Annotated in this window: 65 protein-coding genes and 1 other annotated feature (2 of these 66 cut by a window edge); of the genes, 47 read left to right on the top strand and 18 right to left on the bottom strand. The window is 32.5% G+C overall.

Going from position 1 to position 57671, the window contains the following annotated elements:
- From J2S15_RS13615 to J2S15_RS13600, 4 genes are all read left to right on the top strand, one after another.
- Positions 1-377 carry the 3' portion of a hypothetical protein gene (locus J2S15_RS13615; RefSeq protein ID WP_307409230.1) on the top strand. The gene continues 115 nt to the left of window position 1, outside the view, so the window shows 377 of its 492 coding nt (coding positions 116-492); its start codon lies off the left edge, out of view; its stop codon occupies positions 375-377.
- 105 nt (positions 378-482) lie between these two features.
- Positions 483-980, top strand: coding sequence for a GNAT family N-acetyltransferase (locus J2S15_RS13610; RefSeq protein ID WP_307409228.1), 498 nt, complete (start codon positions 483-485; stop codon positions 978-980).
- Positions 981-1017: 37 nt separating this feature from the next.
- Positions 1018-1235, top strand: a binding site (T-box leader).
- Between the two features lie 94 nt (positions 1236-1329).
- Complete coding sequence (locus J2S15_RS13605; protein WP_307409226.1) at positions 1330-2136, top strand: PHP domain-containing protein; 807 nt, start codon at positions 1330-1332, stop codon at positions 2134-2136.
- 9 nt (positions 2137-2145) lie between these two features.
- Positions 2146-2769 carry an acetyltransferase gene (locus J2S15_RS13600; RefSeq protein ID WP_307409224.1) on the top strand — a complete coding sequence of 208 codons (624 nt, stop codon included), beginning with the start codon at positions 2146-2148 and terminating at the stop codon, positions 2767-2769.
- A 52-nt stretch (positions 2770-2821) separates the two neighbouring features.
- On the opposite strand, the gene J2S15_RS13595 is transcribed toward J2S15_RS13600, so the two are convergent.
- Positions 2822-3436: a LexA family protein gene (locus tag J2S15_RS13595; RefSeq protein WP_307409222.1), complete on the bottom strand. Its 615-nt coding sequence runs from the start codon at positions 3434-3436 to the stop codon at positions 2822-2824.
- 162 nt (positions 3437-3598) lie between these two features.
- Between J2S15_RS13595 and J2S15_RS13590 the strand changes: the two genes are divergently transcribed.
- The 8 genes from J2S15_RS13590 to J2S15_RS13555 all read left to right on the top strand — a co-directional run bounded on the left by J2S15_RS13590 (position 3599) and on the right by J2S15_RS13555 (position 12858).
- Positions 3599-4867, top strand: a complete 1269-nt coding sequence (locus tag J2S15_RS13590; protein WP_307409221.1) for a putative DNA modification/repair radical SAM protein — start codon at positions 3599-3601, stop codon at positions 4865-4867.
- The gene (locus J2S15_RS13585; RefSeq protein ID WP_307409219.1) at positions 4846-5610 is read left to right on the top strand and encodes a TIGR03915 family putative DNA repair protein; all 765 of its coding nucleotides are present in this window, start codon (positions 4846-4848) and stop codon (positions 5608-5610) included. The genes J2S15_RS13590 and J2S15_RS13585 overlap by 22 nt, the downstream gene beginning before the upstream one ends.
- 23 nt (positions 5611-5633) lie before the next feature.
- On the top strand, positions 5634-7277 hold the full coding sequence (locus J2S15_RS13580; protein ID WP_307409216.1) for an Hsp60 family chaperonin: 1644 nt from the start codon (positions 5634-5636) through the stop codon (positions 7275-7277).
- Between the two features lie 112 nt (positions 7278-7389).
- Positions 7390-8424, top strand: a complete 1035-nt coding sequence (locus J2S15_RS13575) for an amidohydrolase family protein (RefSeq protein WP_307409214.1) — start codon at positions 7390-7392, stop codon at positions 8422-8424.
- A gap of 26 nt (positions 8425-8450) precedes the next feature.
- Positions 8451-9671 carry a hypothetical protein gene (locus tag J2S15_RS13570; RefSeq protein WP_307409212.1) on the top strand — a complete coding sequence of 407 codons (1221 nt, stop codon included), beginning with the start codon at positions 8451-8453 and terminating at the stop codon, positions 9669-9671.
- A 15-nt stretch (positions 9672-9686) separates the two neighbouring features.
- A complete protein-coding gene (locus J2S15_RS13565) occupies positions 9687-10931 on the top strand; it encodes a neutral/alkaline non-lysosomal ceramidase N-terminal domain-containing protein (protein WP_307409210.1) in 1245 nt (414 codons plus the stop codon).
- 16 nt (positions 10932-10947) lie between these two features.
- Positions 10948-11442, top strand: a complete 495-nt coding sequence (locus J2S15_RS13560; RefSeq protein WP_307409208.1) for a PTS sugar transporter subunit IIA — start codon at positions 10948-10950, stop codon at positions 11440-11442.
- A gap of 12 nt (positions 11443-11454) precedes the next feature.
- Positions 11455-12858: a PTS transporter subunit EIIC gene (locus tag J2S15_RS13555; RefSeq protein ID WP_307409207.1), complete on the top strand. Its 1404-nt coding sequence runs from the start codon at positions 11455-11457 to the stop codon at positions 12856-12858.
- Positions 12859-12877: 19 nt separating this feature from the next.
- Here the strand turns inward: J2S15_RS13555 and J2S15_RS13550 are convergent, their stop codons facing one another.
- Positions 12878-13774 carry a LysR family transcriptional regulator gene (locus J2S15_RS13550; RefSeq protein WP_307409205.1) on the bottom strand — a complete coding sequence of 299 codons (897 nt, stop codon included), beginning with the start codon at positions 13772-13774 and terminating at the stop codon, positions 12878-12880.
- A gap of 133 nt (positions 13775-13907) precedes the next feature.
- Between J2S15_RS13550 and J2S15_RS13545 the strand changes: the two genes are divergently transcribed.
- Both J2S15_RS13545 and J2S15_RS13540 read left to right on the top strand, forming a co-directional pair.
- The gene (locus J2S15_RS13545) at positions 13908-14432 is read left to right on the top strand and encodes a signal peptidase II (RefSeq protein WP_307409203.1); all 525 of its coding nucleotides are present in this window, start codon (positions 13908-13910) and stop codon (positions 14430-14432) included.
- Positions 14429-14962, top strand: coding sequence for a GNAT family N-acetyltransferase (locus J2S15_RS13540; RefSeq protein ID WP_307409200.1), 534 nt, complete (start codon positions 14429-14431; stop codon positions 14960-14962). The genes J2S15_RS13545 and J2S15_RS13540 overlap by 4 nt, the downstream gene beginning before the upstream one ends.
- Before the next feature lie 39 nt (positions 14963-15001).
- Here J2S15_RS13540 and J2S15_RS13535 read toward each other — a convergent pair whose 3' ends face one another.
- The 4 genes from J2S15_RS13535 to J2S15_RS13520 form a co-directional block, all read right to left on the bottom strand.
- Positions 15002-15769, bottom strand: a complete 768-nt coding sequence (locus J2S15_RS13535; protein ID WP_307409197.1) for an EFR1 family ferrodoxin — start codon at positions 15767-15769, stop codon at positions 15002-15004.
- Positions 15766-16338 carry a TetR/AcrR family transcriptional regulator gene (locus J2S15_RS13530; protein ID WP_307409195.1) on the bottom strand — a complete coding sequence of 191 codons (573 nt, stop codon included), beginning with the start codon at positions 16336-16338 and terminating at the stop codon, positions 15766-15768. Before J2S15_RS13530 ends, J2S15_RS13535 begins: the two co-directional genes overlap by 4 nt.
- Before the next feature lie 89 nt (positions 16339-16427).
- Positions 16428-18140 (bottom strand): ABC transporter ATP-binding protein, encoded by a 1713-nt coding sequence (locus tag J2S15_RS13525; RefSeq protein ID WP_307409193.1) that lies wholly within the window; start codon positions 18138-18140, stop codon positions 16428-16430.
- Between the two features lie 71 nt (positions 18141-18211).
- Positions 18212-19240, bottom strand: coding sequence for an ArsR/SmtB family transcription factor (locus tag J2S15_RS13520; protein ID WP_307409191.1), 1029 nt, complete (start codon positions 19238-19240; stop codon positions 18212-18214).
- 133 nt (positions 19241-19373) lie between these two features.
- On the opposite strand from J2S15_RS13520, the gene J2S15_RS13515 reads away from it, so the two are divergent.
- Both J2S15_RS13515 and J2S15_RS13510 read left to right on the top strand, forming a co-directional pair.
- The gene (locus J2S15_RS13515; RefSeq protein ID WP_307409189.1) at positions 19374-20366 is read left to right on the top strand and encodes a choloylglycine hydrolase family protein; all 993 of its coding nucleotides are present in this window, start codon (positions 19374-19376) and stop codon (positions 20364-20366) included.
- Positions 20367-20472: 106 nt separating this feature from the next.
- Positions 20473-21309: a prenyltransferase/squalene oxidase repeat-containing protein gene (locus tag J2S15_RS13510; protein WP_307409187.1), complete on the top strand. Its 837-nt coding sequence runs from the start codon at positions 20473-20475 to the stop codon at positions 21307-21309.
- Positions 21310-21343: 34 nt separating this feature from the next.
- On the opposite strand, the gene J2S15_RS13505 is transcribed toward J2S15_RS13510, so the two are convergent.
- The 3 genes from J2S15_RS13505 to J2S15_RS13495 are packed head-to-tail and all read right to left on the bottom strand — an operon-like array spanning position 21344 to position 22546.
- Positions 21344-21763, bottom strand: coding sequence for a flavodoxin domain-containing protein (locus J2S15_RS13505; protein WP_307409185.1), 420 nt, complete (start codon positions 21761-21763; stop codon positions 21344-21346).
- 1 nt (position 21764) lies between these two features.
- On the bottom strand, positions 21765-21971 hold the full coding sequence (locus J2S15_RS13500) for a hypothetical protein (protein WP_307409183.1): 207 nt from the start codon (positions 21969-21971) through the stop codon (positions 21765-21767).
- Positions 21972-21982: 11 nt separating this feature from the next.
- The gene (locus J2S15_RS13495) at positions 21983-22546 is read right to left on the bottom strand and encodes a TetR/AcrR family transcriptional regulator (protein WP_307409182.1); all 564 of its coding nucleotides are present in this window, start codon (positions 22544-22546) and stop codon (positions 21983-21985) included.
- 148 nt (positions 22547-22694) lie between these two features.
- Here J2S15_RS13495 and J2S15_RS13490 point away from each other — a divergent pair, with 148 nt between their 5' ends.
- A complete protein-coding gene (locus tag J2S15_RS13490) occupies positions 22695-23063 on the top strand; it encodes a VOC family protein (RefSeq protein ID WP_307409181.1) in 369 nt (122 codons plus the stop codon).
- A gap of 36 nt (positions 23064-23099) precedes the next feature.
- Here J2S15_RS13490 and J2S15_RS13485 read toward each other — a convergent pair whose 3' ends face one another.
- Genes J2S15_RS13485 through J2S15_RS13475 form a run of 3 tightly spaced genes read right to left on the bottom strand, consistent with a single transcriptional unit; the run spans position 23100 to position 24233 of the window.
- The gene (locus tag J2S15_RS13485; RefSeq protein WP_307409179.1) at positions 23100-23288 is read right to left on the bottom strand and encodes a hypothetical protein; all 189 of its coding nucleotides are present in this window, start codon (positions 23286-23288) and stop codon (positions 23100-23102) included.
- 1 nt (position 23289) lies between these two features.
- Positions 23290-23664 carry a hypothetical protein gene (locus J2S15_RS13480; protein WP_307409178.1) on the bottom strand — a complete coding sequence of 125 codons (375 nt, stop codon included), beginning with the start codon at positions 23662-23664 and terminating at the stop codon, positions 23290-23292.
- Positions 23665-23666: 2 nt separating this feature from the next.
- The gene (locus J2S15_RS13475; RefSeq protein ID WP_307409175.1) at positions 23667-24233 is read right to left on the bottom strand and encodes a TetR/AcrR family transcriptional regulator; all 567 of its coding nucleotides are present in this window, start codon (positions 24231-24233) and stop codon (positions 23667-23669) included.
- A gap of 198 nt (positions 24234-24431) precedes the next feature.
- Here J2S15_RS13475 and J2S15_RS13470 point away from each other — a divergent pair, with 198 nt between their 5' ends.
- The 7 genes from J2S15_RS13470 to J2S15_RS13440 all read left to right on the top strand — a co-directional run bounded on the left by J2S15_RS13470 (position 24432) and on the right by J2S15_RS13440 (position 30786).
- Complete coding sequence (locus tag J2S15_RS13470; RefSeq protein WP_307409173.1) at positions 24432-25037, top strand: recombinase family protein; 606 nt, start codon at positions 24432-24434, stop codon at positions 25035-25037.
- A gap of 100 nt (positions 25038-25137) precedes the next feature.
- Entirely contained in the window at positions 25138-25908 is a 771-nt protein-coding gene (locus J2S15_RS13465; protein ID WP_307409171.1) for an alpha/beta fold hydrolase, read from the top strand.
- 101 nt (positions 25909-26009) lie between these two features.
- Positions 26010-27404 carry an MATE family efflux transporter gene (locus J2S15_RS13460; protein WP_370872542.1) on the top strand — a complete coding sequence of 465 codons (1395 nt, stop codon included), beginning with the start codon at positions 26010-26012 and terminating at the stop codon, positions 27402-27404.
- 98 nt (positions 27405-27502) lie between these two features.
- Positions 27503-28558 carry an ankyrin repeat domain-containing protein gene (locus J2S15_RS13455; RefSeq protein ID WP_307409169.1) on the top strand — a complete coding sequence of 352 codons (1056 nt, stop codon included), beginning with the start codon at positions 27503-27505 and terminating at the stop codon, positions 28556-28558.
- A gap of 14 nt (positions 28559-28572) precedes the next feature.
- Entirely contained in the window at positions 28573-29556 is a 984-nt protein-coding gene (locus tag J2S15_RS13450) for a DUF6892 domain-containing protein (protein WP_307409168.1), read from the top strand.
- A gap of 26 nt (positions 29557-29582) precedes the next feature.
- On the top strand, positions 29583-30056 hold the full coding sequence (locus tag J2S15_RS13445) for a GNAT family N-acetyltransferase (RefSeq protein ID WP_307409166.1): 474 nt from the start codon (positions 29583-29585) through the stop codon (positions 30054-30056).
- Positions 30057-30072: 16 nt separating this feature from the next.
- Positions 30073-30786 (top strand): DNA alkylation repair protein, encoded by a 714-nt coding sequence (locus J2S15_RS13440; protein ID WP_307409164.1) that lies wholly within the window; start codon positions 30073-30075, stop codon positions 30784-30786.
- Positions 30787-30839: 53 nt separating this feature from the next.
- Here J2S15_RS13440 and J2S15_RS13435 read toward each other — a convergent pair whose 3' ends face one another.
- Positions 30840-31730: a LysR family transcriptional regulator gene (locus J2S15_RS13435; protein WP_307409162.1), complete on the bottom strand. Its 891-nt coding sequence runs from the start codon at positions 31728-31730 to the stop codon at positions 30840-30842.
- A gap of 171 nt (positions 31731-31901) precedes the next feature.
- On the opposite strand from J2S15_RS13435, the gene J2S15_RS13430 reads away from it, so the two are divergent.
- The 3 genes from J2S15_RS13430 to J2S15_RS13420 all read left to right on the top strand — a co-directional run bounded on the left by J2S15_RS13430 (position 31902) and on the right by J2S15_RS13420 (position 34481).
- Positions 31902-32480 carry a sugar O-acetyltransferase gene (locus tag J2S15_RS13430; RefSeq protein WP_307409160.1) on the top strand — a complete coding sequence of 193 codons (579 nt, stop codon included), beginning with the start codon at positions 31902-31904 and terminating at the stop codon, positions 32478-32480.
- A 1-nt stretch (position 32481) separates the two neighbouring features.
- Positions 32482-32961: a cyclophilin-like fold protein gene (locus J2S15_RS13425; protein ID WP_307409158.1), complete on the top strand. Its 480-nt coding sequence runs from the start codon at positions 32482-32484 to the stop codon at positions 32959-32961.
- An 89-nt stretch (positions 32962-33050) separates the two neighbouring features.
- The gene (locus tag J2S15_RS13420; protein WP_307409156.1) at positions 33051-34481 is read left to right on the top strand and encodes a leucyl aminopeptidase; all 1431 of its coding nucleotides are present in this window, start codon (positions 33051-33053) and stop codon (positions 34479-34481) included.
- Positions 34482-34533: 52 nt separating this feature from the next.
- On the opposite strand, the gene J2S15_RS13415 is transcribed toward J2S15_RS13420, so the two are convergent.
- Positions 34534-35034, bottom strand: coding sequence for a nitroreductase family protein (locus J2S15_RS13415; RefSeq protein WP_307409154.1), 501 nt, complete (start codon positions 35032-35034; stop codon positions 34534-34536).
- A 135-nt stretch (positions 35035-35169) separates the two neighbouring features.
- Here J2S15_RS13415 and J2S15_RS13410 point away from each other — a divergent pair, with 135 nt between their 5' ends.
- From J2S15_RS13410 to J2S15_RS13355, 12 genes are all read left to right on the top strand, one after another.
- Entirely contained in the window at positions 35170-35643 is a 474-nt protein-coding gene (locus tag J2S15_RS13410) for a glutathione peroxidase (RefSeq protein WP_307409152.1), read from the top strand.
- Positions 35644-35662: 19 nt separating this feature from the next.
- Complete coding sequence (locus tag J2S15_RS13405) at positions 35663-36091, top strand: MarR family winged helix-turn-helix transcriptional regulator (protein WP_307409150.1); 429 nt, start codon at positions 35663-35665, stop codon at positions 36089-36091.
- An 18-nt stretch (positions 36092-36109) separates the two neighbouring features.
- Positions 36110-36481, top strand: coding sequence for an iron chaperone (locus tag J2S15_RS13400; RefSeq protein WP_307409149.1), 372 nt, complete (start codon positions 36110-36112; stop codon positions 36479-36481).
- Positions 36482-36565: 84 nt separating this feature from the next.
- Positions 36566-37027 carry a pyridoxamine 5'-phosphate oxidase family protein gene (locus tag J2S15_RS13395; RefSeq protein ID WP_307409147.1) on the top strand — a complete coding sequence of 154 codons (462 nt, stop codon included), beginning with the start codon at positions 36566-36568 and terminating at the stop codon, positions 37025-37027.
- A 103-nt stretch (positions 37028-37130) separates the two neighbouring features.
- Entirely contained in the window at positions 37131-37613 is a 483-nt protein-coding gene (gene agaB, locus J2S15_RS13390) for a PTS galactosamine transporter subunit IIB (protein ID WP_307409145.1), read from the top strand.
- 10 nt (positions 37614-37623) lie between these two features.
- Entirely contained in the window at positions 37624-40362 is a 2739-nt protein-coding gene (locus tag J2S15_RS13385) for a sigma 54-interacting transcriptional regulator (protein ID WP_307409143.1), read from the top strand.
- A 69-nt stretch (positions 40363-40431) separates the two neighbouring features.
- Positions 40432-40905: a PTS galactosamine transporter subunit IIB gene (gene agaB, locus J2S15_RS13380; protein WP_307409141.1), complete on the top strand. Its 474-nt coding sequence runs from the start codon at positions 40432-40434 to the stop codon at positions 40903-40905.
- Between the two features lie 20 nt (positions 40906-40925).
- Complete coding sequence (gene agaC / locus J2S15_RS13375) at positions 40926-41720, top strand: PTS galactosamine transporter subunit IIC (protein ID WP_307409139.1); 795 nt, start codon at positions 40926-40928, stop codon at positions 41718-41720.
- Entirely contained in the window at positions 41707-42507 is an 801-nt protein-coding gene (gene agaD / locus J2S15_RS13370; protein ID WP_307409138.1) for a PTS galactosamine transporter subunit IID, read from the top strand. The genes agaC and agaD overlap by 14 nt, the downstream gene beginning before the upstream one ends.
- Before the next feature lie 50 nt (positions 42508-42557).
- A complete protein-coding gene (locus tag J2S15_RS13365) occupies positions 42558-43262 on the top strand; it encodes a 6-phosphogluconolactonase (protein ID WP_307409136.1) in 705 nt (234 codons plus the stop codon).
- 117 nt (positions 43263-43379) lie between these two features.
- On the top strand, positions 43380-45794 hold the full coding sequence (locus J2S15_RS13360) for an ATP-binding cassette domain-containing protein (protein WP_307409134.1): 2415 nt from the start codon (positions 43380-43382) through the stop codon (positions 45792-45794).
- A gap of 96 nt (positions 45795-45890) precedes the next feature.
- Positions 45891-47267, top strand: a complete 1377-nt coding sequence (locus J2S15_RS13355) for an aminotransferase-like domain-containing protein (RefSeq protein WP_307409132.1) — start codon at positions 45891-45893, stop codon at positions 47265-47267.
- Positions 47268-47270: 3 nt separating this feature from the next.
- Here J2S15_RS13355 and J2S15_RS13350 read toward each other — a convergent pair whose 3' ends face one another.
- Positions 47271-47900 carry a methyltransferase family protein gene (locus J2S15_RS13350; RefSeq protein WP_307409130.1) on the bottom strand — a complete coding sequence of 210 codons (630 nt, stop codon included), beginning with the start codon at positions 47898-47900 and terminating at the stop codon, positions 47271-47273.
- Positions 47901-48037: 137 nt separating this feature from the next.
- Between J2S15_RS13350 and J2S15_RS13345 the strand changes: the two genes are divergently transcribed.
- The 3 genes from J2S15_RS13345 (at position 48038) to J2S15_RS13335 (ending at position 51503) form a co-directional block, all read left to right on the top strand.
- Positions 48038-48670 carry a TetR/AcrR family transcriptional regulator gene (locus J2S15_RS13345; RefSeq protein ID WP_307409128.1) on the top strand — a complete coding sequence of 211 codons (633 nt, stop codon included), beginning with the start codon at positions 48038-48040 and terminating at the stop codon, positions 48668-48670.
- 85 nt (positions 48671-48755) lie between these two features.
- The gene (locus J2S15_RS13340; RefSeq protein ID WP_307409126.1) at positions 48756-49043 is read left to right on the top strand and encodes a DUF1905 domain-containing protein; all 288 of its coding nucleotides are present in this window, start codon (positions 48756-48758) and stop codon (positions 49041-49043) included.
- A gap of 480 nt (positions 49044-49523) precedes the next feature.
- Positions 49524-51503, top strand: a complete 1980-nt coding sequence (locus J2S15_RS13335) for a copper-translocating P-type ATPase (RefSeq protein ID WP_307409125.1) — start codon at positions 49524-49526, stop codon at positions 51501-51503.
- A gap of 34 nt (positions 51504-51537) precedes the next feature.
- On the opposite strand, the gene J2S15_RS13330 is transcribed toward J2S15_RS13335, so the two are convergent.
- A complete protein-coding gene (locus J2S15_RS13330) occupies positions 51538-51942 on the bottom strand; it encodes a zinc ribbon domain-containing protein (protein WP_307409123.1) in 405 nt (134 codons plus the stop codon).
- A 136-nt stretch (positions 51943-52078) separates the two neighbouring features.
- Between J2S15_RS13330 and J2S15_RS13325 the strand changes: the two genes are divergently transcribed.
- Positions 52079-53191 (top strand): YhaZ family DNA alkylation repair protein, encoded by a 1113-nt coding sequence (locus J2S15_RS13325; RefSeq protein WP_307409121.1) that lies wholly within the window; start codon positions 52079-52081, stop codon positions 53189-53191.
- A 15-nt stretch (positions 53192-53206) separates the two neighbouring features.
- Here the strand turns inward: J2S15_RS13325 and J2S15_RS13320 are convergent, their stop codons facing one another.
- Positions 53207-53773 (bottom strand): helix-turn-helix domain-containing protein, encoded by a 567-nt coding sequence (locus J2S15_RS13320; RefSeq protein WP_307409119.1) that lies wholly within the window; start codon positions 53771-53773, stop codon positions 53207-53209.
- Between the two features lie 129 nt (positions 53774-53902).
- Between J2S15_RS13320 and J2S15_RS13315 the strand changes: the two genes are divergently transcribed.
- From J2S15_RS13315 to J2S15_RS13300, 4 genes are all read left to right on the top strand, one after another.
- A complete protein-coding gene (locus J2S15_RS13315) occupies positions 53903-54151 on the top strand; it encodes a helix-turn-helix domain-containing protein (protein WP_307409117.1) in 249 nt (82 codons plus the stop codon).
- Positions 54152-54245: 94 nt separating this feature from the next.
- Complete coding sequence (locus J2S15_RS13310; RefSeq protein ID WP_307409115.1) at positions 54246-54857, top strand: cysteine hydrolase family protein; 612 nt, start codon at positions 54246-54248, stop codon at positions 54855-54857.
- A gap of 3 nt (positions 54858-54860) precedes the next feature.
- Positions 54861-56336 (top strand): nicotinate phosphoribosyltransferase, encoded by a 1476-nt coding sequence (locus tag J2S15_RS13305; protein ID WP_307409113.1) that lies wholly within the window; start codon positions 54861-54863, stop codon positions 56334-56336.
- A gap of 1 nt (position 56337) precedes the next feature.
- The gene (locus J2S15_RS13300; RefSeq protein WP_307409111.1) at positions 56338-56973 is read left to right on the top strand and encodes a DUF2238 domain-containing protein; all 636 of its coding nucleotides are present in this window, start codon (positions 56338-56340) and stop codon (positions 56971-56973) included.
- 8 nt (positions 56974-56981) lie between these two features.
- Here the strand turns inward: J2S15_RS13300 and J2S15_RS13295 are convergent, their stop codons facing one another.
- Positions 56982-57671, bottom strand: the 3' portion of a protein-coding gene (locus tag J2S15_RS13295) for an alpha/beta hydrolase (protein WP_307409109.1). It continues 39 nt past the right edge of the window; the window shows 690 of its 729 coding nt (coding positions 40-729); the start codon falls outside the window, past its right edge; its stop codon occupies positions 56982-56984.

Below are 57671 nucleotides of genomic sequence, written 5' to 3'. Positions count from 1 at the left end.
AGTCAAAAGATGACTACTATGTATTTATAACTAATGGACTAGATGATAGTCTAGGTTTGGAAGTTATGGTTTTTGAGTATATTGATAATAATGGGGAAGTAGAGAACCAATTTGCAGGTGTTATTGGTAATGAAAAGATTGAATATGGTTCTTTTCCAAGTTTTGGTTTTAATAAGGAATTAGATGGTGAATTAGGAAAACTAAAAGTGAAGTTAAAACTATATGACGATACCTATCCTGATGAAGATGTAGAATCAGGAAAAGTTAAACCATTTGGAACGGTAGAGTTAACTACTGAAATTAAATATGGAGAGTGGGAGCAATATGTAGTAAAACAAGATAAAAATGGTAACTTCACAATTGATCCACTAAAGTAGAAATATAAGTTATGGAAATTACCTAAAAGTTCTTCCTTTTTTTGAAACGGTATAGTAATAAGTGCAGATGTAGTATAATAAGTAGGTAATTGGAGGAACTGTCACGTGGAAAAGGTAAAGCTAACATTAAAAGATTTGAGTTTTGAAACTCAAAGGTGTAAAGTACGAATGTTTATGGAGTCTGATTTAGATTCATTTATCGAATATAGAAATAATGAAGATTGGATGCGTTACCAAGGATTCAAAGGACTTACGAAAGAAGAATATAGAGAATCATTGCTTCATAACCTTTCTATAGAAAAGGGAATGCAATTAGCGATTATCAGTAAGGAATCCAATGATTTAATTGGAGATGTATATTTAAATAGTGAAGATGATAATCTTTGGATTGGTTATACCATTCATCCAAACTTTTCAAGGAAAGGTTATGCATTTGAAATTGCAAATGGAATTATTGATTGGGCAAAGAAAAAAGGGTTTACTTCAATTCTTGCAGGTGTTGAACCAGACAATGTTGCTTCTATAAAACTTTTGGAGAAATTAGGGTTAAAACTATTAACCACAGATGATGGAGAATTAATTTATAAATTGAATATCAGATAAATAGTTGACTTTGAAATTACCACAATTTATACTAATGGTATAAACGATGATACAAGATTAAGTGATACAAGATGTATAGCGAACTCATGGTGGTGGAAGATGAGAACATTGAAGATTACGGATTACACTTGTGGAGTTGAATCATTGAACTTCAGTAGATGATTCCGCCTTGATGAGCGTTATCTCTAAATTAAGATGCGTACTCTTTTTTGTAGTACGAATCAGGATGGCACCGCGTATTAGTACGTTCCTGTTGGAGCGTACTTTTTTTGTGCGCGAAGGAGAGCTACTATGAAAAATAAGAAGTAGTTTAAGCATTATTATTCATGAACAAAAAGGAGGAAATAACATGAAAAAACAAAAATTTAATATTCATACACATACAGCAAGGTGCGGTCATGCAGACGGTTTAGATATACAGTATGTGGAAAGTGCGATAGATGCGGGATTTCAATTGCTTGGATTCAGTGAACACATCCCTTATAAAGAAATGAGACTACCAACATGTCGGATGTATTATGAGAGTAAAGATGAATACTTTGCGAGTATGAGAAAACTGCAGAAGGAGTATGAGGGAATTATAGATATTAAGGTAGGATTTGAAGTAGAGTATATGGATAGTCATATAGGGTATCTGAAAGAGATGTATGAATACAGTGATTATCTGATATTGGGACAACACTGCAAATATATTGGATATGAGTATGATTGCTATTGCGGTGATGAAGATGTACTTCAATATACTTCTCAAATTGAGAAAGCATTAGATACAGAAATGATTACTTATGTAGCGCATCCAGATTATTTTATGTTAGGAAGACGTAGTTTTTCTTCGACTTGTGTAGAAGCGACACATCGAATTGCGCAGGCTAGTATTGCTTATGATATTCCTTTGGAGATTAATTTAAATGGATTTCATTATGGAAAGAAAAGTTATGTGGTTAGTAATAAAAACAAAGATATTATTTATGAAGAACGATACCCATATCCATTTAGAGAATTTTGGGAGATTATTGCGACTTATGGTTGTAAAGTGGTATTTGGCTATGATGCTCATTCACCAATCACACTACTCGAGAAGAATCGAGAAAATCTGGCAATGGAAATTTTGAAAGATATTCCACTAAATTTCGTCGATGAAATAAAATTTAAGTAATGGTGGAATATGAAAAGTCTATTAATATGGGGTACAGGTGATCAGGGTCTTGTGACATTAGATGCTGCAATTGAAATGAATTGTTATGCTAAGATTGATTTTCTAATGATAAAAGAGAAACATAATTGTAAGATTACAGGTTATCAAATCTATGATGAAGATGAAATAAATCTTGATGTGTTACTTGATTCTTACCATGAAGTAATTGTGGCGACAGGGGATAATCAGGTAAGAGAAGAAAAAATCAAACAAGTAATAAGAAGAGGAGTTAAACTTGCGACCATTATTCATCCTACTGCAGTTATAAGTCGAATGGCAGTGGTAGAAATAGGGACTACGATATTACCTAATGCGCTTATCAATGCAAAAGCGCATATTGGAACAGGATGTATTGTTAATACTGGTTCAATCATTGAGCATGGTTGTACGATATGCGATTATGTAAATGTATCACCAAATGCAGCAATTGTTGGTAATTGTAAAATAGGGAGAAAAACATGGATGGGAATAGGGAGTGTAGTTATTCATAATATTGAAATCGGTGAGAATGTTATTGTAGGTGCAGGATCAGTTGTTATAAAAGATATTCCAAGCAATATGACAGTAGTTGGAATCCCAGCAAAAACAATATAAAAAAAAGCACAGAAAGAAATTTCAATTACTTTCTGTGCTTTCTTATTACTATTTAAAACTCATTCTTACAAGAAACTACTCGACCAATAATGGTTACAGGCAGTTCTTTTACTTCCTGTGCAGTAAAGTATCTGTTCTCATAATCAGGATTTGTTGCTTCCAAAATAAGGAGGTTTTTCTCTTTGATTACACGCTTGATGGTAGCCTCTTCACCATCAATTAATACAACTGCAATATCTCCAGAAGAAACATCCGGTTGCGATTTTACATAGACCTTACTTCCATCAAAAATATGAGATCCAATCATCGAATCACCCTTGACCTGAAGAAAGAAATCACCTTTATTCATTTCAGCAGTAGTTACTTCTTCATAACCTAACAGTTGTTCATTGGCAATTAAATCATATCCGGCTTTTACAAACCCAAGAATTGGTTTCATTTTCTTTGATTCCTGTACCTCTGCTTCATCATCCCACCCGATTAATACAAGTGGATCGATTTCTAATACAGTAGCCAGTTTTGATATTTTATCATTTTTAATGTTCTTTATTTCACCGGACTCCCAACGAGTAACTGTAGGCATGCTGACCCCTACAAATTTAGCAACATCTTCGATTGTGAGCTTTAGCTCTTTTCTTTTGATTCGTATATACTCATTTAGTTGCATCTAATCACCTCATTTATATTATATGAAATATAGTGCGTAAATGCAAGTTTGAAGTTAATCGAAATAAAAAAATTACGTTTTTGTATTGTAATTACGTAATTAACGAGTATAATTAAATTGTAAAAAGTACGTAAACGTAATTTTTGAAACGGAGGTTACATAATGGAAGTTGCTGACAAATTGAGAATATTGGCGGATAGTGCAAAGTATGATGTCTCATGTAGTTCTAGTGGTAGTGATCGTAAGAATACCAAAGATGGAATAGGAAATGCGAAGTTATGTGGCATCTGTCATAGTTTCTCATCTGATGGTCGTTGTATCTCATTGCTTAAGATTCTGATGACGAATTCATGTATTTATGATTGTAAGTATTGCATGAATCGAGCATCCAACAATATTGAACGAGCATGTTTCACACCAAGAGAAATTGCTGACTTAACGATTAACTTCTATAAGCGCAACTATATAGAAGGATTGTTTCTTAGTTCAGGGGTAATTAAAAATCCTGATTATACAATGGAATGTTTATGTGAGGCAGTTCGTATTCTAAGGAAAGAGCATAAGTTTAATGGTTATATACATGCGAAGACGATTCCTGGAGCAAGTCAGGATTTAATTAATAAATTGGGACTGCTAGTCGATCGTATGAGTATCAATATTGAATTACCTTCCAGTCAAAGTTTAAAACTTCTGGCCCCAAATAAAGAAAAAGAGGGAATTCTGGAACCAATGAAGTACATTAAGAAAACGGTGAAAGAAGATTGCAAATTTGTAAGAGCAGGGCAGACAACGCAGTTAATTATTGGTGCTACACCTGATACAGATCATAAGATTCTGGCACTTGCGGAAGGAATGTATGACAAACTGAATATGAAACGCGTCTACTATTCTGCATATGTACCACTAAATAATGATGATTTGCTACCAGCCATTGAAAAGCCTCCACTGCTACGTGAGAATCGTCTTTATCAGGCAGATTGGTTACTTCGATTTTATGGATTTAAGGTTGAAGATTTATTAGATGAGGATCATCAGAATTTCAATACCTTGCTTGATCCAAAGGCGGATTGGGCTTTACGTAATCTGGATCAATTTCCTGTAGAAATCAATAAAGCAGATTATTATACGTTACTTAAGATTCCAGGGGTTGGAGTGTTATCTGCCAAGAAAATTATTGCTGCAAGAAAGTACAATAAACTTACATTTGAAAGTTTAAAGAAGATGAGAGTGGTATTAAAAAGAGCAAAATACTTTATTACATGCGATGGCAAGTACTTCTCAAGTTCTTCTTTCTTTAATACTAATCTAATCTCAAGTGCACTTATTCATGATGAGCGAAAACAGTTGATTGAAACATCAAAATCGGTTCAATTATCCTTATTTGAACCAACGATGAAGGATGAAGTACAATGCATCACTGGTCAATTGTAGAAGAAGTTTATTTATATGATGGAACACTTGAGGGTTTATTAACCATTGCTTACAAATGCTTTAAAGAGAAAAAGATACCCAGTGATGTAGTGGAAGAAAAAGAGTATATTCAGAATTTGCTGGATATCCCTGTAGTAGTTCCAACAAACTTGGATGATTCACAATATATTGTGAACATGATAAGAGATCGAATTTCAGATTTTACTTTATATTATGTATATACTGCATTTCTGTCAGGTAATAAGAAAAAGGAATTACCAATTTTGCATTATATAATCTATGCCTTTAAGCATGGGAAACGTGTTAATTTTATGAAGAGTATTGATTGTGTAATCGAAGTACAACGATTATGTCAGAATGTAAAATATGAAGCACATCGATTCTCTGGATTTATTCGTTTTGCTCAGATGTCAAATAACTTTCTGTATGCAGAGTATGAGTCTGATAATGATATCTTGGAGTTTCTTGCTGATCACTTTAGTAGTCGTTTAAGCCAGGAAATTTGGATGATTCATGATAAAGGAAGAATGCGAATAGCTTTATACAATCGTAAAGAATTTATTGTTGTAGATTCAACTACTATGGATTTATCAATGGTTGAAAATGAAAAAGAAGATGAGTATCTAAAATTATGGAAGGACTACTTTAAGAATATTGCAATTAAAGAACGTGAGAATAAAAGATGTCAACGAAGTTTTATGCCAAAGAAATATTGGAAATATCTTCCTGAAACACAGGAATAGGACACATACAAGGAGAGTTGTTTATGAGAAAGAAAATTATATCGAATGATCTGGCTAGAAAGTCATTAATGGATGGGATTGATCAGTTAGCAGATACAATCAAAGCCACACTTGGGCCAAGGGGGAGAAATGTGGTAATTGCCAATGAATATACAGGTCCATATATTACCAATGATGGTGCAACCATCGCTAGGGAGTTCATATTAGAAGAACCATTTGAGAATGTTGGTATTGAACTAGTGAAGGAGGTAGCACTTAAGACAAATGATTTGGCAGGTGATGGAACTACTACAGCAATTCTGCTTGCTCAGAAAATGATCAATGAAGGTGTACGCTATATTGATGAAGGATGTAACCCAATGATGATCAAAAGCAGTATGAAAAAAGCAGTTGATCTGGCAATCAAACATCTTACATTATCAACGCAGGAAATCGTAATTCCAATACAAGTGCGTGATATTGCAGCTATTTCATCTGGTGAAGCAGAAATTGGAGAATTGCTTGCAAATGCGATTGAACAGATTGGTGATAAGGCACTGATTACAATTGAGGAATCAAAATCAACAATAACGGAACTTGAAATTGTACAGGGATATACAATTGATGAAGGTTATATTTCACCTTATATGGTTAACAATCAGGGGAAATCACTAACGGAATTTAAGAATCCTTATTTCTTAATTACTGGTGAAAAAATAGATAATATTGAGCAAATTGCAGACATCCTTCAAAAGTTAATTGAAGTAGATGGTAGTTTGGTCTTGATATCGGATGCAATTAGTGAGGAAGTATTGTCTACACTGATACTAAATAAGGTACAGAATATATTAAATGTAGTTGCGATAAAAGCTCCTTCAACGCATGAGAGAAGAAAGGAGATTCTAGAAGACATAGCGATTGTTACTGGTGGAAAGGTTATAGATAAAGAGTTGGGATTAACTCTTGAGGGTGTAAACATAGAAGATTTGGGAAGAGCAGGGCAAATCGTAGTGGAAAAAGAGTCTTCAATGATTGTTGAAGGAAAAGCCAATGAAGAGCAACTGACTCAAAAGAGAGAACAGATTGCGCATCTTATGGATCATGCATCAAGTGAGTTTGAAAGGGATCGTTTGGAGCAACGATTGGCTAATTTATCTGAGTCAGCAGCTATTTTAAAGGTTGGTGCATTAAGTGAATTAGAGATGAAAGAAAAGAAGATGAAAATTGAAGATGCTCTTTGTGCTACAAGAGTTGCGATTAAAGAAGGTATTTTGCCTGGTGGTGGTTTGGCGTACTTGAATACAGCAAAGTATCTTCAAAGTTACTTAAAAGAGGCGTCAATTGATGAGTGTATTGGATTGCAGATTATTATTGATAGTTTAAAAGAACCAATTAATCAACTTCTAATCAATGCTGGAGTTAAGAATATTCATCCATACATTAAGCGATTGGAGGAAACAGATGCGGTTACTGGATATAATATTCATACATTGGAACTTGTGGATATGTTTGAAACTGGTATTATTGATCCTAGTACGGTGGAGAAGGTTGCCCTTCAATCTGCTTCAAGTATTGCTTCGCTTATTTTAACAACTGAAAGTGTGTTAGTTGATACATCAATGGATAGTATTATTAAGAAGGATTTGAATCAACAACTTATTAACGATAGCGCTGCTGGCTTATATTAGTCAGCAGTTTTTTTATTTATTCTGTTTTGGAATAAATATGCTTAGAAATGGAATTGCTGATGTTTTAGGTTCTATCGTAGAATGAGAGTGTAAAGAAAAGGAGGTAAAATAATTGGTTATAGATGCTAATATATATTGGTTTTTAGAAGACATTTTTGAAAGCGAAGAAGAGAGCGAAAAATTTATGTCTGAAGTACCAAAAGCTTATGGAACAAGTGCACACTTACATCACCAGAGTGAACATAATTTAATAAGTATTGAGAAACCAACGGGTTATCATAATTTGGATTATGTACAGGGTGAGTACCGTATTGAACAACAATTAGCGGACATGGATCAAGCCGGTATTGATAAGGCAGTATTGAAAATACCTGGATGTCATGAATGGATGTCACTTGATACATGCAAGAAGTTCAATGATGGAATGTATGAATATGCACAAAAGAGTGAAGGTAGATTGATTCCTCTTGCAGTACTTCCACCGTTTGCCAGTAAACAATGTTTCAAGGAATTAAAAAGATGCAGAGAAGACCTGGGAATGAATGGAATTCAGTTGTGTGCTCATTATGGAGAGAAGTATCTGGATGATGAAATATTTGCAGATTTCTTTAAGAAACTAAATGAAGAAGAAACAACAGTTTATATTCATCATACTCCAGTACCAGTTCAATATGATTCTATTTATGAATACAACAATCTTAGACGTTCTTATGGAAGATGTGTGGATCAGACAACCGCAATTGGTAGAGAGTTATTTAGTGGTTTTTTTGAGAAATACCCTAATCTTAAATTTGTACATTCAATGCTTGGTGGTGGATTCTTTGCAATCGCAAATATGCTTTTGCCAAAGAAAACAACAAGTAATGATGAAGTGAAGCGATTCGAAAATAGTAATGATTCTCTTGAGTACCAATTTAAAAATAATGTTTACTTTGAAATGTCTCATGCACAACCATGGGGAAAAGAACAACTGGAATGTGCAGTATCTGTATTGGGTGCTGATCATATTATCTATGGTTCTTCTTATCCAGTCAGAAAAGAATGGATGATGAATGGTGCACAGTTTGTAAGAGAATTGGATATCAGTGAAGAAGAAAAGAACTTAATTCTATATAAAAATGCGCAAAGATTGTATCATATTAAGTAGAGGATTAAGAATGCGAAGGAGGTATCATGAACCAACAGTTAAAAGTAGGAATTGGAAAAGAAGTAATTCTTCTTCCAGATAGTTTATTTCCAATAGAGACATTTACAGATATTCATGATGAACTCCATGTGCGTGTTCTTTATATTCAAAGTAATGAGTCAGTTGTGATTGTCTCACTAGAATTAACTTCACTTAAAGATTATGAAATCGTAAAATTAAAGGAGTTAATAAGCAAAAACTGTGATGTATCTATAGATAATATCTGGATTACAACAACGCATACATTCAATGCACCTCATGTACGTTCAAAAAGTGCACTAAAAAATGAAGAATTAAAAACAAAGAATGAACTGTTATGTAATGCAATTGAAGATGCAACATATAAAGCAGTATTACAAGCGATAAAAACAGCAAAAGAAGTACAGGTAGGTTATAACACGAATGAAGCTCATTTCAATGTTAATCGTGATATATCCACAGATAATGGTTATTGGTTGGGAAAAAATCCAAATGGTTATTCAAGTAACCAACTTAAAAGTGTATGTTTTAAGACACTTGATGGAAAAGTACTGGCAATACTATATAATTATGATATACAGTCATCTGTAATGAAAGATAGCACATGCAGTGTAAGTGCAGATCTTAGTGGTGCTACATCTTCATTTATTGAAGAGCAATATGATGATGAGATGATAGCTATGTTCTTAATTGGTGCTGCTGGTGATCAGTCACCAGTGTTTACAGCAATCGATGACAAGTTGGGTTCTGATGGGTTTCTTCAGATGAATCGCTTAGCTCAACAGTTTGGTAATGAGGTTGTTCAAAGTGTAAATAAGATTGTAAAATTAGAAAATGCAGTTGATTTTGTAATTGATTTTGTTGAATGTGATTTGAAAGGCCAAAGAATGCCTGAAAAACTTAGTGATATTAAACCATCCAAATACTATCTATATATGGAAGGTGGAAATCACAAGTTAAGGAGTGATGTTATCATTTTAGGAGATATTGCGCTGATTGGTGTAAAGCCTGAACTTACCAGTATTATTGGCGATGAAATCAGAAAACACTCACCATTTACTAATACCCTAGTTGTAACAATGGTAAATGGCGGTGCAAAATATATGGCAGAGAAGTCAGCATATGAGCGTAATACCTATGCAGCAATGAATTCAATGTTTGCAAAGGGATCTGCTGAAATGCTATGTAATTGTATTATTGATAAACTTAAACGAATAAAGAAGAAATAAGTGAGGTGAATAGAAATGAAAGTAGGAAGTTCAAGATATTGTTTAACGCCTGAAAAGGAGTTCTATCTAATTGGCTATCGTAGTGATAATCGTTATGAGCCAGCAACAGGTGTTCATGATGATATTTATTGTAATTCATTATTGTTTGAACAAGATGGAAAAAAAGTATTTATTTTTAGTGCAGATGTTATTGAGTTTGAAGAATCAATGGCTGATGATGTAAAAACATTACTACATAATAAATATGGTATTGAAAGAGATCTTGTGTTGTTGTGTGCTACCCATGATCATTCATCTGTAGTTTCTTATCATCGCAGCTGGTATACAAATAAGTTTGATCAAGAATATTATGATTTCTTTATACAAACGATTTTAAGCAGTTATGAGGACTGTTTAGATAGTTTGCAAACAGCAACTGCAGCTTATGGAAAAGAAGTAATAAGGGGCTATTATGGCAATCGTAATCACCCTGGACAGTTAGCTGATAATGAAGTGATAGTTGTAAAGTTTCATGATGAAGCTGGAAAACCATTTGCAGGGTTTGTTAACTGGGCAGTACATTCAACTGTGCTTAGTGCGGATAACACAATGCTTACAAGTGATCTAGCTGGTGAAGTAAGTAAGAAACTATATGATTCATTTGGATTCTATCCAGCAATGATTGTTGGAGCAGCAGCTGACAGCAGTAATCGAAATGAACGTAAGGGAAGTGACTTTCACGAACTAGAACGTGTTTCTACTGCACTTGCCAAACACATTAGTGAAATTGATACAAACAATGAAATTATATTAGGTTCAATTCGTTATCAAACACTATTTCATGTAATCCATCATAATATGGAAACAGTACATGAAGAATTGACAATTGAAATTAATAAGATGCAAGAGCAACTTGCTGAAGAAAATAATGAAGATAAAATAGAATTTTATGAAAAGAAAATACATAATTTAAAGAAAGAATTAGATGTTCATAATTATCATTTGGATATAAAGGGTGTTGTTATTAATTTAGGAAATATTCAACTCTTTGTATTTCCAGGTGAGCTAGGATCAAAGTTTGGTATTGAGATGAAAGATTCTACAATATCTCTAGGTATTATTTGTGGTTACACTAATGGATATTATGAATACTTTATGCCAAAGGAAGAATATGGTTTATCGTTTGAAACCATTGGTAGTAAAATACCAAAAGGTGATCCTGAAAAAATAATTAAAAAATTTATACTAGCATCGAAACGATTAAACGATAGTAAAATTTGAATACGAAAGGATAACAATGTTTCAGTTTTTAAAAAAGGATACTCAAGCAGATAATAAGATTTATGCACCAGTGAATGGTATGTGTCTTGATATAGCTTGTGTTCCTGATCAAATGTTTTCAAGTCGAATGTTAGGTGATGGTGTTGCTTTTACCTATGATGGAAATACTTTGTATTCACCAATCCAAGGTACGATAAAAGTAGTTACACCAACCAAACATGCAATCGGAATAAAGACGAAGAGTGGAATGGAATTATTATTACATATTGGTGTCAATACAGTGGAATTGGAGGGAGCAGGGTTTGATACACTAGTCTCAGTAAATCAAACAGTAAAAGTAGGGACTCCCTTAATTCAAATTGACAGAGAATTCATGAAGCAAAATCAGATTGATTTGATTACTTCAATGGTTATAACAAATTCAGATAACTATATCTGTGACTTTCAATGTGTCAATCAAGAAGTAAATCAAGGAAAAAGTGAAATCGCTATTTATTGCGAAAGGAAATAAAAGGAGAAATATATGAAATATCAAGCATTATGTGAGGATATCATCAAATATGTTGGAGGAAAAGATAACGTAATTAGTGTTACACATTGTGTTACTCGTTTACGTTTTAAACTAAAAGATGATGGTAAAGCAAATACGGAAGCTTTAAAAAAATTAGATGGAGTACTAGATATTATTGAAGCAGGAGGACAATACCAGGTAGTGGTAGGTACTCATGTGGAAGATGTATATGCAGAATTAATAAAACTTGGTGGATTTGAAATGGAAGCACCAGTAAAAAGTGATGAGAAGAAATCACCAGTTGATCGTTTCTTAAACATGATTATGGAAATTTTCCAACCATGTTTAGGAATGTTGGCAGCAAGTGGAATGATTAAGGCGTTATTAAGATTATTTGTATTGGCAAATTGGATGTCAAATACAGATGGTACCTATATTATATTAAATGCAATTGGAGATGCATTGTTCTATTTCTTCCCAATTGTACTTGGATGGTCATCAGCAAAAAGATTTAAAATTAAAGAAGTTACAGGAATTACATTAGGAGCGGTCTTAGTATATCCTTCAATTGTAGCATTAACTTCACTGGAACCATTATATACACTATTTACAGGAACTATTTTTGAACAGAATGTATATATTACGTTCTTAAACATTCCTGTTATTACACCAGGATATGCATCTACGGTTATTCCAATTATCTTAACTGTATATGCAGCATCAAAAGTCGATAAAGTATTGAACAGAATTTTACCATCAGTAGTAAAATCATTCTTTGTTCCATTCTTAACATTACTTATTGTAGTACCAATTGCATTAATTATCATTGGACCAGTTGCAGTAGCACTTCAAGATATTCTTGGTGAAATTGTTAAGGGGTTAATTGGTATTAACCCAGGTATTGCTGGATTACTATTGGGTACCTTCTGGTCAGTTCTAGTTATGTTTGGATTACACTGGGGAGTTATTCCAATGTTTGCATTAAATGTAGCAAACTATGGATATGATATGATCAATCCTCTTATCTTCTCAGGTGCAATGGCATGTATGGGTGCAGTAATTGGTGTAATCATTAGAACTAAGAGTACACAAGAGAGAAATATTGCAGTACCAGCGCTTATATCAACTTTCTTTGGAGTGAATGAACCGACGCTATATGGGGTACTTATTCCAAGAAAGAAACTAATGTGGGCAACCTTTGTATCAGCAGGGATTGGTTCAGCAATCGCTGGATTCTCAGGAGCAAAATTATATGAATTTGGAGCATCAGGTCCTTTAGGATTACCTTGTTTCCTTAGTCCGGATGGAGTTGATATGGGATTCATTGGATTAGTTGTTGGTGCGATTATCAGTTTTATCTTGGCACTTGCAGTCGCAATGATTCTTGGGGCTAAAAAAGACGAAGAAATCGCATAAAGAAAAAAAGTCAGTTCAATTATTCAATTGAATTGACTTTTTGATTTAATATTACTGAATCAATAAAGTGCTTCGCTGCAGTAGATAATACTGCATCTTTTTTATAATAAATCTTAATTTGTGTGTATACTTCAGGATAGATATCTACAATTTGAATATTCGTATTTGAAAGATAACTTGTTGTCTTTTTCATCAGTAAAGAGATTCCCATACCTTTTTCTATTAAATCAATAATATTTTCTGCTCGTTGACCAGTAAATACTATATTTGGTTCAAAACCTGCATCATTACATATTTTAACTGATAAGTTGTAAAGAACAGATCCAGGTTGAAGTAATAGAAAATCTTCGTGCTGTAGTTGTTCTAATGTGAGATACTTTTCTTTTGCGTATGGATGATTCTTTGGTAGAATTGCTGCTAAGTTATCAGTAGTATAAGGCAACTTAGAAAATTCTGGTTCACGTTCATCATTATCTCTTATAAATGCAAGTTCACAGGTTCCATTTCGAAGTTGTTCCTTTAACTGTGAAGAATCATCTTCAACTAAGTTAACAGCAAAATTCGTATTTTCTTTTTTAAATTCCATAATCGCATCCGTTATATTGTATGGTGCCATGATTGGGATAGATCCAATGGTTATCGTATGCTGGAAGCTATTAGACTGATTAATCAATGCAGTAGTATATTGATACTGCAGATTTACAATCTTTTTCGCATATTCTAAAAATGTTTCTCCATATTCGCTTAAGTGCACACTTCTAGTTGTACGCTCAAATAATGAAACACCTAACTCTCTTTCTAATGACTTGATATGTTTTGAGAGTGATGATTGAGAAATGAAAAGCAACTCAGAAGCTTCCAAGTAGTTTTTCACATCAGCTAGTATTACAAATTCCTTGATATAGTTAATTTCCATAGAATAACCTCATTACTTAAATTATATATTAAATCCATAAAAAATGCTTTACCATAATTATAATATCAATATAAGTTTTGATAGACATGATATAATAGAAGACGATTATATAAGAATAAAGACAGGAGAATTCATGAAAGATTTTAAGCCCTATTTAGTTCCAGTTACAATACTGATTATAATTGATCAAGCAGTAAAGCTACTCATATATAATATGTTTATGGATATTAGGTTCACATTTGGATTTTTAAAGTTTCATCCAGTTCAAAATACAAATCTTTCTTTCGCTGGTAACTTTATTGATATTCTTTCGAATATGTGGGTGATGGTAATCATAAATATTATTGTAATTGGTTTGTTGATTACTGGTTATAAGTTTTATAAATATAAAGTAAATCATGTTAGTAATTCTGTAAAGTTGATTGTCATATTCGGTTTGGCAGGAAGTATTTGCAGTTTGATTGATAAACTATTCTGGGGAGGAAGTTTAGACTTTATTCAAATAACAGGTTTCTTCACTTTTGATTTTAAAGACTGTTATCTGACAATTTTTGAAATTATTTTCATTATCTTAGGACTTTTATATAATAGACATATATCAATTAGTGAGTATTTAAATTATTGGACTAAAAAGAATACAGGAAAGGGGATTTTATGATTATAAGAAAAGCAACACAAGATGAATATGAGTTATCGCATAGGTTATATAAGCGTGCTTTTCCAAGAATGGAGAGAAGGCCATGGTTTTTATTTCATCGCAATCCAAAAACGATAACATTATATTCATTGTTGGATGAAAATAAATATGTTGGATTTATGATTGTATTGGAAATTAAAGATACAATTTATCTGGATTACTTTGCAATTGTAGAAGATGGAAGAGGAAAAGGATATGGTAGTAAAGCACTTAAGTTATTAAAAGAGCAGTATAAAAACAAGACAATTCTTTTAGAATTAGAAAGCACTAAAGAAATAGCTGCTGATAATTATGATGAACGAGTTGCTCGTAAAAAATTTTATAAAAGAAATGGATTTATAGACTCAAAATTATCATTAATCGTATTTGGACAAAAAGTTGATATTATGTATCTTGGTGAGGATATTGATTTAAAGGGTTATATCCAGATATTTCAATATGCATATGGTAAACTTGTGACTCGAATGATGAATCCTAAGCCATATTTATAAAAGTTCACAAACTGTATAACTACAGATTGTGAACTTGTTTTATTTTATTAGTGTGGATTGATCATGTACCACTTGTTTTCCTAGCAATGCGATTGACTGTGTAGGACAGGTATGGACACAGCGATAACAAAGGGTACACTTGTTAGTGTGAATAGCTTTATTATCATTGTTTAATGAAAGGTTTTGCATTGGACAACAACTTACACACTTGTTGCAACCAATACATTTGTCACGATTGATTTTGGGATGATCCTTGTATTCTTTTACCATCCTAGAGAACCACAGTCTTTGACCAAATAGCCCTAGTATATGTGATGCTGGATTCAATCCATGCTTTGGTGCATTACCTTGCATATATAACTTTGCAGCTTTTTGTGCAGTTGTTTTTGCTTGTTCAATTATTTCTTGTTCCTTGATAGTATCTTTCTTTAATGCTTTTACATCAATTGTGTTATCAGGCATTTTGATATGTATACCACCAGTGATAGTGGCACCATATTCTTTCAGTAATCTTGCACAATAACCACTACCATCACCACTAAACATTCCCTGTGTTGCAATAAGAAATATTTGTTTGTTATTCCATAACTGGTGATTTGATTTAATAAAATCCTTTAGGATAAGAGGAAGATTACTATAATAAACTGGATAACCAAGAATTATACTATCTGCTTCTTTAATTAGTGAAATAACGTTCTTATCTTCAATTGAAGATAGATGGGTTTCTTCATTAATTGCTTTCATAAATTCTTCTACACAATATTTACTGTTTCCAGTACCACTAAAATATAAACCTAATGTTTTCATTTACTTCCTCCCAGTATTCCTTTAATTGCTTCTTCTAGTAATTTATGGTCAATTTCAAAATGATGAAACCGTATTAGATATGAATATCCCTGAATATATGCCCACAAGTGTGTCAATAAGTTTTTTAAATCCGTATTCAGTTTCTTCTCTTTAATTATTTTATCTACAATAGAAATTAACTGACTCATACCTTGGGTCTCAAGATCACATATCATATCTGCTTCAGATGTAATTGGTGTATATTCACTAATAAACATTAAGTCATATAGAAAAGGGTAATCAAGAGCAAAAGTAATATAGTTTTCTGCCATTATATGCAGTTGTTTAAAAAGCGATAGTTTTTCATTATAGTTTCTCAGTAAATAATCTGAGAACACATGATCACCTTTTTCAATTACATAATTCATGAGATCTGAGTAACTTTCATAATGCCTATAAATAGCAGTTGATGATACACTTAGTTCACGTGCAATCATTCTTACAGATACCTTTTGATAACCTTTTTGATTAACTAACTCATATGTTTTATCTAGTATTTTTATCTTTAAGTCTTTTTTGTGATAGCTCATATTATTATCTCCATAATCAAATGTTATCAATGTTAACATAGTGGTGTCAACCCTTAATTCAAATAAAAAACCATTGATATTATCAATGATTAATTAATAGATCCATTTGCTTCAAATTCATTTAAAGTATTATTAAAGTAGTGTGAGAATTTTGCTTCTTTGCTTATTAGCTCACCAAAGGGACCGGATTCACTAATGCAACCATTTTCCATATATATAATTTCATCGTACTTTGACAGTAATTCAACATCCAGATTATGAGTAATCGTTATGAGTGTAAGGTCATTAAGTTTTAAAAGTTCTCCTTCAATTTCATGAGCAGTCTGACGATCGATTGCGGATGTTCCTTCATCAAGAATAAGAATTGGTGTATTTTTGATTAATGCACGAGCAATTGCAATTCTTTGTTTTTGTCCACCTGATAGTTTATTACCATTTTCCCCAACTTCTGAATTAAGCCCATCTGCCTGTTCGTGAATAAATTTATCAATTCCACTATTTTTCACAGAAGAATATAATGTATCCTCTGGATACGTATCATATAGGGTAATATTATTTTCAATGTTGGTATCAAACATATATACATTTTGGTGAATAGTAGAAATTAAGTTATTTGAGGATTGAACCGAAAACTCTTTAATGTCCTTTCCATCATAAGAAATCATTCCACTGTATGAGTCATAATAGCCAGACACTAATTTCGTTAATGTAGTTTTTCCACAACCACTCTTACCAAGAATTGCATATTTCTTTCCTTTTTCAAACTTAGTACTTACATTATTTAATACTTGAACTTCATCATATGCAAAAGATAAATTATTGATTTCAATTGTATCATTAAAGTTAATTGCTTCACTTACTGCAGTGTTAGTATTGTTTAAATCAGCAATTGCATCCAGTTTTTTGATAATTGGTTCGATTCCCTTGATTTTAGGGAAATTACTTAAGATTGTGATAACTGGCATAATAAAGGTTCCACTTAGTTGAATTAATGCTACTGTGGTTCCTGCAGTAATCTCTCCTTGAAGAATTAGGTAAGTAGATACAAATACGACTACAAACTGACATAGAGTTCCTAACAGACTGGATACACTTTCATTTAAGACAAGTAAGCCATCTGCCTGCATTTTATTATCAGTAACTTCTTTGTTAGCACTTGTAAATATTTTATTAAAATGATGGAATACATTAAATGTTTTAATTACTTCAAATCCAGATAAAATATCTTTTGTTTTTGCGGTAAACTGAGTTAACTTACTAGATACCATATCTTGTTTTTCCTGTAAGTTTTTACCAAACACACTAGGTACAATAAACATAAGTAATACACTTATAATTAATGAGATTGTAACAATGAGATTAAGCATAAACAGCATAATTAATGTTGCGATAAAAATAAACACATACTGAATCACAAGTAATAGGGAAGTCAGATAATTTTCTTCTATCATTTTTATATCATTGGTTAATGCTGAAATATAGTCTGCGGTATTCTGACTATTAAACTCCTTATAATTCATTTTCATAACACCACTATAAATATCTTCTCGATAATCCTGTAAGAGAACATTCTTTAGTTTGATATTCAAGTAGCCATATACATATGTAAGAATGCTGATTCCAATTAGAAAGATAATAGTAAAGAGTAATATTTCTTTAAACTCATCCATATTTCCTTCTAAAGCAGCATCAATTACATTCTGTAATATCTTAGAACTTAGAACTGTACCAATCGCATATATGATACCTAATATGATTGATATAATGAAAAGTCCTTTATGTTTGTTTAAACATTTTTTCATGAAAAATCCTCCTATAATGTTTATAAGAGGATTGTAATATACAATTTGATGTATGTCAAACTAATTTGATATCAATCAAATAATAAAGATTTTAGTTTTGTGATGGTTGCATGTATACCATCTTCGTTTATTTGATAATAAACTTTACTTGATTGCTTTTCTATCTTTACTAAGTTGGCACCAACTAATACATTCATATGATGAGAAATAGTACCAGCAGTGAGTTCCAACTCTTCAGCAATTTCTAAACTATACATTGGGCGTTTCTTCAAAGCAATTAGAATTTGAAGTTTACTTTTATCTGATAATGCTTTTAACTTAATAATAATGTTTTCATCAATTGTAGCTGAGAATGTATCTGATCTAAATATCTCATAGTTTAATAATCCATAATAGGATTTAGTATCCAGCACAATTTGAGCAAGCGGATGCATAAGTGTTGGATAAATTAAAGAATCTGGAGCAAGAGAAGCTATTAGAATTTCTTCATTCATCTCTTCGTTTTCTAATATATTAATCTGATGATCTATATAATTAATAATCTCTTTTTGATTGTATAGTTTTTCATACAAGGGAATATTAACTTCAATTAAATTAATCAGTCCCTGAAAATATTTAATAGGCTCTTGATATAACGTAAATAATTTCCATTTATCAAACTCAGAGGCTTCAAGTTTTGATAGATATTCATAGAAATCATTTGTAACTTCTTCTGGTGACGAAACTTCATCATCAAATGAATGCAATATTAATTCAATTAGAATCATCTGTAATTCAGATTTCTTCACATCAGCAGATTTGATTAAATCGATATGCTCTGTTGTTAGTGACAGATAGATATATGTAAGAGTTTTATCAATTGAAGAATGTTCAGGGAAGAAGAATTCATAATAACTGTTAGATTTCATCTCTTTTTTAAACTGTAGAATAACCTTTTCCCAAGTTTGAAAATGAGTATCATAAAAAACTTTACCTGCTATACCTAGTGAATTTAGTTCATCAATTGTCTCTTTTTTACTTAACTCAAAATTTATGCTGTAGGATAATAGTCCTAATATTTCAAGATATGGATTAAATTCTCTTTCTAATTTCAGTTTCATAGGTGCCTCCTATTTGACGTGTATCTTAATTATATCATCATCATAAAAATGTACAATAATGAGTATCTAAATTGCTTTCTGTTATTGTTTTTGCTTCAATATAATTAAGTGAAATGAAAGGAAAGTGAATAATATGTGCACAAGTATAACATTGGAAACAAAAGGGAATAATTTTTTAGCACGTACAATGGATTTTGGGTTTGAATTGGATGCAAGAATTGTCTATGCACCAAGAAATTATCAGTGGTATAGTGATGTGGCAAATGATGCTACTCATACATCAAAGTATGGTTTTGTTGGTGCAGGAAAGAAGATAGGACATAACTACTTTTTTGCAGATGGAATCAATGAACATGGTCTGGCAATTGCTGAATTATATTATCCAAATGAAGCGAAGTATCATGATACAGTAGTAGAAGGAAAAGTTAATGTTGCTCCTCATGAACTGATCATGTGGATTTTAGGAAATTTAAAAGATATTAATGAATTAGAAAAGAGAATAGATGATATTCGATTGGTATCATCAACAATTGAATTTTTAGGAGGAACGCCTCCATTACATTATATTGTTTATGATAGAAGTGGAAGAACAGTTACATTAGAAAGTGAATCAGGCGAATTGTTGATTAAGAATAATGAGGTTGGAGTTATGACAAATAGCCCAGATTTAAATTGGCATATTCAGAACTTAAATAACTATATCTATTTACAAAATACTCCTCGTTCAAATAAAATGTTTAAAGACACTGAAGCGCATGCATTTGGACAAGGTTCAGGTACGCAAGGTTTACCAGGAGGATATACACCACCAGAACGATTTGTTCGTGCATTATTTTTGAAAGAATCGTTACCGGAAATAACATCAGCGAAACAAGGTGTAAATAGTATTTATCATGTGTTAGGAAATCTTGATATACCAAAAGGAGCGGTTATTAAAGCGGATGGAGCTCTTGATTATACACAATATATTTCAGTGATGAGTGTAAATGAAACTGCGTATTATATTAGAACATATGATAATCCAGAAATTAAACGATTATCAATAACTAAAGATATGCTAGAAACGATTCATGAAGTGAAAGAGTATCCACTAACAAAAGAAATAGAATTCTATGAATTAGGATAAGGACAAGTCTCAGAAATGAGGCTTTTTCTATTTTCTTAGTTTAATAGGAATGCTATAATTTAGCTATCGAATGACCATTAATGTCACATGATAGGAAGAGGTTACTATGACGAATAAGGATCAGTTATATAAGGATGATATTCAAGTGATTTTATCGCATCAACATGATAATGGTGATAAGTTATGGAGTACCCCAGATAAGAAGTTACTAAAAGGTGCACCATTTACTACACTGGAGAGTTTAGAATATCTGATAGAACTTGGTGTACCCAACTCAGACCCATTGTTTAAAGATGCTGCTGAGTTGATATTTAGTACATGGAAAGAAGATGGACGATTTAAAACCGCACCTGCAGGAGGTATGTATCCTTGTCACACTGTATTGGCTGCAAATGTGTTGTGCAAGTTGGGATATGTAAGTGATGAACGCATTCAGAAGACAATCGATTACTTCCTGCAAACACAAGAGAGTGATGGTGGATGGAAGTGTAATAAGTATAGTTTTGGAAGGGGAGAGGAAACAGAGTATTCAACTCCGATCACAACTCTTATTGCATTGGATATTTTTCGCCAGACAGATTTACTAAATAAGGATAAGAAATTAGATAATGCAGTAATGTTTCTTTTGAATCATTGGGATATAAAGAAACCAATTAGTCCCTGTCATTATGGGATAGGAAAACTGTTCAAGGAAGTTGAATATCCATTTAGAGGATATAATATATTCTATTATCTGTATGTATTATCATTTTATGATTGTGCGAAAAAAGATAAAAGGTTTTTAGAGGCATTAGCACTTTTAGAAAGTAAGATGGAAGATGGTATGGTTGTCGTAGAAAGAGTTGTACCAAAACTTGCGAAACTTAATTTTTGTAAGAAGAAGGAGCCAAGTGAACTGGCAACAAAACGATACAAAGAACTATTAGAAAATATATCAAAATAGGAGAGTCTACTCATGTAGGCTCTCCTGCTTGTAATCAGATAGTAAGCTTTTTTATTGCTTCATCGATTCGCTCTTTATTAATCCAGTCAGTGTTCGTTATTTTATTAAATGGTGGAACTCCTCCACAACTGATTATTTCAAAGTTATTTAAATTGTTATTACTAAAAGATTTTTTTATACTTTTCTCTAATGTTTCAGGATAATTGTTAGAAACAAAGAGAATACATTTCTTTTGTTTTAGAATATCTAAATTCGTATTTATAAATTTAATAAAAGGCTTATAGAATTTACCCATTCGAATCCCAGAACCAATAAATAATATATCATAATCATTGATATCTAAAGAGTCAGAAGCTAAATCAAATAATTGAGAATCTTTTAATTGTGATGAAATATACATTGCGCATGCTTCTGTAGCACCAGATTTACTTGTATATAAAATAGCAATTTTCATGTTATGCACCTCGCTTTTGTCGGTTTTGAAAGAAAAATAAAATCATTGTGATAAATAAAGAAATGATGGATAGAATACCACAGATTAAATGAAATGACAGATTCCCAGAAGTCACACTTGTAGCTGACTTCATCCATAGTCCACAGATCATTGTAGACAGAAGGAATAGAAATGTTGTAATCATAAATAGACTTGTTACTTTTTTCATAAATTTGCTCCTTACTCATTAATATTTAAATTAGTAAAAATTGAATCAACTAACTGATGTAGTATTTGAGTATTATCTAAAGTCACATCTAAATAGTTTTTATATTCATCAATGTGTAAATATATTGTTTGAAGGGGAAGAAGAATCTGAGAAGCAAGAATCTGTAACTCAAAATCAGATTTATCCTCTTTGTATATTTCTTTTAATGTCTGTTGTATCATTTTATTGGTTGTTATTCCTCCAGTTTTCATTTCTTCAGATACTGGAATCTTCACAAACTTGTATTGTGATATTCCAAGTTCCAAGAATTTCATCAACATTGATTTCAATCGTGTTACAGGATTTGATTCATTCGAAATAGATTCCATAATATCTTTATATAGGTTTTCCATATGGGTATTAACAGCTTCTAATAATAGGTTGTCTTTTGATTGAAAGTAATAATTGATTAGTGCACTATTAACGTCAGCCTCTGCAGCGATTTGACGATTTGTAATTTTATTAATATCTTTTGTATTTTTCATCATTTTAATAACAGTCTGTAGTAATTGTTCTTTAGCATCGATTGTAGTCATAATACCTCCTAATATTTAATCATGATTAAATCATGATTAAATATTATCATCAAAATCAGAATATGTCAAATATCATGAGATTTTTTCTGATATAATAAAAGCAATAAATATATTTACTTATTATTTGGAACAGTTTGGAGGAAAGTAAATGGAAAGAACATTAATGCAGGTATATGTAAAAGGTAGTGACAAGGCAGTTGAGATGTATATAAAGGCGTTTAACGCAAGTTTAGGCTCTCATGTTAAGAATGATGATGGAACGTATTATCACTCTGAGGTGAACGTTTATGGACAGATTCTATCAGTTGCTGAATGTAGTGATGATACAGTGGTAACAGGAAATGCTATGCAGTTCTGTCTACATTTTAAGCCAGAGGAAAAGAGTTTGATTGATCAGGCATATGAAGTGCTTAAGCAAGATGCAACAATCTTACATCCTTTAGGAGAAACAAATTACAGTCCTTATATGACAGACCTAATTGATAAATATGGTGTGAGATGGTGTTTGTTTTATTAGTATAAAAAGTCAGCTACTTAAAGTAACTGACTTTTCTTAAAATTCATATTGAAACATAAATAATACAATCGTAAGAAGGGAAATACATACACTAGATATAGATAGAAGGAAATGGAAATTCATATCATTCCCTTCTGGATGGAATTTCACCCATAATCCACAAAGAATGGTGCATAATAGTAAAACAATAGATACAATCCCAAGGATTCTTAATATTGTATTCATACTAGTTCACTCCTTTGATATAAGTGAATTTTATTCTTGCTATCTGATCTATTATAATTCCAAGTAAGATGAGAGTAAATCCAAGAAGTAGTCCTAAGTCTGGTTTTATCTGATTTATATAAATAATAGTAACTGGTACCTGAATGAATAAAATCAATGCAACTAATTTTAAGTATCGATTTACTTTGAATTGATGAGAGTTATTGATAATACTAGTTGATTGTATTCGGTTTACTTGATCAAAAATTAATCCTAAGGTTATAAGTGTAGAAAGTGACAGTAGCCCATAGTCTTGGAAATACCAATCTACAATAATGAGGGATGGGATACTTACGATAAAACAGATAATGCTTATTTTTTTATAATTAAGTTTCATAATTAATTTCCTCCTGTTAGAAATGTATCAACATTAAAATCAATGAATTTATGTAATTCATCTTTATTAAGAATGTTAATGCCTGAATAGTTGTAGAAATCATTGTAGCGATAGAAGATAAGTTGCAGACTATAAACTAATTGAAAAGCTAATACTTTACATTGTGATTCGCTTTTTGTAGTTCCATAATAATTTAGAAAGAATGGTAAAAGATCAAAAGGTAGTTTGATTTCCTCGTTTAATAATATGTATGGAATTGACAATTGAGTTAACTCCTTATATTTAAGTGTTATTTCGCAGGTGTGATAAAGCAGTTTCTTCAATTGTTCTTTTGAAGAATCATTAGTAAGTTCTTCAAGTGTAAAGTTTTTGGAAAACTCTTCAGAGATGATTTCATTAACTGCAAGTTTTACAAGTTCGTCCTTAGATTCAAAGTTATAATTAATCATTGCCAGATTAACATCTGCCCGCTTTGAAATTTCTCTTGCAGTAATATTTTTGTAATCTTCTTCACTTAATAATTGTTTTGTAGTGTCAATCAGCTTTTGCTTTGTATCATTTTTTTTCATAAGTACCTCGCCATAATTAAACATGTTTAATACACGTTTAATTATATGTAAGAATATTTGATTTGTCAATTAGAAGTGAAAAGAAATTTTATTGTAGTTGTCTTTGCTTTTTATTTTTAAGGCATTTTCATTTTAATGACTAAGTCTTGGTAATGTGATATCCTCATAATTAAGGTCTAATTAGGAGGAACAAGAGAAATGAAATACTATGGCTATGTTAGAGTATCTACGAAGAATCAGAATATTGACAGGCAGATGGCAGATATGAAGAGACTGGAGATTCCAAGACAAGATATTTTTATTGATAAAGTATCTGGAAAAAGTTTTGAAAGACCAGCATACAAGCGATTGCTTAAGAAACTTAAACCAAATGATGTTGTATTTGTAAAGTCGATTGATCGATTGGGCAGGAATTATGATGAGATTATTCGACAATGGAAGTTTCTTACAATTGATAAAGACGTAGATATTGCAGTAATTGATTTTCCATTATTGGATACAAGAAATCAAATTAATGGAATCACTGGAAAGTTTATTGCAGATTTGGTATTACAGGTATTATCGTATGTAGCTCAGGTAGAAAGAGAGAATATTAGACAACGACAAGCAGAGGGCATAAGAGAGGCGAGAAAGAGAGGGATACGGTTTGGGCGACCACAAAAAGAAAAACCAGATGATTTTGAAATGATTTTGCAAATGTGGCTTGATGGTACCATCAGCCAAAGAGAAGCAGGGCGAAGGCTTCAGATTAGTAATCATACATTTATTAAATGGGTGGAACATGCAAATGAAGTTCATTATTAAAAGGTAAGAATAGTTCATTTCAAACCTAATATATGAGGTCAGATCTATAATGATATGGTATACTTACTGTAAGTTGTGATTTGGATTTGGGGGAATGAATATGAGCTATTTTAAATTTAATGATAAAAAAATATATTACAGGGAATTAGGTAGTGGTACACCACTGTTATTGCTTCATGGAAATACAGCGTCATCAAATATGTTTGAAGAGGTTGTTTCGTTATATGAAGCGAATAACAAGTTGATCCTGATTGATTTCTTAGGTCATGGTAAATCGGATCGACTTGATAAGTTCCCAGCTGACTTATGGTTTTATGAAGCGCAGCAGGTAATAGCATTCTTAAAAGAAAAGAATTACAAAAATGTTAATTTGATTGGTACGAGTGGTGGCGCATTGGTTGCAATCAATGTTGCACTTGAAGCACCACAATTAGTAAATAAAGTTATTGCAGATAGTTTTGAGGGTGAAACACCATTGGTGGAGTTTGTTGTAAATGCTGATGTAGAAAGAGCGGAATCGAAAAAAGATGAAGATACAAAGGCATTCTACGCTGCAATGCATGGAGATGACTGGAATCAGGTAGTTGATAATGATACGAATGCGATTATTGAGCATGCTATAAATATTGGTAAGTTCTTTCATAAGGAGTTAAGTTCATTAAAACCTGAGATTCTTTTGACTGGAAGTAAAAAGGATGAATATGTAGGAGCAATTGATCCTGAATACTTTGAAAAGGTCTATGGATTAATGATTACCAAGATAGGTCATGGTAATTATTATTTATTTGATGCTGGTGGACATCCAGCAATGATGAGCAATCCAGAATTGTTTTATCAGTTAAGTATGGATTTTTTTTACAAGGATGAATGATAGACAGGTACATATTTGAAGATTCAAGTATGTGCTTTTCTTTTGTGATTGAAATGTCTTTTGAATTTTATTAACAAAACAACTTTATTTTGATATTATATATGTTAGCGAAAAAAAGAATTGGAGATGAGAGTGTGGATATAACGGATTCAAAGAGTTTGATGACAGAGGGAACCATCTGGAAAAAGATTATCTTTTTTGCAATGCCTTTGTTTTTAGGGAATTTATTTCAGCAACTTTATAATGCAGCCGATTCACTAATCGTAGGGAATTTTCTGGGAAGTAGTGCATTAGCAGCAGTTAGTTCATCAGGGAACTTGATTTTTCTGATGGTTGGATTCTTCAATGGGATCGCCATGGGAGCTGGTGTTGTTATTGCTCGATATTTTGGGGCAAAAGATTATGAAAGTATGCAAAAGGCGATTCATACAACGATTGCGTTAGGTTTAGTTGCAAGTGTAATTCTAACAATTGCTGGTGTTGTATTGGCGCCAATGATATTAGAACTGATGGGAACACCAGAAAATGTATTACCTCAATCGGTCAGTTATTTTCAAATATATTTTGCAGGTTCTTTAGGACTTGTTATGTATAATATCTTTGTTGGTATCTTACAGGCAATTGGAGACAGTAAGCATCCTTTATACTATTTGATTGTTTCATCAATTATCAATGTTGTATTGGATATTGTATTTATTGCAGGATTTAATATGGGAGTAGGCTCTGCAGCAGTAGCCACAATTATTGCGCAGTTCTGTAGTGCACTCTTGTGTTTGTATCGATTGGTAAAAACTGATGATGTCTATAAAGTAACAATCAAAAAAATTGGTTTTGATAAAGATATGCTAAGTCAAATCATTCGTTATGGTCTGCCATCAGGGCTACAGAATTCAATTATTGCGATTGCAAATGTTGTTGTGCAATCGAATATCAATGCATTTGGTGAGATGGCAATGGCTGGTTGTGGAGCATATTCAAGAATTGAAGGATTCGCTTTCTTGCCAATCACTAGTTTCACCATGGCACTGACAACTTTTGTTGGTCAGAATTTAGGTGCGAACAATAAAGAGCGAACCTTAAAGGGTGCAAAGTTTGGAATGTTATGTTCCATGGCGATTGCGCAGATAGTTGGTATTATTATCTTTATTGGTGCACCACTACTGATTATGATTTTTAATAGTGATTCCGAAGTTGTGCAGTTTGGAACTGATCGAGCCAGAACCTCCGCACTGTTCTATTTCCTGCTTGCTTATTCTCATTGTATTTCAGCGATACTAAGAGGAGCAGGGAAACCAGTCGTTCCAATGATTGTAATGTTATTGTTCTGGTGTGTAGTACGAGTAAGTTTCTTGACGATTATGGGAAACATTGTAAACTCAATTGATGTTGTATATTGGGTATATCCACTAACTTGGTTCTTGAGTTCTGTCACTTTCTTTATCTACTATAAGAAAGCAGATTGGATTCATGGTTTTGGCGAAGACATAGTAAGTTAATATAAGAGAAAGAGAATATGAGATATTATGTTATATCTTATATTCTCTTTTTGTCTTATAATGAATTTAAGGAAACAGTTATATAAATGGAGAAAAACATGGCAACTAAAAGAAAAACACTTCCTAAAGTGGTTGATGAATTAATTAAGACGAAGGACATTGATGCATTGATTGATATTCTGAGTGATTGTCAGATTGAAGCATATAATACATACAATCAGAATACAATTATTTCTTATCGAGATATACCTGAGGATATTATCCGTTGGTATGTTGAACATGGTGGAGATGTAAATTATGTAGGAAGATGGAAAAGAACACCATTGGATTATCATGCTACTTATTTTAATTCCAGTGTGGCATTACTAATTGAATTGGGTGCTGATATTGCAGTGAGGGATTATATGGGGGATACACCACTACATAGTGCAGCAACCAGTTTTAAGTTTGAAAATGTAAAATTGCTACTGGATGCTGGTGCAGATATAACTGCGCTAAACAATGCGAATGCAACGCCACTATATGCAATGTTACGAGGCGTGAGAAATATTGATTTAGAAGCAGCATATGATATTGCGAAATATCTATTAGAACAAGGTGACAAGGTTACAGAAGATATGCGTAAAGAAGTTACAAGGATTGGAACTGATTTTGAATTTTATCGCAATCAGATTAATCCTGATTTTATAGAAAGTATGGAATGTGCATTAAATGGACTTTATCAACTTTTTGATGTAGAATCAGTTCCTAAAAGAATTATGAACGATGGGACTGCTAAAATAGTAGTGAACACTACGAAATGGCAAGACCAACATCAGGAACTATGGGAATTGTTGGTACCAGGTCAGGGACACGCAACTACATTACAAGGCGAAGCAGTTAGAATTACTGGAAAAGTCACAAGAGAACTGCTTGATAATGGTGGTGTAAACTGGGATGGTGAATATCGTAAGATGTGTGATGCTTTTCTAGATTATTTATCAAAAGGAAAATGCAAAGAAAAAATTCTTTCAGAGTTAACAAACCTGATTAAAGAAATAAAAAAACGAAACGTGGATAAAGAGGAACTATATCGTTGGACTCAAATGGCAGTAGAATGGGTATTGGATAATCCAGAACCAATTACATTGAAACAGGTAAACTATCGAAGGTAGTATTTGGAGGGAGCATGAGTATATTTGACAAGTTTAAAAAGAATAAGACAGTTGTTGAACGTATAAATTTCAATAATAACTATATGCAATTAGATGGAATGAAATTGGAATTTCCTTTGTCAATTGATGATGTAATATCAGTTTTAGGTGAACCTGAGGTTATTCATGAAGAGCGTGAAATAAGTTATATCTTTCATGATGTTGGGATGGTATTTAATACATGTGATAAAGAGTGTATATATCTGAAACATCGTAAGGCTTATATTGATGAAAAGCACAACATTGTTAATGTATCTATGTATTTTGGAGATAAAGTGGAATCCAAGTGGAGAGAAAAAGTATTACCAAATAGAGTTTGTAAAATTGATTTATCACTTAATGAAAGACCTATTAATATCTTTTTTAAACATAATGAGCGCACTGGAATTGGTGACTTTAACTTAATTTACTGGAGCAAGCAAAAAGGTGTATATTACAAAATGGGAAATAAACCAAATGCACCGATTTCTATTTCTTATAATCCACCAAGACCAAAATCAAGTGAAGTTAGGGATTATACAATTAAAAAGGTTAATGGAGAGGTTTTAAAATTTGATAATTTAAACTTTAAATTATCAATTCTACAGATTCTTATTTACGATTTAGAATTATTAAAACCTTATTTTGATGTATATGAATTTGCTAAGCAATATAAAGAGGAAAAATTAAACTTAGATAGTATGGATCCAATTGAAGAAGTTTTGAATTATTTTAAAGAATTGCCTATTCCGAAAAAATTGGCAAAAGAGATAACTGTGATTAATATGGATGGTGGAGATGAAATCTATGCTAATATTGCACCACAATGGGATGGAGAAGATGAAGCATTTGATGTAAATGACATTAGTGATGAAGAATTAAAACAATTTCCCAATTTGAAAAAAGCAATGTGTATGACATCAAATCCTTCAAGGATTAATGAGATTCTGAAACGACATAACATTTTATATCAAGACTAATAATAATTATGAGGAAAGGTATTAAGATGAAGTATAAGATTCGAGAAATGAAGAAACAAGAATATAAACTATTAGAAACTTTTTTATATGAAGCAATATTTCAAAAAGATAAGGATAATTTAGTCCCTAAATCAATTATTTACGAACCTGAGATATTCATTTATATTGATAACTTTGGAACTCAAAAAGATGATTATTGTTTATGTGTAGAAATTGATAATAATTTAATTGGTGCTGTATGGGTAAGAAATATTAAAGGGTTTGGAAATGTTGATGAAACTACTCCAGAGTTTGCGATTTCAGTATTGAAGCAATACCAAGGAAAAGGTGTTGGAAATGCACTGATGAAGGAAATGTTGAAACTGCTTAAGAGAAAAGGTTATAAAGAAGCATCCTTAGCGGTTCAAAAAGATAATTATGCTTATAATATGTATTTAAATTTAGGTTTTCAAGTGATTGATGAAAATGAAGAAGAGTATATAATGAAAATACTATTATGAAAGGAAATGTACAAAGATGAAGATAGATTTCGAACTTGTAATGGAAGAATTAGAAAAACTTTCAAGTGAACGTACAAAAAAAATTTATATAGGTCAAGGTGCCAAGGAACCATTATTTGGTGTTGCCACTGGTGCGATGAAGCCTTTAGATAAAAAATATCATGGTAATCAGGAATTGGCGAATGAGTTATATGCAAGTGGGAATTATGATGCAATGTATCTTGCAGGAGTTATTGCTAATGTAGAAACTATGAGTGAAGATAACTTTGATAAATGGATGGAGAGCGCATACTTTCATATGATTTCAGATTATATTGTTGCTGTAACATTAGCAGAAACAAGCTTCGCTCAAGAAGTTGCAGATCGATGGATTAAAACAGAGAAAGAGTTATATATGTCTGCAGGGTTTAGTTGTTATTGTTGGTTATTAGGCAATCAAAGTGATGATGTATTTGATACTGTGAAACTATCTAAGATGCTGGATGAAGTGAAAGCAAATATCCATAGTGCACCAAATCGTGCAAGATATGCAATGAACAGTTTTGTTGCTGCAGTTGGTGTTTCTTATTTACTACTACATGAGAAAGCATATGAAGTTGCACAAGAAATAGGGGAAATTGATGTATATCGTGATGATAAGAAACTAAAAGTATCAAGTGCTGAAAACGAAATAAAAAAAGCAATTGATAAAAATAGAATTGGGTTTAAACGAAAAAATGTTCGTTGCTGATAAATCGATTTACAAATAATAAAAGGGGGTGCATTTGATATGATGTACCTCCTTTATTCATGTATATTATTTATTGTTGAAATCAACTCTTTTAAGAATACCTCATTAGTTTTTGAGAAAACTTGATGTTTCTTCCAAATGATATTAAGACTTGATTCTAGTTTAGGTTTTAGTGGAATGAAACATAAATTACTGTTTCCACTAGTATTGATCAAATCTTTTAAACCAATAGCGTATCCAATCTTTTCTTCAACAAGTAGTGATGCATTATAAATTAGATTATAGTTTGCTACAATGTTTAAACTATCGTAATCTTTATGAAACCAATTTGATATCTTAGTATGTACAAAAGACTGAACTGAACAAATAAGCGGTTCTTTCATCAAATCAACTGGAGAAATACTATCTTTATGAGATAGAGGGGAGTCTTTATGCATTAGGATTCCCCAAGTATCATGTCCTGGTAGTTCAAGAGAATCATATTTATCTATATTTGCAGGACTTATAATAATCCCAAAATCAATTAATCCTTTATCTAATTTTTCAATCACGTCATCAGCATTTCCACTATATAGATTAAATTTAATAAGAGGATGCCTCTTTTGAATGTTTTTCATTGTTTTTGCTAGATATTTCATTACATGAGTTTCACCACCACCAATATAGATTGTTCCGTTTAATGCCTGATTGGGAACTTTAATTTCAACTTCTGTTTTCTCTGTGAGTGAAATAATTTCTTCTGCTCGTTTATGCAAAAACATTCCATCTTCAGTTAATGTTATTTTGCGATTTCCACGAACAAAAAGTATAACTCCTAATTCATTTTCTAATTCTTTTAATTGTCGCGATAGAGTTGGTTGTGTAATGTGAAGAATATTTGCTGCCTTTGAAATGTTTCTTTCTTGAGCGACAACTAAAAAATATTTAAGAACACGTAATTCCATAATGATTACTCCTTATCTGATAATATAATTATATCATTTACAAATATGCTTTTAAAGCATTGCAGAATATTTGATATAGGTATTTAACATAATTGCTTTTGTTGCTTATAATTTATATGAAGGAGAAGATACATAATAATATAAAATTAACTATTATGTGTGAATGAAATTATGAACAATATAAAACAAGAAATACTATATAAAGATTTAAATGGTTTTCCATTATCATCAAAGGTAGAAGGGTTTGAAATAATTAGTGAGATTATTGAAGATGCGCAAAGAATAATAGCAGAGTTAAATACTGGTTATCATACAAAAGAAGAAGTTAGAGAAATATTTTCTAGATTAACTGGGGAAGATATTGATGCCTCAACATGGATTTTACCTCCGTTTTATACAGATTTCGGAAAGAATATTAAGCTTGGTAAAAATGTTTTTATAAATCATTGTTGTGAGTTTATGGATCGAGGTGGAATTACAATTGAAGATAATTGCTTTATTGGGCCTAAAGTAAATTTGATTACAATTAATCATGATTTACATCCTGATAAACGTCATATAACAACAAATAAAAAAATTCATATAAAGAAGAATGTCTGGATTGGTGTAGGTGCTACAGTGATGCCTGGAGTGACAGTAAATGAGAATGCAATTATATCAGCAGGTGCAGTTGTAACCAAGGATGTTGAAGCGAATACAATTGTTGCTGGTGTGCCTGCTAAAGTAATAAAGATTGTACCAGAGGAGTAATATGAAAGGAGTTAAAATTCTTATAACTTTGATGATGAGTTTTTTGATCAGTTCGTGTTCAAATCAAAACACTTCACTTGTAGAAAATGAGAAAGCAGAGGAGGCAGAAACCTCTAAAGAATTAATTTCAATAGTTGTTGAAATTGATTCAGTAGAATTTACTGCGAAACTATATGACAATGATGCAACTAAAGAATTTATTCAGTTGTTTCCATTAACGATTGTAATGGACGATTTAAATAATAATGAAAAGAAGTATGATTTAAATATAGATTTGAGTATGATGGATACAACTCGGCCACAAAAGATGGAAAGTGGAGAGATTATGTATTGGTCAAATCGTACGCTTGTTGTATTCTATGAATCATTTGATAATGCTTATGGTGGATATATTAAGCTGGGATATGTGGAAGATATAGATTCTTTTAGTACATTATTAAGAGAGAATCCTACAGTAACTATTACCTTCAAGTTAGATTAGAGTAACAAATTTATATAAATGGTTGTTAAATCCTACTTTTATAGTCTAAAAAATAGTATAATGGAAAACAGATGAAGAGAGGTAATATTATGATAAAGCAATCAGAATTAGAACACATCATTGATTCAAAAGCAGATGTTCTTTATCCTGTTTATGAGGGAAGAGATATTTGTGGGAAGCTTCGTGATGGGTTAGGTTATGAATTAAAAGACGAAATTGATCGTAAATTAGGTAAGATAACAAAAGTATATACATTAGGAAAACTACCATTTAAATCAATTACATTTGTAGGATTAGGAAAAGAAGAAGATATTACAGTAACTGGACTTCAACAAGCATTTGGTGCTTTAGTGAAATCAAATAAAGAAAAAAGTATTACTGTACACATTCGTTCAGCGAGAACTGAAAAGTTTGATGAACATGCGCTTGCTGCATTGTTTGCGGAAACTCAAGCAATTGCTGGATATGAGTTCACAAAGATTGATGCAAAAGCAAAAGCTGAAGTAACTTATGAGGTGGTAGGAAAAGAAGATATAACTGCTGATATTGAAAAAGGGGTAATAATGGGTGAAGCTGTTAATCATGCTAGAACATTAGGTAATATGCCTAGTAATTATATGACACCACTAGATTTAGCTGACTATGCGAAAAAACTTGCAGATGAATGCAAGTTAGAGGCAGATATTCTAACAAACAAAGAATTAGAAAAAATTGGAGCTGGTGGAATCTTAGGTGTAAATCAAGGTAGTGCACTGGAAGCTCGTTTAATTGTATTGAAATACAATGGTGCTGGTGATGAACCATATACTGCACTTGTAGGAAAAGGAATCACATTTGACAGTGGTGGATATAATTTGAAGTCTGCTGCAGGTATGATTGCAATGAAGAGTGATATGTGTGGTGCTGCTAATGTACTTGGTGCAATGGAAATAATTGCAAAGCGTAAGTTAAAAGCAAATGTATATGCAATTATTCCTTCAACTGAAAATATGATTTCAGGAGAAGCATATAACTGTGATGATGTTCTTGTATCACTATCAAAGAAAACAGTTGAAATTACCAATACAGATGCAGAAGGACGTTTAATCTTGATGGATGGAATTACCTATGCTCAACAACTAGGAGCAAAACGTGTAATTGATATTGCTACATTAACTGGTGCAGTAATTATGGCGTTAGGTAAATCTTATACAGGAACATTTGCGAATGATGAAACATTCTTCAAAGACTTTGAACAAGCTGCAATGATAAGTAATGAAAAAATCTGGAGATTACCTCTAGACAATGATTATCATGAAATGCTTAGAAGCAGCAGTGTTGCTGATTTAGTAAATTCAAAAGCTGGAGGAGCAGGATCAAGTGTGGCTGCTTGTTTCTTGGAAGAGTTTGTAGATAAGGGAACACAATGGATTCATTTAGATATTGCAGGTACAAGTTATGATGCCAAAGTCAACCCATTAGCAAGTGAAGGTGCTACTGGAGCAATGGCGAAAACAATGGCTGCATTGTTTGATAAATAAGGATATATACTAAAAAAATAGTCGAATGATAAAAGATTCGACTATTTTTTCTTTACTCATAGATTATTCTTGAAGTATCAACTGTCTTTTCTCTAGGTTCTCCAGTAGGGTCACCTAAGATACAACAACCAACTCCAATATACTGTTCCAATCCATATTTCTTAAGGATTTCTTTTCCTTCATCAAATTCAAACATTTCTTTGGCACGGTTAATCCAACAAGAACCAACACCTTGTGCATATGCTTCATTCATTAGGTTTCCCATAACCAAACTTGCATCCTGAATACCTGTAGCTGCATCATTTGGATAGAATACAACAACTACGATTGGAGCACCATAGAATGGGTCCCCATCACTATTCATTACTCTTGCATTTAGTTTTGATAACTGTTGAATTACTTCTTTATCTTGGAAGACAAGGAGTTTTGTATTTTGACGATTCTTTGCACTTGGTGCACATATACCTGCATAAAGAATTTTATCAAGTACCTCTTTAGAGACTTCTTTATCTGTAAACGAACGGCAACTTCTTCTTGAAACTAATAAATCCATAACATATTCCTCCTTTTACATCATTTATTATAACACGAAAGAAATATTGGTTTTGTAATTTCTTTGATTAAAGATTGACATTCGTCTTGAATGGAGTACAATTAAATTGTATACAATACATATGGAGGTATCATTATGAGTTTATATGATTTAACAGCAGTTGATGCAGAAGGTAAAGATGTTAGTTTATCTGAATATAAAGGAAAAGTATTATTGGTTGTGAATACAGCAACTGGGTGTGGATTTACACCACAATACGAAGGTTTGCAGGAGTTATATGATAAATACAAAGACCAAGGTTTGGAAATCTTAGATTTTCCTTGCAATCAGTTTGGACATCAGGCTCCAGGGACTGATAAGGAAATCGGTGAGTTTTGTCAGATGAATTATCAGACAACATTTAAGCGTTTCGCTAAAGTTGATGTAAACGGATCAAATGAAAGTCCAGTCTTCACTTATTTAAAAAAACATAAATCAGGTCTAATTGGATCTAAGGTAAAATGGAACTTCACGAAATTCTTAATAGATCGTGATGGAAATCTTGTTGATCGTTTTGCGCCAACAAAGAAGCCAGAAGAGCTAGAAAGTGATATAATAAAGTTACTATAGAAATAATTAGGAGAAAGATATGGCAGTAGATTCATTAAAATTAGAAAATCAATTGTGTTTTCCACTTTATGCCTGCTCAAAAGAGGTTGTACGAAAGTATCGACCTTTTCTTGATGAGATAGGTCTAACTTATACACAATATATAACGATGTTAGTGTTGTGGGAAGAAGAAAGTATGAATGTGAAAACCTTAGGTCAGAAGTTATTTCTTGACTCTGGTACACTGACTCCACTTCTAAAAAAACTGGAAGGTGAAGGTCTGGTTAGTCGTGTCAGAGACAAGAATGATGAGCGTAACTTGGTAGTGAAACTTACAAAGAAGGGAAAGAACCTTCAAGACTCTGCAAAAGATATTCCTGAAAAGATTGGAAGTTGTATCAACCTTTCACCAGAAGATGCAATGACGTTATATCAGTTATTATATAAAGTACTGAATACGTTAGATTAATAATAAGGCTAGTATAAGATGGATACTAAAAAGAAAGATGTTGCTAAGACCTATGATGAGTTTGTTAGCGTTGTAGATGAACGCAGTAAAGAACAACTAGAAGCTTTACGTAGTGCAATTATGTCTGCATCTGATGAAATCAGTGAGAAGATTGCTTGGGGTGCGCCTGCATACTATTACAAAGGAAAATTCTTGGTACAGATTGCAACAGTAAAGGTTGGAGTTGCCTTCTATATAACTCCCGCAACCAAAGCTTCATTTAAAAAAGAATTAGCAGAGTATAGAGATACTAGTAAGAATGCAATTCAATTTTATGCAAAACAGGAAATACCAAAAGAGCTTATTAAAAATATGACACAGTTTCGTATAAAAGAAATAAGCAGTAAATAAATCATCTTTACAAAGGTGATTTTTTCTTTGCATTTTTTGGATAAAGTTATGATAGAATAATAAATAAAGAAAGAGGGAATGACTATGGTAAATTATGAAGAGAGTCTAAAAATACTAAGTGAATTATATGGAAAGGATTCTTATTTTGTGTTAGCAACTGCAAAGGATAATATTCCATCACAGAGGGTAGTTGATATTTATTATGAAGATGGAGCATTCTGGATTGTTACCTATGCTTCATCTAGAAAAGTAAAAGAACTAGATGAAAATCCTAATGTATCGTTCTGTAATAACTTTACAAGTTTTAAGGCAAAGGCATACAATGTAGGACATCCATTAAAAGAAGAAAACAAAGAAATTAGAGAAACACTGACTAAAGTGTTTACACCTTGGTACTTCGCACATAACAATGAAAAAGATGAACATATGTGTTTTGTAAAGGCAGAACTGATATCAGGATTCTTTCATACAAAGGGCAAAGGATATCATATTAACTTTGAAGAGAAATCAGTAAAGGAAATTGATTTTGCGCCTGAAGAAGATTAATAAATTAAGCGATATTTCATAGATATCGTTTTTTCTTGGTTAAATCCAGAGAAATATAAATTATAATTTGTGGTATTATGAATATAAATAAAGGAGACATGTTATGGCAGAGATTGTGTTATCAAGAATCGATAATCGATTGGTTCATGGACAGGTTGGTGTTACATGGGTTAATAGTCTGAATGTTGATACGATTGTAGTTGTAGATGATGAAACCTATTATGATCGTTTCAGTCAGAAACTGATGGAAAGTGTAGCGAAATCATCAAACGTAAATATTCGCTTTTATATGACAAATGATTTTATTAAGCGCTTTTTAGAAGTGGATAGTAATCAGAAAATATTTTTGGTAGTGAAAACACCGAAAGCAATACGTCAACTGTATGAACATGGCTTACCAATTGATAAAGTAAATTTAGGGAATATGCACTATGAGCGTGGCAAAGTGATGGTAACGAGGAAAGTGTATGTAGATGAGGAAGATATCGAAAATCTAGAATATCTCTTGCATGAGGGGGTATACATCTATTATCAGGATGTTCCAGGAAGCCCAAGAGAGAGAATAAATGAAATTAAAGTAAAATAGTGAGGGCATTATGCAAGATACAATTTATAAGGAACTAGAAAAGCGTTGTCTGGAGTATGGTATAAAGGAAGCGGATTGCTTTACAGCGCTGAAGATAGCTGCTGATTTAAATGTAAGTCGTAATACAGTAAGTCAATATTTAAATGAGTTAGTGAAGCAAGGAAAAGTAATTAAAATAAATACAAGACCTGTTTATTTCTATACTAAAAAAGAAGTGGAGCAAGTCTTTCAAAAAACAATTGATACTGTAATTTTTGACTCTTTGGATGAGTTCTTTTCATTGGGTGAAAAAGATACAAAGAATTTCGCCAAGTTGATTGGAAGTAATGACAGTTTACGAAGTGTAGTGGAACAGTGTAAGGCTGCTATTAGTTATCCTGATCATGGCTTACCATTGTTGATTCATGGTCCTACCGGAACCGGTAAGAGTATGATTGCTTCACTGTTGTATGAGTTTGCAGTTGATCAGGGTATTATTGAAAAAGATAAACCATTTGTTTCGGTGAACTGTAGTGAATATGCAAACAATCCAGAGTTATTAACATCCAATTTATTTGGGCATGTGAAAGGTGCATTTACCGATGCCAAAGAAGATAATCTTGGACTAATTGCAGTTGCTGATGGTGGATTGCTGTTTTTAGATGAAGTACATTGTCTTCCAGCAGAGTGTCAGGAGAAACTCTTCTTTTTTATGGATAAAGGAATGTATCATCAATTAGGTGATAATGAAAACTGGTTGTACTCGCATTGTCGAATCGTATTTGCGACTACTGAAGATCCACAAGATGTATTATTAAAGACATTACTGAGAAGAATACCAATTATGGTAAATGTACCTAGTCTTAAGGATCGACCACTCATTGAAAAACAACAATTATTATACTCAGTGTTTAATGAAGAGGCGATACGCCTACAAAAGAATATTGAAATAAGCAATTTAGTATATCAGGTATTTATGGACTTTCATTTCAGTGGGAATGTTGGTGGAATGAAAAATGCGATTAAAGCAGCATGTGCTTCAGCTTTTCTAAATGACCAGAGTTCTAAAGATACCTTAGGTATTTATGTTAGAGATTTACCAGATTATATTTTAGAGACATTCCCTAGCATTCAGTTAAAGGGTGGAGATGATACCAGAGATATTATGATTCCACTTTCAAAACTAAAAGGATCATTTGGAAACTCTAATATGTTAGTTCAGCTGTATCATCGTTTACTGGTACGATTCGAAAAGAATCAGCAGGAGAACATTCCATTTGCAATGTTGGTAAGTGATTTAAAAAGTATTGTTCAAAATTATACAGACTATTTACTATATAAGAATCGTTATCGTAAAAAGGTAAGTGAAAATTATCTGCTAAAGATATTGGATAAAATTTATTCGATTGTTATTAATAAGTACAGTATTACAATTTCTAATAATGAAATTAATATTTATGCAAATATGATTAATGAATACGCAAAGAATGTAATTGATGCCAAGATGTGGGTATCATCAAACACAACTGAAATCGATAAGGTGTTGGAGTTATTAGAGAATCATGCACCTAGAGAGTTTGTAATTGCTAGAGAAATTGTAGATAATGTGGAGTTGAACTTAGATGTTGAACTCGATAATCTAATGCTGTCAATACTGACCATCTCTTTGATTTCTCTTGAAAAGATGGAATCATCTGCAACTGTTGCGGTTATTCTCTGCCATGGGTATTCAACTGCCAGTAGTATTGCCAATGCATGTAATCGTCTGCTGGATGCATATGTATTTGATGGAATTGATATGGAGTTGACCGTAACTACAGAGAAGATCGTAAAACAGTTAAATGAATATCTGAAACGTAAAACAGGATTTAAGGAATTGATATTGTTGGTTGATATGGGTTCATTGGAAGATATCTACAAGCAGATGAAACCTATTACGGATTGTAATATTTCTATCATCAACAATGTAAATACAAAACTTGCATTACAGGTTGGAGAAGACCTTGTGAAAGGGAAATCAACGATTATGATGCTACAGGAGATTGAAGATACATTTACGATTTCTACGAAGTATATCGAGGCAAAAGAACGTCAGAAAGTAATACTAACAATTTGTGCTACTGGATTTGGTGCTGCTAAAAAGATTAGTGAACTGTTATATGACAGTATTCCTAAGAAAGTACCAGTAACAATTATTCCATATGATTATCAGTCATTAATAGAAAATGGAATCAATGATCCAGTGTTCTTGAAATATGATGTGGTAATGATTGTAGGAACCTTGGATCCAAGAGTTGATACCTTACCATTCATACCAGTGGAAAATCTGGTGATGAACAATGATATTGATACACTAAATAATTTAATATCAGAATATACATCAGTAGAAGAAATGAAAGCCTTCCAATCAAAGTTGATGAAGAACTTTACATTACTTAATATCGTAAATCATTTAACGATATTAAATGCTGAGAAGTTAATAGACGATGTGGAAGATGTAGTAGTAGATATTGAGAAACGATTAAATTCAGAACTTAGTATGATTACCAAAGCAGGGTTATATGTTCATTTGAGTTGTTTGATTGAACGACTGATATTAAGGAATGAAGTTTCCTATATTGAACATCAGGAAGAAAAGTTGAAAAAGTATAGTAAGTTTGTAGAAGTATGTCAGGAAGCACTTAGTGTCGTGGAAAGCAGATATAGTGTCGAGGTACCTGAAGCAGAAATTTTGTTGATTCAAAATTACTTCAAAACTGACTTAGACTAAGGATATTTGTGTGTCGACAGTATGTTGGCACACTTTTTGCTATATGAAAGGTGAAGAGGAGGTGAGAGTATGGCAGAACCTAATATAGTGTTAACACGTATTGATAATCGACTTGTGCATGGACAGGTAGGAGTAACTTGGACAAAAACAATTGGTGCAAATTTGATTATTGTTGCAGATGATGTAGTAGCTAGCGACAAAATGCAACAAACCCTTATGGAAGTTACAGCAAAATCTTCAGGTGCAGGAATTCGTTTCTTCACAATTGAACATACAGCTGAAATCATCAGTAAGGCAGCACCATCACAAAAAATATTTATAGTTGCTCGTACACCTGCAGATGTTCGTGAACTGGTTGAGAGAAAGGTTCCAATCACAGAAGTGAATGTAGGTAACATGCATTTCAGTGAAGGAAAACGCTCAATCACCAAAAAAGTATATGTTGATGATAAAGATATGGAAGACCTTAAGTTTTTGGTAGACAAAGGAATTCAAGTGTATTGTCAGGATGTACCAGGGGATTCAAAAGAAGTTATTAAATAAATAAAAAAAGGAGAAAGAGTATGGAAATTACATTAATTCAAGGGATAATGCTTGCAATTGCTGCAATTATCATTGGTATTGACTATTGGCTAGAAGCGTTCTTTATCTTTAGACCATTAGTAGTATCAACAATAACAGGATTTATTTTAGGTGATGTTGTATTAGGATTAAAGTGTGGAGCGTTGATTGAACTGGCATTTGCTGGATTGACACCAGCAGGTGGAACCCAACCTCCAAACCCAGTATTAGCTGGATTTATGGGAACTGTATTAGCATACACAACAGGTTCAAGTCCAGAAATCGCATTAGGTTTATGTCTACCATTTTCATTCTTGATGCAATACGTTATTTTATTCTTCTATTCAACATTCTCATTCTTTATGGGAAAAGCAGATCACTATGCTGAAACTGCAGATGTTGCTGGATTTAGAAAATTAAACCTTACTACAATGGGAATTGTTGCACTTTCTTATGGGCTAATTGTATTCTTATGTACATTTGTTGCTCAAGATGCAATGAGTTCACTTGTAAACTCACTTCCAGAATTTATTACACATGGATTAGAAGTAGCTGGTGGAATCTTACCTGCAATTGGATTTGGTATGTTATTAAGAGTTATGATGAAAACAAAATATATTCCTTATTTAATCGCTGGTTTCTTAATGGCTACATATATTGAAATGTCTAACTTATTACCAGTTGCGTTATTAGGAACAATCTTCGCATTGCTAGACTTCTATGGTGCAAAACAAAGGAAAGTAGATATTGAAGAAGCATTAGAAAAGACTGGAGGTACTGAACATGAGGGAATCTAAAAAAGTATTAAGCGATAAAGATATAACGACGTTAGGTATTCGTTCATCTTTACTACAAGCATCTTTCTCATATGAAAGAATGCAAGCCGGTGGTTGGACATGGGCTCAATTACCAGCATTAGAAAAAATATATGGAGATGACAAAGAAGGATTAAGTGCAGCAATGATTGATAATATGGAATTCATTAACACACACCCTAACTTTGTTGGATTCTTATTAGGTTTACTTATCTCACTTGAAGAAAGTGGAGAAAGTCGTGATTTAATCAAAGGTCTGAAAGTTGCATTGTTTGGACCTATTGCAGGAATTGGAGATGCAATCTTCTGGTTTACATTATTACCAATTGTTGCAGGTATCTCTTGTTCATTTGCGGCACAAGGTAATATCTTAGGACCAATTATCTTTGTATCAGTATATGTTGTTATCTGGTTATTACGTATTGTTTGGACGAAACTGGGATATCGTCTTGGTACCCGTTCAATTGATATGCTAACAGAAAACTCAGAGATTATATCAAACTCTGCAACGATTCCAGGAATCACTGTTATTGGAGCATTGATTGCTAGTTACGTAAGTATTACATTATTACCAATTATTAAGGTTGATGGTGGAATTGAAGTACCTGTTCAAGAAGAATTCTTTGACAAGATTATTCCAAACTTCTTACCAATGCTTTATACTTTAGGTATATTCTACTTACTTAAGAAAAAACAAGTAAGTCCAGTAGTTCTTATTTTAGGAACGATTGCACTTGCAATTGCTTGTTCTTTCATCGGTTTATTATAGAAATGATAAGAACCTGTAAGTCAGGTTCTTATTTTTGAGAGGAGAGATTTATGAAGATTACAATTACTGATACGTATGAAGAATTAAGTGCATTAGCAGCTATCCAGTTATTTGAAGCAGTAAAACAAAAGAATGATTTGAATTGTTGTTTAGCAACAGGTGCTTCACCTATGGGGATGTATAAGAATTTTATCGATATGGTAAAACAGGTGAATTTAAATATTGATCACGTATTATGGACAAAGCTAGATGAATGGGTAGGTCTTCCTTTGGATAATCCATCAACATGCGAGAGTTTTCTCAAAACTTATTTTTTAGAGCCATTGGATATTAAATCAGAACAGTTTCTATCATTTCAGGCTGATCCAAATACCATTCAACAAGAATGTGAAACGATTCATAATAAATTAAATGAACGTCCATTAGATATATGTATTCTAGGATTAGGTAAAAATGGACATTTAGGATTAAATGAACCCGGTGAATATCTGATACCAAATGCTCATGTAGTACAGTTAGATGCGCTAAGCCAAACACATGATATGTTAAATCATCAAGTAGTTACGCAAGGTGTCACCTTAGGGCTTTATGAGATATTGAATGCGAAGAAGATTATCTTTTTAGTGAATGGTGCTGATAAAAAAGCAGTTTATCAGAAACTTATGAAGAAAGAAATCTCAACTACTTTACCTGCATCATTCTTGTGGCTTCATGATAATGTTGAAATGATTGTTATGCGAGATGTAGCTGAATAAATGAAAACAAAGATGCTGAATTAATAGGCATCTTTTTAATTGGATTGAGGATATAATAATCTTATAGTCATAGCAATAGGTTCATGATATAATGGAAAACCCAATGGAGGTGAGAATATGTGTATTAAAATTATTGGTGCGAAAGAAAAGAACTTAAAGAATATTGATGTAAACATACCAAAAAATAAATTTGTTGTTATTACGGGTGTTTCTGGTTCAGGTAAGTCATCGCTTGCAATTGATACCTTATATCAGGAGAGTCAGCGACAATATCTTGAGGCAATTGGTTATCAGGGGATTCATCGTCCTGCAATTGATTCCATAAAGAATACATCACCTGCAGTAATTGTTGATCAGAAGTTTGCAAACCGAAATCCCAGATCTTCGGTAGGAACACAAACGGCAATTTATACTGAACTAAGAATGATATATGAAAAACTGGGTCATCGTATCTGTCCGAATTGCCATAAAGAAATAGCTTCCTCTGACAGTAGAGAAGATATTGAATTTCATGATCATACCTTTAGCGTATATATGGATTGTCCATATTGTAATTATCGTATGGATAAACTTACACGTTCTCACTTTTCCTATAATACAAAAGAAGGTAGTTGTCTCACATGTCAGGGAACTGGTAAGACATTAGAGATTGATTGGAATCGAGTGTTGCATGATGATTTATCTCTAGAAGAAGGTGCGGTTGATTTCTGGAAACATAAATATAAAGATTATCAGGTTCAATCGTTTTATAAAGCACTGGATGCTTTTTCTATTCCATATAAGAAGAATGAGCAAGTATCCAATTTACATGAAGATGCGTTATTAATTCTGAAGTATGGTATTACTCAACCAGTTATTAAAGAGAAATATAAAGATCTTGAATTTCCTAAAACAGTAGAGAAAGGGAGATTTGATGGTCTTGAATCCTATTTGTTGAATAGAGTGAAGGAAAAGATGGAGCAAGTAAAACAATACTTCAAACAAGATACTTGTCCTGATTGTCATGGAGAAAAACTAAATCAATTATCAAGAAGTGTAACTGTTCAAGAGATAAGACTTCCAGAATTGTCTAAAAAATCATTAGTAGAGCTGTACGACTGGATTAATGAATTAGGAGAAGTGATTAGTGAGCAGGAAAAGAGATTGGTTCATGATTATTTATATGATTTACAAATAAAATTAAAAAGAATAATTAAAATAGGACTTGGATATCTAACTCTTGATCAACAGATGATTACATTATCTGGAGGAGAGGCACAACGAATTAAACTCTCTGCGACGTTAGACTCAGATATTACAGGAGTATTGTATATTATTGATGAACCCACAGTAGGACTTCATCCTCAAGATAGTGAGGGCATGATTGACGCACTAAAAGAATTGAAAGATAAAGGAAATACAGTTGTTGTAATTGAACATAGTACGGATGTGATGAAAGCAGCAGACTATATTATTGATATGGGGCCAGGTGCAGGAAAACATGGTGGTTATGTAGTTGCTCAGGGTACATACAATGAAATTCTAGGGCAAGAACATTCTGTTACAGGTAAATACTTGAATAGCGAACATAACGTAAAGCAGGAGTATCGTAAAGCGATTCATGGATGGTTTACGATTCATCATGCAAAGTTACACAACCTAAAAGATATAACAGTATCATTTCCAATTGGTTGTTTTACTAGTGTGAGTGGTGTATCGGGTTCAGGGAAATCAACATTGATTTTTGACTTACTGGCAAAGCAAATAGATGTAACTGGAATCGAGAGTTTTGATCAGATTATCCCAATTCATCAACAACAAATCACAAGAATGAAACGTTCGAATGTTGCAACTTATTCTGGATTACTTGATGATATACGCAAATTGTTTGCTAGTATAGATGAAAGTAAGCAACGAGGATATAATAGCCAATACTTTTCCTTTAATAGTAAAGGAAGATGTGAACACTGTGAAGGATTGGGATATGTTGAAAACAATCTTTTATTCTTTGAAAACATCACAACTGTATGTCCAGTGTGTCAAGGGAAGCAATTCAAGGCAGAGGTGTTGGAAATCAAACTAAATAAGAAGTCTATTTCGGATGTTCTACATTTATCCATTGAAGAAGCACTCTCATTCTTCAAACAATATCCAACAATTATGAAGAAGTTAAATCTACTGTCTGATGTAGGACTTGAATATTTAGAACTAGGTCAATCCTTAACTACATTATCTGGTGGAGAAGGACAACGATTAAAACTGGCATCTGAACTGATGAAGAGCAAACATAAAAAGAATTTATATCTAATTGATGAACCAACAATGGGACTCCATCCTTTGGATGTTGAACATTTCTTAGTATTGTTAAATCGATTGGTAGATGAAGGGGATACTGTGATTGTTGTTGAGCATAGCACACAAGTGATCAATGATTCTGATTGGGTGATTGATTTAGGTCCTTATGGAGGGGGAAAAGGTGGAGAAGTAATTGCTCAGGGAACACCTGAAGAAATTAAACAACATTCAAAATCGATAACAGGGAAATATTTATAAAGTCATTCTTTAATAGAGTGACTTTTTTTAATTAAAAATTGTATGGTAGATAAGCATATATTGTATGGTGTATAATTGAAAAAAGGAGTGTGTTGTATGCCAATAAATTCATTTGATGATTATCCAATGTCATGGATACCAAACAAGAGTAAGTTAAAGAAACCAATCTATCTTTCAATTGCAAATGAACTAATTACTGATATTGAAGAGGGAGTATTAGAAGCAAATACGAAACTACCTCCACAAAGAGAACTTGCAGACTATCTTGACCTCAATTTGAGCACAATAACGAAAGCGTTTAAATATTGTGAATTGAACGGATATATTTATGGAATTACTGGAAAGGGAACCTTTGTATCTCAAAATCGTGTAGAGAAAAATGATATGTTTTTATCAGCAAATGAAAAAATTACGAATCTAGGTTTGGTAGAACCTTATTATGAATATGATCATTATTCTTTGAAAGTAGCACAAGAAGTCCTTCGACAACCCAATGCATTAACATTATTCACTTATGATTCACCAATAGGGACAAAATCACAGATAGCATCCGCAAAAAGATGGTTAAAGGAACTTAACGTAGAAGTAAGTGAAGACCAAATAGCAATTTTTCCTGGAGTGCAAAATACATTAACCATATTACTGATTGCAATGTTTCATCCTGGTGATCGTATAGCAGTTGATAAATATACATATACAAACTTTGTGAAACTGGCAAATCAATTGAATCTTCGTTTAGTTCCAATTGAAGGTGATCAAGAGGGAATGCTGCCTAAAGTATTAAAGCAGGAATGTAGTAATAAAGAAATCAAAGGAATATTCTTAATGCCTACATTAAGCAATCCTACAAATACGATTATGGGGGTGGCTAGAAAAAAAGAATTATCCAAGATTATAAAAGAATATGAATTGTTGTTGATTGAAGATGAAACCTATAACTTTTTATTAGATGAACCAGTTACACCATTGATATCAATTATTCCTGAGCAGACGATTTATGTGCATGGAGTTTCAAAAGAGTTTAGTGCAGGTCTTAGAGTAGCTTTTGTTGTTGTACCTGAAATTTTAAGAGAATGTATTCTAGATACTGCAATTAATGTGAATCTAAAAGGGAATGCATTATCTGCAGAAATCGTATCAAGACTGATTGATACTAAGGTAGCTAAAACAATGGTTAGAAAGAAACGAAGAAAAGCAAAGCGGTATACAGAGATATTCAAAAGACAGTTTCCTTCTCATACACCAAATATACGTTTCTTTCAATGGATTCAATTGCCTGATTCTATTAATGCTAAAGAGTTTGAAGAAAAAGCTACACAACATGAAGTTCGTATACTTGGATCTCATCAGTTTGTTGTTGGTGAGCAAGTAAAACAATCTTACATTCGTATAGCTTTATCTTCTGTGAAGTCAGAAAAGGAATTGGAAACTTCTTTAGTTAAACTTAAAGCGTTGATAGAATCATATCAATAGTAACTATTTAACTTTATGTTTCCATGGGTTAGGAATAAACATATTTGTTCTTTTCATGTATTCTTTATAATCATCACCAAATTCTTTTATCATATCCTGTTCCTCTTTTTTAGCCAATCGATAATAGATGACGACTAAAATTGGATACATAATTAATAATGGAATTGTAGCCCATTCAAAAATCATTCCAAGGGGAATTAGAAGAAACCCTGTATATTGAGGGTGTCGGATATATTTGTAAATACCATCAGTAACTAGATGACCTTCACCCCTTTCATGTTTCCAATAGTTCTTATAAATTTTTCTCCATCCACAAAAGATGATGATGGCACCTAAAACATTTAGTAAAATACAGATATACATACCCCAATGACCAATATAGGCGTTTAGTGTATGTCCCCAAAGAAATCCATCTGGTAATTGTTTACCAAATGCCCATGCGACAAAATACATACTCATAGGGATACCAAACATTTCTAATGCATATGCAATAATAAATGCCATATAAGCTGTTGCAGGTTTGCGTTGGCTTTTTTTGTAGAAGGGAATAAAGAAAAGAAATACTCCATAGATAAGAATCCAGATAAGAACAGCTATCCAATTTCCATAGTGTGATGTTGCTGAATCATTCATAATAAGTCCTCCAAGACAGTTTTCGACCAGTGGTCGAAAATCTTATGACATCATTATAGTATATTTTCGACTAGTGGTCAACTTTTTGTGATTATGCTATAATACTAAAAGATAATAAGAAAGAAAGGAGTGCTCTGATGAATAAACGAACATTGATTTTAGATGCTATGCAGGAATTGATTATTAATGACAAAGGTGCTGCATGTTCGGTTAGTGATATAGCAAGACAGGCGGGAATTGGTAAAGGTAGTATTTATTATTATTTTAAATCAAAGGAAGAGATATTGGATGCACTTGTTGATCGTCAATATGGAAAGATTATTGAGAATTGTGAGAATATTCTGCAAGACAGTAATGGTAATGCAATTCAAAAGATAGCAATATTAATACAGACATACTATGCTTCAAGTGTTGAGAATTCAGTTGACCATTATTTGCACGAAACACAAAATGCATATATACATCAGAAATCATTAGCCACAATTCTATTGGCACTTTCTCCAATTCTTTCATCAATTATTCAACAAGGAAATAATGAAGGAATGTTTAACTGCAGTTATCCTGATGCCTTTTCAGAACTGATTCTTTCAGAATTTTGCTTTGTATTTGATTATGGAATCTTTACTTGGTCAGCAAACCAGATGCATCAGAAGTTTAAAATGCTTAGTGAAGTTTTAGAACGAAGTCTACAATCGCCTGAAGGAAGTTTTGCTTTCTTAAATACTGCATTTGATCAATTTTCAAAAAGATCTAAAGTAAAACTTAAATAACTACTTCTTATAGAGCAAAAATCATAAGAAAAACAACCAATAATGCTATATTGGTTGTATAAATAACAGTGAAAGGAGAATCCTAATGAATACAAAAGTATATGAATATGAAACAGAGATTGTTGAGATACCAGAAAAGGGAGGAGCTTATGTTGTGTTCCCATATAATGTCAGAGATGAGTTTGGTAAAGGACGTGCAAAGGTACATGTTACCTTTGATGGAATCCCATATGATGGTAGTGTTGTGAATATGGGAATTAAAAATAAAGACGGCAGTATTTGCTATATTATTGGAATTCTAAAAGATATTAGAAAGAAATTAAATAAGGCAAATGGCGATAAAGTGAAAGTTACAGTACAGGAACGTGAATAGTTATATACAATAGGTGTAAAGATTAAGTAATTATACTGATAATGAGATATTTTCATTAAATAAACATTTCGAAAAATTAGGTATTTACATCGCTTACATTTATGCTATAATAGAAAAGTAAAACAAGGTGTAAATATCCCTTTCCTATCTTCCTACCTTGTTTTACACCCTAATAGATAATATAAGAGCGAAAGCTCTTTTTTTGTTTAGAGCTAGCCAAAATAAAACGACATACAATATTATACTGTATGTCGAAGAGAGAAAGATGTTTGATTAATAATAAGTGAGAATATCAAACATCCATATAAAGAGACTGGCTATTTAAGCCATTTCTATTTTATCATGTTAATTTGAATTAGTATAGTAGTAATCGTTAAATTATTGATATATACCATCATTGATTTATACTGCACGGAGTATCTTAATATACAAATCAAAAGGGTAGTGATACCATATATTTAAGATAGTGGGGTGTTAAAAATGGAAGGACATGGTGGAATGATGGGACACCATCATATGATGAATTTTAAAAAGGTTTTCTTTGTATCATTGGTATTAAGTATTCCTATTTTGGTATTATCACCAATGATGGGAGTGAACTTACCATTTCAATTTACATTTGAAGGATCAGAAATAGTTGTGTTAGTATTAGCAACAATCTTATTGATTTATGGTGGAAGGCCTTTTTTTAGTGGAGCAGTCAGTGAATTAAAAGATAGAAAACCAGCAATGATGACCCTTGTTTCAATGGGATTAGGTGTATCTTATGGTTATAGTGTATATGCGTTTATTATGAATGACATTATAAAATCAGATATGCATGTAATGAACTATTTCTGGGAGTTTGCTTCGTTAACATTAATTATGTTATTTGGCCACTGGATGGAAATGAAATCCCTTATGATGTCAAACAGTGAACTGGACAGTATTGCTAAGTTACTGCCATCCACAGCGATTGTAGTAAACGGTGATAAACAAGAAGAGATAGCTCTTGATCAAGTGAAACAAGGAATGCGTTTGCTTGTTAGAGCGAATGACAAAGTACCAGTAGATGGTATTGTTGATGAAGGTAGTGCAGTTGTGAATGAATCTATTATAACTGGAGAGTCAAAACCGATTATGAAGAAAAAGCAAGACCAGGTAATTGGTGGTTCAATAAATGGAAATACATCGTTTTATATGATTGCAAGTCATAATGGACAAGAAGGCTATCTGTCTCAGGTACTAGAGTTAGTACAGACAACTCAAAACCAGAAGACAAAGATTGAAACCAAATCAAATCAGGTTGCAGGATGGTTGTTCTATATTGCCTTAACCGTTGGTATTCTTGCCTTTATTATATGGGGCGTAACTGGTAAGGACTGGAATGTGGCAATGGAAAGAATGATTAGTGTCTTTATTATTGCCTGTCCTCATGCACTAGGCTTAGCGATTCCTTTGGTTATTGCGAGAGCAACTGGTATCGCTGCAAATCAGGGAGTGTTAATTAAAAACAAGAATGTATGGGAAAGTGTAGAGAATTTAGAATATCTAGCTATGGACAAAACAGGGACATTAACTCAAGGTTCTTTCGAAGTGACAAATTTACTGTCACTTAATAAAGAATATACTGAAAAAGAAGTATTTGAATACTTTGTAACATTAGAAAAACATTCAAGTCATCCAATCGCTTTGAGTATTTTGAAGGCAGCTGAATCTAAGAAGATAGAAGGTTATCCTACCGATGATGTGGAATTAGTCCAAGGGGTAGGAATGAGTGGGAATGTGAATGGTAAAGATATAAAGATTGTAAATGAAGATTATCTTATTTCAAATAATATTAGCTATGATAAAGAACTATATGATACCTATAGTAAGGAAGGAAATACCATCAGTTATTTAGTAATTGATAATGTGGCTGTTGGAATGGTGACACTTGCTGACCAGTTACGACCAGAAGCAATGGATCTTATAAAGAATTTGCATGATATGAACATTGAGCCAATTATGATGAGTGGAGATAATGCAGATGCGGTAAAAACAATTGCAGAGTATCTGGGAATTAAGAAGTATTATGCACAGTTATTACCACAAGATAAAGCAGATAAAGTGAAAGAGTTAAAAAAAGACCATCCGATTATGATGGTTGGAGATGGTGTAAATGATGCGCCATCACTTGCGAATGCCAGTGTGTCCATGGCAATTGGTAATGGCACCGATGTTGCCAAAGATAGTGCGGATATGTTATTGGTCAAAAACGATCTTTCAAAGATTACAATGTTTCTTCACTTAGCAAAAAAGACACATCGTAAAATGAAAGAAAATCTCTGGTGGGGAGCAGGATATAATATCCTGGCGATACCACTAGCAGCAGGAGTGTTTGCTCCAATTGGAATTGTGTTAAGTCCTGCAATAGGAGCAATTCTAATGTCATTAAGTACAATTATAGTTGCAATCAATGCAATGAGACTACATCTATAAGAAAGCCCTGCGGTTTAATCGCAGAGCTTTTTTGTTATGTTGATTTTGTGAATTTTGTCTGACACTTTGGACATTTAATCTCAATCTTTCCTTTTCCTCTAGGGACACGAACCGTTTGAGAACAACTTGGACATAAATAATATTTATTTGCTTTGTCCTTTCTGTTTTTTGACAGAATCGAAAAACGTCTACGAATAGGTTTTGTCAGATTCAAGAATTTAGTGTTTTCCATTCTTCTTTTGTAGATATTTCTAGAATATGTACGAAATAATAAAATTGCTAATAACAGATAAGTTGCGATCGTCATATAAGAAGATTTCACTACAAATAAATTTAATAGTAATACTGCAAATAATATTACATAGATAAATTTATTTAATTGGTCATTTCCATAACGACCTTGCAAGAAACGATATAGAGCATTCTTAATTTTACCCATTTAACTCATCCTTTCTATTTGATGTATGATTTATATTATATGATAAATAGGCAAAAATTAAAGCCTTTTTTATATTTCACAACTTTTCACACAATACTAGCGAATATGGTAGAATGGCTGGTATGAGGTATCGTGTATGAGTATGAAAAAATTAAAAGATCATTATGATGAACCTTTCTTGCAACAATTAGCAGAAGATTTTTCACAATTTGATAACACATTTAAGAAAAACAACTTTTTAAAGTGTTTTGAAGGTGAACAATGGGAAGAACAAACATTAAGAGAAAGAATGATAACGATTGCGAAAGGTTATCACGATAATAGTGATTTAAGTTATGAGCAATCTATTACGGTGTTAGATCAATTACCAATTCGTATTGATGGATTTTATTATATATTTTTAAACGACTATGTAAGTTTATATGGATGTTCAAAAGAGCAGTGGAGTGCTTCGATGAAAGCAATGGAAAAGTTTACGAAAAAGAATTCGGCAGAGTTTGCAATCCGAACCTTTTTAACTTATGATTTCAAGAAAACAATGAAACAGATGGAAAAATGGAGCAAGAGTAAAAATGAGCATTTACGTAGATTATCCAGCGAGGGGATTCGTCCTCGTTTACCATGGGGGAAGCAAGTAGAAGATTTGTTTACGCATACTGATAAAATTGTTGCGATTTTAAGTAGACTAAAGAATGATGAATCGCTATATGTCAGAAGAAGTGTTGCAAACAATATTAATGACTTAGCTAAGGATATTCCAGAAACTGTAGTTGAAATTATTGAGGAGTGGGGAATGGATAATCCTGAAGTTGCATGGATTCTGCAACATGGTACCAGAACCTTGCGTAAACATGGGCACCCTGAAGTAATGAAGTTAATGGGATATGCCTGTGAAGATGTTCCAATTAAAGTTAGCAAAGCAACTTTAAAGGTGTGTGAAAAGAAAGCTGTAATTAACAAAGATACAAGTATTTTAAATTATAAAGTAACTGTACAAAGTGATAGTGAGATAAAAGTAAAACTTGGGTTAGCAGTAGAGTTTGTGAAAGCAAACAAGACAACATCAAAAAAGATCTTTCATTTAAAAGATCAAAAAATTATTGGAAAGGTTGTTTTAGAGGGTTGTAAGAAATATTCATGGCTTGATTTATCGACACGTATTCATTATCCTGGAAAACATCGATTTACACTTCTTGTGAATGGTAAAGAAACTACATCAATAACTATTACAGTAAACCCCTGTGAATAACTCACAGGGGCAGTTTTATACTTTGGGTTTACGTCGTAGTTCAATTATCTCAGCAACTAATGTTGTAGTATTGTCAATTGAATATACGTTTTTAGGTTTCAATGTTTCGATTGTCTTATTTTTATGATTGTACTTATAAACCGCCAGTAGATTTTTACGTTTGGCAATTACAAAGCAATCTTTTGTATAAGTGCTTTTCTTTTCGGCGACTATAAGATCATCTTTCTTAAATTCAGGTTCCATGTGGCTATCTTCAATATGGAATTGAAATGCATCATGATATTCTGTGCGATAAGTATTACTATTATCATTTATTTCCATAGTCTTTGAATAAACTGGAAGTGAATAAAAAAGATCTTTTTCTTTATCATCAACTAAATCACTAATTGTTACATTAAAGTAATCAGCTAATTTCTTCATGTTTTCGATTCTGGGATACTTTTTGCCCTTGACCCATTCAGATACCAAACTGTTGGCAATACCTAAATCATTACTAATATCTTTTTGTCGTTTTTCATCACGTTTCATGTAGTACTTTAGGTTCTCCGCGAACTTAATTCTCGAGTTACTTTTTGAGTCCATAACACCCTCCACCTAGTGTCATTATACAGGAAAAAAGTGAAAAGATATACTGCAAAAGTGAAAGTTGTTTCTGAAGAATTGACAAGCGTTTTTTAGTGGTTATAATTAAACCATAAGGAGGGATTTTGAATGACTGATATCATGATGACACTGAAGGCTTGTAGGGTAAATTCGAACATGAAAATCAGGGAAGTTGCAGACTCTATTGGCAAAACAGAGCGAACAATTAAGAACTGGGAATGTGGACGAAGTATACCAAATGGATTAGATTTAAAGTCACTTTCTAAATTGTATAATGTTCCAGTAGATCATATTTTTTTAGGAGATAATATCGCTTTAAGCGAATATTATCAAAAGACAGGAAAAAGAGAAAGTTAGGGCAATAAAAGAGGATTTATGATTCCTCTTTTTTTTATATCCAATATTCTGTTACTTTCGTGTATAATAATACTAATAGATAGAAGGTGAAAAGATGGCAAAGATTTCTAAATCAATGGAAAAGGAAATTGCAGTTGCTGAAATAAATGATTTTTCTCAACCAATGGTATTTGTGGTTGATATGATCAATGGTTTTATTAAAGAAGGAGCATTGAGTGATTCTTCAATAATGAGTATTGTTGAACCAATAAAGAATCTTTTAAAGCAAACGAAAGATCATATATTTGTCTGTGATTCACATAACCTGGATGCCAGAGAGTTTCAGGCGTATCCAATTCACTGTATTGAGAATACAGAAGAATCTCAGGTGATTGATGAACTGAAGGGCTATGTAGATGATGTGATTTATAAGAATTCAACAAATACATTTGTCTCTAAAGATTTTCAGGATCAATTAGAAGAATTATTATTAAGTTATAATGACTATATTATTGTAGGATGTTGCAGTGATATCTGTGTATTACAGTTTGCACTGGCTTTTCAGACATTCTTAAATGAGTTTAATATGGATAAGAAGAGAATCATTGTACCAGTAAATATGATTGAAACGTTTCATGCAGACAAGGTTCATGACCAACTTGAAATGAATGAAATAGCATGTAAATTAATGATGTCAAATGGTATTGATGTTGTAAACGTGAGGTGAAAGATGGAAACTTATGATTTAAAGTTTGATTTTCGTGATCCACGAAATCTTAGTATGGTAATGGATTTATATGAATTAACAATGGCACAGGTTTACTTTAATGAAGGTAAAAAAGATCAGGTAGTTACCTTTGATTTGTTTTATCGTAAGAATCCTGATAATGCAGGGTTTGCTTTATTTTCAGGGTTGGAGCAGGTAATTGGGTTTATCCAGAATCTGCACTTTAGTGAATCTGATATATATTATTTAAAAAGTTTAAATAAATTTAGTGATGAATTTTTAGATTATTTACGTCATTTTATATTTACTGGAAACATTCATTCAGTAAAAGAAGGAACAGTTGTGTTTCCTAATGAACCATTAATTCGTGTAGAGGCAAAGATTATAGAAGCACAGATTGTGGAAACAGCAATTTTACTTGCAGTGAATCATCAGACTCTAATAGCAACAAAAGCGAACCGTGTAGTTCGTGCTGCTAAAGGAAGGTCTGTGATGGAGTTTGGTGCACGTAGAGCCCACAACTTCGACGCAGCCAATTATGGAGCTCGTGCTGCTTATATTGGTGGTGTAGGAGCAAGTTCCAATGTAGCAGCTGGTCAGTTGTTTGAAATCCCAGTAAGTGGAACGATGGCACATAGTTTTATTCAAAGTCATGATAATGAATATGATGCATTTCTTTCTTATGCGAAAAACTATCCGGACTCAACTTCATTGTTGTTAGATACATATGATACGCTTCGCAGTGGACTTAAGAATGCTATTCGATTGGCTCATGAATATTTGATTCCAAAAGGGTATCGTTTGGATAGTGTGCGTATTGACAGTGGAGATATTGCCTACTTATCAAAGAAGATTCGTGAAGAACTGGATGCAGCTGGTTTAGAAGATTGTAAGATTATTGCCAGTAATTCATTTGATGAATATATTATAAAATCATTAATTGAGCAGGGTGCTCAGATTGATTCTTTCGGAGTTGGTGAGAATCTGATTTGTTCAAAGAGTTCACCAGTATTTGGAGGAGTATATAAACTTAGTTCTTTATTAGTGGATGGGGAATATATTCCTAAGATAAAAGTAAGTGACAATGTTGGAAAATTGACGAATCCAGGAAAGAAAGAGTTATATCGTATTTATGATAAAACTTCAAATAAAGCAGTAGCAGATATTCTTGCTCTATATGATGAAGTACTTGATGAAGCAGAAGATTTAACTATTTACCATCCTCAGAATGTTTGGAAATTTAAAACACTGGAAGCTGGTAGTTATTATGTAAAGAAACTTTTAGTACCAATCTTTGTTGATGGAAAATTAGTATATGATTGTCCAACAATTGAAGAAATTCGTACATTCAGTGAAGAAAGTAGAGCTTCCATGTGGGATGAAATCTACCGTTTTGAATTTCCACAAGAATATTATGTGGATCTTACAAAGAAACTATTAGACTTAAAACTTAGTATGCTAGAAAATGTGAGAAAATAATATGAATGCAAAGAAGGGATACTATATAACGCTAACTGCTTATGTTGCAATACTTGCTTATGCAGTTTACTACAATATCGCAAATGGATATTCACAGGCGATGTTTATGTGCTTTGTATCAGCTGCCTTAATGGTGGTTGCACCATTAGCGTTTAAAATTATGAAATGGAAACCAGTATATGAAATATATACATTAACATTAGTTTTCATTGCAATTGCATCATTGTTTGGTAGTTCATTACGTTTCTATAAACTATATATCTTTTGGGATAAGCTTGCACACACCTTCAGTGGAGTGCTTGGTATATTGTTTGGATATATCTTATTCTGTTCACTAAAAAAAGTTGCATTTGCTGATAAGAAAGATGTACCATTGCTATTGATATTTGTAAATGCAGTAAACATTTCAATTGCTGCTTTATGGGAACAATACGAATATCTTTGCTTATTAATAGCCGATTATGATGCGATTAACCACTATAGTTCAGGAGTACATGATTCCATGGGTGATATTGGAGTCTGTATCATTGGTGGGTTAATTGCAACATTATTTATCATTCAAAGATATCGTAGTGGAAAAGGTAATTTTATTACAAATATCTATGAGAAATTTTACAACCTGAATATAAAGAAATAGAGAATTCCTTAATTGGAATTCTCTATTTTGCCATACGGATCATCCGCCTGCTGTGGATGATAAGTAATAATTTGATTATTCATAAATAGCTTAAATAATTGATATACTTCATTGTTGGTATGGGTATCCAACATCAGTCGATGTGGACCACCATGCAAGATAATCAGACGTTTCATATTATGTTGTATTCTACTGAAATTATTAATACTGCTGCGAACGGAAATTACATCATCGTTATCTCCATGTACCATTAAGGTAGGGCAGATAACTAAGTTGATGGAATCTTTACACTTGGCAACAACCTCCATAAAACAGGATGTCTGTTTATTGCTCATAGTAAGTGGTGGAGTCTGATTGTTAATCATCTGTGTGATTGCACTTAATACACTTCTTACATTGATAAACTCAAATGCAGGAGATATTAAAAATAGTTTCTTCACATTGTATTTACTGGCTAAGTAAGATGCAATTACACCTCCCATAGAGAAACCAATTACATAAACATCACGCTTTGTTTTCAAAAGTTCTTCCATCTTTTCTTCGCATCGTTCAATCCATTCGTCTGAATTGGTATCATCATCGTCATCAACATCAAAAATATCAAAGGTTACAAACTCAAATTCTTTTTCACCCCATAGTTTAAAGTTATTGTATTCTGTACTTCGACGATGACCAAAACCATGAATACATAATACCAG

Source organism: Breznakia pachnodae (assembly GCF_030814225.1).
GTDB classification, from domain to species: domain Bacteria; phylum Bacillota_I; class Bacilli_A; order Erysipelotrichales; family Erysipelotrichaceae; genus Breznakia; species Breznakia pachnodae.
The sequence above is the reverse complement of the archived record's forward strand: the minus strand, read 5'-3'. Positions and strand labels throughout refer to the sequence as shown.

Coding starts and splice junctions, on each gene's coding strand:
- agaB (WP_307409145.1), top strand. CDS start 37,131: ATGGCAGAGATTGTGTTATCAAGAATCGATAATCGATTGGTTCATGGA.
- J2S15_RS13330 (WP_307409123.1), bottom strand. CDS start 51,942: ATGGGTAAAATTAAGAATGCTCTATATCGTTTCTTGCAAGGTCGTTAT.
- J2S15_RS13335 (WP_307409125.1), top strand. CDS start 49,524: ATGGAAGGACATGGTGGAATGATGGGACACCATCATATGATGAATTTT.
- J2S15_RS13350 (WP_307409130.1), bottom strand. CDS start 47,900: ATGAATGATTCAGCAACATCACACTATGGAAATTGGATAGCTGTTCTT.
- J2S15_RS13560 (WP_307409208.1), top strand. CDS start 10,948: ATGTTTCAGTTTTTAAAAAAGGATACTCAAGCAGATAATAAGATTTAT.
- J2S15_RS13445 (WP_307409166.1), top strand. CDS start 29,583: ATGAAGTATAAGATTCGAGAAATGAAGAAACAAGAATATAAACTATTA.
- J2S15_RS13315 (WP_307409117.1), top strand. CDS start 53,903: ATGACTGATATCATGATGACACTGAAGGCTTGTAGGGTAAATTCGAAC.
- J2S15_RS13485 (WP_307409179.1), bottom strand. CDS start 23,288: ATGAATACAATATTAAGAATCCTTGGGATTGTATCTATTGTTTTACTA.
- J2S15_RS13310 (WP_307409115.1), top strand. CDS start 54,246: ATGGCAAAGATTTCTAAATCAATGGAAAAGGAAATTGCAGTTGCTGAA.
- J2S15_RS13450 (WP_307409168.1), top strand. CDS start 28,573: ATGAGTATATTTGACAAGTTTAAAAAGAATAAGACAGTTGTTGAACGT.
- J2S15_RS13420 (WP_307409156.1), top strand. CDS start 33,051: ATGATAAAGCAATCAGAATTAGAACACATCATTGATTCAAAAGCAGAT.
- J2S15_RS13530 (WP_307409195.1), bottom strand. CDS start 16,338: ATGAGCTATCACAAAAAAGACTTAAAGATAAAAATACTAGATAAAACA.
- J2S15_RS13430 (WP_307409160.1), top strand. CDS start 31,902: ATGAACAATATAAAACAAGAAATACTATATAAAGATTTAAATGGTTTT.
- agaB (WP_307409141.1), top strand. CDS start 40,432: ATGGCAGAACCTAATATAGTGTTAACACGTATTGATAATCGACTTGTG.
- J2S15_RS13465 (WP_307409171.1), top strand. CDS start 25,138: ATGAGCTATTTTAAATTTAATGATAAAAAAATATATTACAGGGAATTA.
- J2S15_RS13410 (WP_307409152.1), top strand. CDS start 35,170: ATGAGTTTATATGATTTAACAGCAGTTGATGCAGAAGGTAAAGATGTT.
- J2S15_RS13490 (WP_307409181.1), top strand. CDS start 22,695: ATGGAAAGAACATTAATGCAGGTATATGTAAAAGGTAGTGACAAGGCA.
- J2S15_RS13360 (WP_307409134.1), top strand. CDS start 43,380: ATGTGTATTAAAATTATTGGTGCGAAAGAAAAGAACTTAAAGAATATT.
- J2S15_RS13460 (WP_370872542.1), top strand. CDS start 26,010: ATGTTAGCGAAAAAAAGAATTGGAGATGAGAGTGTGGATATAACGGAT.
- J2S15_RS13320 (WP_307409119.1), bottom strand. CDS start 53,773: ATGGACTCAAAAAGTAACTCGAGAATTAAGTTCGCGGAGAACCTAAAG.
- J2S15_RS13520 (WP_307409191.1), bottom strand. CDS start 19,240: ATGAAACTGAAATTAGAAAGAGAATTTAATCCATATCTTGAAATATTA.
- J2S15_RS13580 (WP_307409216.1), top strand. CDS start 5,634: ATGAGAAAGAAAATTATATCGAATGATCTGGCTAGAAAGTCATTAATG.
- J2S15_RS13365 (WP_307409136.1), top strand. CDS start 42,558: ATGAAGATTACAATTACTGATACGTATGAAGAATTAAGTGCATTAGCA.
- J2S15_RS13345 (WP_307409128.1), top strand. CDS start 48,038: ATGAATAAACGAACATTGATTTTAGATGCTATGCAGGAATTGATTATT.
- J2S15_RS13470 (WP_307409173.1), top strand. CDS start 24,432: ATGAAATACTATGGCTATGTTAGAGTATCTACGAAGAATCAGAATATT.
- J2S15_RS13495 (WP_307409182.1), bottom strand. CDS start 22,546: ATGACTACAATCGATGCTAAAGAACAATTACTACAGACTGTTATTAAA.
- J2S15_RS13515 (WP_307409189.1), top strand. CDS start 19,374: ATGTGCACAAGTATAACATTGGAAACAAAAGGGAATAATTTTTTAGCA.
- J2S15_RS13505 (WP_307409185.1), bottom strand. CDS start 21,763: ATGAAAATTGCTATTTTATATACAAGTAAATCTGGTGCTACAGAAGCA.
- J2S15_RS13605 (WP_307409226.1), top strand. CDS start 1,330: ATGAAAAAACAAAAATTTAATATTCATACACATACAGCAAGGTGCGGT.
- J2S15_RS13585 (WP_307409219.1), top strand. CDS start 4,846: ATGCATCACTGGTCAATTGTAGAAGAAGTTTATTTATATGATGGAACA.
- J2S15_RS13480 (WP_307409178.1), bottom strand. CDS start 23,664: ATGAAACTTAATTATAAAAAAATAAGCATTATCTGTTTTATCGTAAGT.
- J2S15_RS13545 (WP_307409203.1), top strand. CDS start 13,908: ATGAAAGATTTTAAGCCCTATTTAGTTCCAGTTACAATACTGATTATA.
- J2S15_RS13400 (WP_307409149.1), top strand. CDS start 36,110: ATGGATACTAAAAAGAAAGATGTTGCTAAGACCTATGATGAGTTTGTT.
- J2S15_RS13340 (WP_307409126.1), top strand. CDS start 48,756: ATGAATACAAAAGTATATGAATATGAAACAGAGATTGTTGAGATACCA.
- J2S15_RS13565 (WP_307409210.1), top strand. CDS start 9,687: ATGAAAGTAGGAAGTTCAAGATATTGTTTAACGCCTGAAAAGGAGTTC.
- J2S15_RS13425 (WP_307409158.1), top strand. CDS start 32,482: ATGAAAGGAGTTAAAATTCTTATAACTTTGATGATGAGTTTTTTGATC.
- J2S15_RS13535 (WP_307409197.1), bottom strand. CDS start 15,769: ATGAAAACATTAGGTTTATATTTTAGTGGTACTGGAAACAGTAAATAT.
- J2S15_RS13595 (WP_307409222.1), bottom strand. CDS start 3,436: ATGCAACTAAATGAGTATATACGAATCAAAAGAAAAGAGCTAAAGCTC.
- J2S15_RS13475 (WP_307409175.1), bottom strand. CDS start 24,233: ATGAAAAAAAATGATACAAAGCAAAAGCTGATTGACACTACAAAACAA.
- agaC (WP_307409139.1), top strand. CDS start 40,926: ATGGAAATTACATTAATTCAAGGGATAATGCTTGCAATTGCTGCAATT.
- J2S15_RS13305 (WP_307409113.1), top strand. CDS start 54,861: ATGGAAACTTATGATTTAAAGTTTGATTTTCGTGATCCACGAAATCTT.
- J2S15_RS13355 (WP_307409132.1), top strand. CDS start 45,891: ATGCCAATAAATTCATTTGATGATTATCCAATGTCATGGATACCAAAC.
- J2S15_RS13600 (WP_307409224.1), top strand. CDS start 2,146: ATGAAAAGTCTATTAATATGGGGTACAGGTGATCAGGGTCTTGTGACA.
- J2S15_RS13570 (WP_307409212.1), top strand. CDS start 8,451: ATGAACCAACAGTTAAAAGTAGGAATTGGAAAAGAAGTAATTCTTCTT.
- J2S15_RS13555 (WP_307409207.1), top strand. CDS start 11,455: ATGAAATATCAAGCATTATGTGAGGATATCATCAAATATGTTGGAGGA.
- J2S15_RS13405 (WP_307409150.1), top strand. CDS start 35,663: ATGGCAGTAGATTCATTAAAATTAGAAAATCAATTGTGTTTTCCACTT.
- J2S15_RS13440 (WP_307409164.1), top strand. CDS start 30,073: ATGAAGATAGATTTCGAACTTGTAATGGAAGAATTAGAAAAACTTTCA.
- J2S15_RS13300 (WP_307409111.1), top strand. CDS start 56,338: ATGAATGCAAAGAAGGGATACTATATAACGCTAACTGCTTATGTTGCA.
- J2S15_RS13550 (WP_307409205.1), bottom strand. CDS start 13,774: ATGGAAATTAACTATATCAAGGAATTTGTAATACTAGCTGATGTGAAA.
- J2S15_RS13435 (WP_307409162.1), bottom strand. CDS start 31,730: ATGGAATTACGTGTTCTTAAATATTTTTTAGTTGTCGCTCAAGAAAGA.
- J2S15_RS13415 (WP_307409154.1), bottom strand. CDS start 35,034: ATGGATTTATTAGTTTCAAGAAGAAGTTGCCGTTCGTTTACAGATAAA.
- J2S15_RS13325 (WP_307409121.1), top strand. CDS start 52,079: ATGAGTATGAAAAAATTAAAAGATCATTATGATGAACCTTTCTTGCAA.
- J2S15_RS13525 (WP_307409193.1), bottom strand. CDS start 18,140: ATGAAAAAATGTTTAAACAAACATAAAGGACTTTTCATTATATCAATC.
- J2S15_RS13500 (WP_307409183.1), bottom strand. CDS start 21,971: ATGAAAAAAGTAACAAGTCTATTTATGATTACAACATTTCTATTCCTT.
- J2S15_RS13590 (WP_307409221.1), top strand. CDS start 3,599: ATGGAAGTTGCTGACAAATTGAGAATATTGGCGGATAGTGCAAAGTAT.
- J2S15_RS13395 (WP_307409147.1), top strand. CDS start 36,566: ATGGTAAATTATGAAGAGAGTCTAAAAATACTAAGTGAATTATATGGA.
- J2S15_RS13510 (WP_307409187.1), top strand. CDS start 20,473: ATGACGAATAAGGATCAGTTATATAAGGATGATATTCAAGTGATTTTA.
- agaD (WP_307409138.1), top strand. CDS start 41,707: ATGAGGGAATCTAAAAAAGTATTAAGCGATAAAGATATAACGACGTTA.
- J2S15_RS13540 (WP_307409200.1), top strand. CDS start 14,429: ATGATTATAAGAAAAGCAACACAAGATGAATATGAGTTATCGCATAGG.
- J2S15_RS13385 (WP_307409143.1), top strand. CDS start 37,624: ATGCAAGATACAATTTATAAGGAACTAGAAAAGCGTTGTCTGGAGTAT.
- J2S15_RS13455 (WP_307409169.1), top strand. CDS start 27,503: ATGGCAACTAAAAGAAAAACACTTCCTAAAGTGGTTGATGAATTAATT.